Genomic DNA, 41,510 nt, shown 5'->3' with positions numbered 1-41,510 from the left:
GCCAGCGCCTCCACCCGGAACCGGCTCGATCAGGAGGAATCCATGGAGGAACTGGCCGAGCTCGCGCGGACCGATCAGCTCGTCGTGGTGGATACCGTGACCCAACGACCCAAGACGCTGCATCCGAAATATCTCATGGGGGAGGGGAAAATAAAGGAGCTGATCATGAAGGCCTATCAGCAAGGGGCCGAGTTGATCGTTTTCGATCAGAACCTCACCCCGCTTCAAAACAAGGCGATCGGCGAGATGACCGAGATGAAGGTGATCGACCGGACCCAGCTGATCCTGGACATTTTCGCGCGGCGCGCGCACAGCCGGGACGGGAAGGTCCAGGTCGAGCTGGCCCAGTTGAAATACCGGCTGCCCCGCCTGTCGGAGCGGAGCACGTCGCTCTCCAGGCTCACCGGGGGGATCGGCGGACGCGGTCCGGGCGAAACGAGGCTGGAGGTCGACCGACGGCGCGCGCGGGATCGGATCAGCCGCCTGGAGAAGGAACTCCAGATGCTCAGCCGGGCCAGGACGGAACGGCGGTCGTCCCGGGTGAAGAGCGGGATCCCGATCGTCTCGATCGTGGGATATACCAACGCGGGGAAATCGACCTTGCTGAACGCGCTCACCCGCAGCGAGGTGCTGACGGACGACCTCCTGTTCGCCACGCTCGACACCGCCAGCCGCCGCCTGCGTTTTCCCCGGGAGCGGGAGGTCATCATCACCGACACGGTCGGCTTCATCCGCGAGCTGCCGGAGGACCTGATGGGCGCCTTTGCGCCGACGTTGGACGAGCTGCGGGACGCCCATCTCCTGCTCCATGTGGTCGACATCGGCAATCCCCGGTTCGAGGAGCAGATCGAGGACGTGGTCAAACTGCTGAGGCAGCTTTCGCTGGATCAAATTCCCCGTCTGGTGGTGTTCAACAAGGAAGACCGGGTCGATCCGCAGATCGTCAAGGACGTCTGCCGGCGCTATGACGCCGTCTCGATCTCGGCCCTTCACCCCGAGACGCTTCCCAAGCTCCTGGCGGTTCTTGAAGACCGGGTCTTCCGGCCGGTCGAGCCTAAACGACCCTGACCGCCGCCCCGTTCAAACCGCGCCTTCTACCATCCCTGGTTTTTTCCGAAGAGCACGGCGAGGCCGCGAGGGGACTTGCCGACCGGGAAGGTGGTCCGGACCGTGTCGGTTTCCGTGTCGATCACGACGACCCGTCCCGTGGGCTGCTCCCGACTCAGGGTCACATACGCGTACCGTCCGTCGGCGCCGTACGCGATCCCGACCGGTCCTGGCCCGACCGGGATGATTTTCTCCACCTTCCAGGAGCCGAGATCGACCTTGTAGACGGCCGCCTCCTCCGCGCAGGGAACATAGAGATACGGCCGGGTGGGATGAACCGGCGCCTCCGCCGGGCGCCGGCCCACGGACAGGCTTCCCAGGACCGCTCTCCGCGCCACGTCGATCTTGTGCACCTGGTTCAAGCCCGCGTCGGCGACGTAGGCCAGCGTTCCGTCGGCCGCGATTCCCGCGGCCGTCGGTTGCGCGCCCGCGGGCAGCCGGATGCGATCGACCGTGCCACGGGCGAGATCCACAACCGACACGTCCCCCGAGCGGCCGTCGGGGACCAGCACGAAGCGGCCGTCCGGCGTGAGGGCATGCCCGCGCGATCCCCTCCCCTTCAGCTTCACGGTCTCGACCACCTTGAACTCCGGGACCGAAACAACGGAAAGCGTCGACGCGGCTTCGTTCGAAACGTAGAGTCTCGCTCCGGTATAATCCGGAACGATATGATCCGGCTGATGTCCGGTCACCACGGACGCCACGAGCGCGTTGGTGCGGACGTCAAAAACCTGAAGCAAATCGTCCGATTCTTTGGTAAAAAGGACGGTCACATAGAAATATCGCCCGCGCGGATCCACGTTCACGTAATGCGGACGCATGCCGGTCGGGACCACGGCCACGGTTTCGAAGGTCGCGAGATCGACGACCGAAACGCTGTCCGCTCCTTCGTTGGCGACGTACAGGCGTTGGAGGGGTGATGAAAAAGCGCCGGGGGGCGGGGAGAAGAAGATCGACAAAACAACGGCAAGCCCCGCGGCCATTCCGCGGGACGACGGGAAAACGGGGCGCGGGATTCCCATGGGGAACGCTCTTCCTATTGGAGATCCTTCTTCAGAACTTCATTTTCGCGGATTCGAGCATCGGCGGGGGCCAGCCGGAGCGCCTGCTTGAACTGCTCCGCGGCCTCCTCCCGTTTTCCTTCCCGGTCCAGGGCCAGCGCGAGATTGAAATGGGCCGCGGCAAAATCCGGATCGGCCTCCAGCGCGCGACGGAAATCGGCGGCCGCCTTTTCCCAATGCTCGCGAAGCAGGTGATCCATCCCGTCCTCGTTTCGGGCCGCGGCCGAGCGGTTCGCGTAGCCCTCGGGCGCTGGAATCGCCATCCGGCCCGCCGGGCTCTCCGGCAGCCTCGGCCCGGACCGGCTGGAGCAGGAGCAACAGATCAGGAGGGCGACCGCCAGCAGAAAAACCCCGACACGGACCTTTGCGGCGCTCATCGCTCGTCCCGATTCCCGTCCCCGGCAGGGATGTTTATTGTTCCGTTTCCCGTTCGAGAAGGCTGAGGCAAAATTTAAGCACGTCCTGTTCGGAGAGGATGCCTACCAGCGCCGCGTCCCGATCCACGACCGGCAGGCCGCTGATCTTGTGCTTCATCATCAACGCGATCGCGTCCTGCACGGTGTGATTCTCGCGGATGGTGATGACGTTCAACGTCATCGCCTCTTCGACCGGCAACCGGAGATAGGCGTCATCCCGGTCGTCCTTGGGTAGCTTGAGGCTGGGCCGGCCGCCCAGCTGCCGCAGGTCGCGGTCGGAGAGGATTCCGACCAGCTTGCCGTCCCGGGTGATCGGCAGACGGCGGATTTCGTAGCGGGACATGACCTCGATCGCCCTTCCCACGGTCTCATCATGCGCGATCGTGACGGGGTTGGGCGTCATTAATTCGCTGACGGGTATGCGCTTCATCTCGGCCTCGCGAAATTATGGATGGATCTTTTCGGCGGTCCAACGCGCATGAACTATAGCACGATTCGACACCGGTCAACAAGGGGGGCGAGTCGCGACTCTCAAATCAATCCCCGCCGACCCCCCTGCGGACGACCACGATGCCGGAAGCATCGAGATGGTGCCGTGAGCGGTCCTCCTCCGGGTCGTATCCCAGACGCATGCCGGCATCGAGGACGTTGTAACGGTCGACGATCGCCCGGCGCAGGCGGGCCCCCCGTCGAATGCTGACGTAGTCCATGACGATCGAATCCTCGACCACCACGTCCTCCTCAAGCCACACCTCCCGTCGGACGATCGAATTGCGCACGGTGGCGCCGTTCACCACCGTTCCGGCCCCCAGACTGCTGTTCTCGATCTCGCCCCGGATGACCTTGGCCACCGGTCCTTGATAATTGCTGGAATAAATGGGCCACTGGGTATTGAAGGTTTCAAACTTGGCCTGGGTCCCCAGGAGGTCCCGGTGGGCGGCGTAATAGGCCCCGATGCTCCCCACGTCGCGCCAGTACCCCTTTTCCTCGTAGGGATAGAGGCCGGGAATTTGGTTGCTGAAAAAATCATAGGCAAACACCCGGTGGGTTTTGCTCAGACGCGGGATGACGTGCCGTCCGAAATCGCGCTCGCCCTGCCTGTGGGCCTCATTCAACGCGGCGGTGAGCATGTTCGTGGTGAACAGGTAATTTCCCATGGACGCGTACGCGCGCGTCGGGTCGCCCGGCATGGCCGCGGGATGCTCCGGCTTTTCGTCGAAGCCCCGGATCCGGCCGTCCTCATCGGCCGAAATGATCCCGAACGAGGAGGCCTGCCCGAGCGGAACGGGCAAGGCGGCCACGGTCACGTCGGCGTTCCGCTCGAGGTGAAACTCGGCCATCTGACGGACGTCCATCCGGTATATATGGTCCGCCCCGAAAACGGCCACGAAGTCGGGATGGTGCCGGTCGAAGAGGTTGATGTTCTGGTAGACCGCGTCGGCCGTTCCCTGAAACCATTCCGGCCCGGTCCGCATCTGGGGCGGCACCACCGTGACGAAATGATCGGGCAGCATGGGCGAGAGGATCCATGACCGGCGGACGTGCTCGATCAGCGACTGGGATTTATACTGGACCAGCAGATAAACGGCGTGAATTCCGGAATTGACCAGATTGCTCAGGACGAAGTCGACGATCCGGTAGCGCCCGCCGAACGGGACGGCGGGCTTGGAGCGCTCGGCCGTCAAGGGGTAGAGGCGGCGTCCTTCCCCGCCGGCCATCACCATGGCCAGGATTCTCGGACGGCTCAACGCGTAGCCCGAAACCGGCCGGTCGCTGTTTTTCTTCCCGCGAGGCATAACGCTCTCTCAATCCATTCTTGTACGGAGGTTTAGAAACGGAAGTATAACGAAAACCGTTGGGAATCTCAAGGGGCGTCGGGCCGTCCCCGACCCGGGGAAAAGGCCCGCCGGGATCATCCCATGGCCTGTTTGGGATAGGGCCATTTCGGCAGGTGGGGCGAGTCTTTGACAAGATAGCGTCTCATTCGGAGGTCGCAAACCGCATACCCCCAATTGATGAGGCGGCATTGCTCCTCCTCGGTGAAGGGGTTCAGCCGGGTGCGAATCTTCGCCAGTTCCTTCATGACTTCCGCGGAGACGAGGAGACCGCCCGGAAAGTTGTATCCCTTGAATTCCGTATGGATCCCCCAATAGGCGCCGTTGCGGTAGCCGAACTGGTATTCATAGGCCAGCGCGCGCTTCCGGAGCGATCGGGCCTGGTTGGCCGTGATATCGAAGGTCCGAAGGGTTTGACCGTACCAGTTCGTCCTCGGACCGGCGCCGGTCTCAAAAGGCATGCCCGCATCGCTCACGAGAAGCGTCTGGCAACGGTTCCAGACGGTTTCAAGACCGAGGTTGTCGTAGACCCCGCCGTCGGTGAGAACGAGACGCCGCCGGTAGGCGGCCTCGTCGTAGAGGTCGGCCCCCTCGGTCTTTGTGAAGCTTGCGGGATCCGCATCCACGACCACGGGCGAGAGATAGGGCGGGAAGGCGCTCGAGGCGGCCACCGCGAGCGAGACGCGGAAGGAGGGATTTTTGATCAGTCCGATCCGGTAGTCCCCCGCGTAGAATCGGGAGAACCGGAAGTCCACGCCCGTGGCCAGGTTCGTGGCATTGAATATAAACAACGGGGCATCTTTCGCGGGAAGATCCTGCAGTGTTTTATCCCCGAAAAGATACCTCCGATACTTTGCCTCGACCGCGTCGCTCACACGCTTCCCGGGCCTTAGCATCCCTTTCACAATGGAAGGGCCGTCGATGGAACGGCCGCAAAACTGCCGTAGAGGATTCGCCACCTCCCTGACGAAGTTGTCGGCGACGCCGCCGGCAAAGCGCAGCGCGGTCCATTGACAGGCCAGCACGCCGGACGTGATCGAGCCCCCCGATACGCTCGAGACCCGGTTCAGCTTCGGCAGATAGCCCAGTTCGTTCAGGCGCCAGAGCGCCCCGCAGTGAAAAAGGGCCGCGCGAAAGCCTCCTCCCGAAAGAGCCAGGCCGATCCCCGCTTCGACACCTTCACTCCCGAACGGCATATCGATTTTCCCAATGGAGCCGGCGGTGGAATCAAACCGCTGGCCGGCGGCTGACGAAGACGATCCGTAGTATTACCGGAACCCCCGGCGGAGTCAAGACCATTTTATTTTTTTATGGAAATCCGGCCCGGCCGACGGAGCCGCAAAAAACGCTTAGGATCGGGTTTGACAGGAGACAATTTTGTCGGCTATTCTTATAGGGGGGTGCGGCAAATCGTAGTCCCATTCGCTTTTTCCAAACGAGAATGAGCTCCCCGTCTTCCGGGGAAAAAAGTCAGGGTGATGGCCGATGGCCTTGAATGAAAAATTGGTCGTTCGTTTCCAGAACGGCCGGGTCCTTAAGGGGATCTCCAAGGATTTTTCCACGAACAAGGACAGTTTTCACCTGGCCTTGATCAATCGGCCGGCGACGAATCCGGCCGTCGTCGTTTCCCTCGGAGAGCTCAAGGGAATTTTTTTCGTGAAGGATTTTACGGGCAAGAAGGAATACCAGGAAGACAAGGGGTTTTCAAAGCCCGGAAAGACTTTTTACGGAAAAAAAACCGTCGTCCATTTCAAGGACGGCGAGATTCTATACGGTTTCACTCAAAATTACGCGCACGACCGGCCTGGCTTTTTTCTCTATCCGTATGATTCTCAATCCAACAACATCAAACTCTTCGCCCTCCGTTCGTACGTCACCAAGGTGGAATTCCCTCCCTCTTAGAATTTCTCCGGTTTAAAAATACCCGGACCGAACGCGTTGGGCATCGATCAGAACGGAGGAAGACCGTTGGGCTCGACAGGACAAAGGGACAAGCGGGAAAGACGCGCCGGGCGTATTGACAGTCGGACGGCGGGAGAATAGAATGACAGACCTCCCATGAAAGTAAACTTGCGACTTTGGTTCAGTCTCTTCTGCGCGGAGGCCGTTCGGGCGCTCGCCCGCCACAAAATGCGGACGGGGCTGACCGCGCTCGGCGTGATGGTCGGCGTGTCCGCCGTGATCTGGGTGGTGGCCATCGGCCGGGCCGGCACGGAGCGCACGGAAGCGGAGTTGCAAACGCTCGGCAACAACCTGGTCTGGGTCGAGGCGGGCTCCCGCAACATCAACGGGGTGCGCAACGGCACCCACGGAACAAACACCCTCACGCCCGAGGACGCGGAAGCCATCCGACGCGAGATGCCGCTCATCACGGGCGTGTCCGAGAACGTCGACGGCAGCCTGCAGGTCGTCTACGGCAACCGCAACTGGAACACCCGCTATCGCGGCGTCTCCCCCGAGTATGTGGACGTCAAGCGCTGGCCGGTCGCGGAAGGCTCGTTCTTCACGCACGACCAGGTGAAGCATATCGAAAGCGTCGTGGTGATCGGCGAGACCGTGCGCCGGGAGCTGTTCGGCGCGTCGGATCCGATCGGACGAATCATCCGCATGCAGGGCTCCTTGTTCAAGGTCATCGGCGTTCTGGCGCCGAAGGGCGCGACGGCCTGGGGCTATGACCAGGACGACGCCGTCATCCTGCCCTGGACGACCGCGCAAAAGAAGATCGAGGGCCGGGGCTTCACGTGGCTCGACGATATTCTGTGCTCCGCGGCCTCCCGGGAAGACGTCGTCCCGGCGATCGGGGCCGTTACGGCGTTGATCCGCCAACGGCACCACATTCGCCCCGGCGAGGCGGATGATTTCAACATCCGCCGCCCGGATGAAGTGATCAACGCGCAGATCCGGCAGAGCCGGACGCTGCAGCTGCTGCTGATCAGCGTGGGTTCGATTTCGCTGCTCGTGGGCGGCATCGGGATCATGAACGTGATGCTGGCCTCCGTGGCGCAGCGGACCACGGAGATCGGCGTGCGCATCGCCGTGGGCGCGACGCCGCGGGCCGTCCAGCTTCAGTTCCTCGGCGAGGCCGTGATGCTGAGCCTCTTCGGCGGCGTCACGGGCGTCCTTCTCAGCCTCGTCGGCGATTTCTTCATCGAGAGGATGCTCGGCTGGCCCTTGTCCACGTCTCCGCTGGCGGCCCTGCTGGCCGTTCTGTTCGCCGTTTCCGTGGGCGTCTCCTTCGGCTACTATCCGGCGTGGAAGGCCTCGCGGCTCGACCCGATCACGGCGCTGCGTAACGAGTAACGTTGACACGCCGGCCGCGTCCCCATGGAATGGTCGATTCGAAAATCACTCCTCCGAAAAAATACCCCCCCTTCCCCCATAAAAAAAGCGCACCCCGGGAACAACCCAGGGTGCGCCGTCATCAAGAAGCGCTGATGAAGCGCCGCTTACATCTTCGGAGCCTCAGGAGCAGGAGCTGCCGGAGCCGCCGGAGCTTCCGCACCGCCGGCCACCTTGATTTCTTTCGCCCAATGACCGCTCGAAGTCACATCCACCTTCGCGCCCACCTTCAGGTCGCCCTCGATCTTGGTCTTCTTGGAGATGCTGAACTTGTGGGTCTTTCCCTTCTCGTCCTTCACGGCGACGCTCTTCCCCGCCGTCACGGCCGTCACTTCACCCGAGGTCATCGTGGGCGCAGTCGCCGTTTTCTTGGCTGGCTTCTCCGGTGCCGCCGGCGCATCAGCCGCCACGCTGACACCGGCCAATGCCGCCGCGGTCAGGATGGATACTGCCAACATCAAGAGTTTCTTCATGTGTCTAACCCCCCTTATGGTTGTGGACAAATACGTCCGCAGATACTATAGCACAAAGTATGCCATTTTTGAACCGAAAAACGGCCAGGTCACAATTCCCAATGTTTATAATACAATTATGACGTTTGATCCGATCGATCGATCAAGACAACTGCACAGATGATCGGCGCAAAAATCACTCATTTGAGGCGATCGATGCCTCATTTGAGGCAAGAGAAATAAATAATCAGTCGTTCAGAAACTAAGCCGCTGATTTTAGAGGACGGGACCGGCTCGACAACAGGAGGTTGACGGCACTCCGTCTTCCCTCCTATAGGCCGCCTCCGTCGTGGACATGATCACCGTCCCCCGTTTCCGATCTGAAAAAGGTCCGACATCATCTGTACGTTTGAATCGCACGCGTGGTTCAGGCACGGCAAACCGAATCCGGCTTCGATGGACTTGAGCAAGGAGAAGTGCGTGTAGAACTTCGCGCTCTGCACCCCACGGGTGCCGTAGTTCGTGTCCACGATCAGCAACACTTGGTTTTTGGTCGGGGCGATGCTGTAATCGTTCTCATCCCACAGCACCACGATGGCGCTTCGGCCGTCATGCCACACGGGCGAGTTGTGGATGGCGGTCACAAGCAACTGCAACGTCACGTCGCCGCGGTAGATCAAACCGGGATTCAGCCCATCCTGCGTGCCGTTGTCGTTCGGATCGAACTCGCAGACGGGGCCGGCGTTGCCGCGTCCATGCTGGTCGTTGCACTGGTTCGGAGCGACGAAGGAAAAGGCCGGCACGTCGCCGGAACTGAGATCTGCAAAGAGGCCGTGCGAGCCTTCAAAATCGGCGACATTCTTCAAGCTGTTTTGCGGGTCGGCGCCTTCCTGAACGCTGCGAAAGTAGGCGAAGGGGTTGTGTTTCACCGCGTAGAGCGCGACCAGGTTGTCCTGCGTCTGCCCCTCTCCCGGCAGGGCCGCGCCCAGATCGCTGTTGTTGGTGAAGAAGCCGTCGCTGTTGTTGACCGTATCGGGGCCGGACGGCGGAAGGCTTTCTTGATAGCTCTTCCAGTCGAGCCCAGCGGCGACCAACTGGTCCGCGATGGTCTTGCCGAGAATATGCCTGTCCGCCGGAATGGACCGAACGCCGTCGATGTTGATCTCCCCCGGAGGGCCCGAGGTCTCGTTCGTAAAGTCGACGGCCGGCGTTTCCGCGTCCGTTCCGCTGCCCCCGATGGGACAAATAGCGGGACTCGGCGGCGTGTCCGTCGCGACGACCCCGGAGGCGAGGTTCGTGGTGCAGTCGGCGTTGTGCCAGTCCGGAGCATTGTCGGTTTGAACGCCGAAGTTCGATCCGCCCACCACTTCCAAATAGTTGGTCAGACTGGGGTGGGCGATCGCGAAGTAATTCGTCGCGGAATTGGCGGACTTCGCCAGGCTGTTGGTGAACGGCGCGTTCGGGTTGTCCACAATCTGGCCGTACGCGTGATTCTCCATCATGATCACAAAAACGTGGTCCAGGTTCGGAATGCCTTTGGGAACGGAAGCTTCGTGGGCGGACGCCGTGCCCGCCAAGGCCGTAAGCAACAGACCCAGTGTTGCCGCCCTTGTTTTTAGATCCATGAACTTTCTTTTCCGGAACAACGTGTCGTCGATGCTCATCTCCTGCATGGGTGATCCTCCTTTTTTAAAAATCTTGAATCGCGTCGATCATAGCAGCGCACTGTTACAACTTCCTCAATGCGATATTAACAATAGGTTAAAACTCGCGGCGGATTCCGGACGACGCCCTTGCGCTTTCACACCGGAAGACGGCCTTTGAGAGGAATTAGAGAAACCGATGAAAAATCCGGGATGGCGAGGAAACTCCGCAAGCAGACGCAACAAGGATTAAAAAGAGAAATAATTAATCAGTGGTTCAGTGACAAAACCGCAGATTATAAATGGAGCCGGCGAGTGGGATTGATCCGCCTTAGGCGGATTGAACCGCCGACCCGCTGATTATTTGTAGGTCTTCTCATTGCGGATCTTGACACGATAAATCACAACCGTCCTGCTCTGGTCATCAACTGCATAAAGGACACGATAGTCCCCTACTCGAACACGATAACCTTCTTTATCCGTCAGTTTTTTACAACCGTGAGGGCGAGGATTGGAGGCTAATTCGAGGATGGCCCGATCGATTCGTTGCCGGTCATGTGCCGGGATGCGCCGGAACTCCTTTTCGATCCGTTTTTCGACCAGGATGCGATAGGTCAAGACCGACGTCCGGCGCGCAGTTTCTTCCGAATACGCTCATAGGGGATAAACCCCGCCGCTTCCCGCTCGGCCTTCAGCAGATCATTGGCGTCTTCCAAGTCTTCGAGATACTCCATGAGGTTCTTGTAATCCCGAAGGTCGATCACGACCGAGGTTTTTCTCCCCTTTTCATCCGTGATAAATTGCGGTTTAAGATTTGTTTTCATAGGTTCAACATTAACAGACTATTCGCCGGGAGTCAAATCTTACCCGTTCATACTGAATGGATACTCTCCCGTCACCGGCGACGCAAGACCTATAAATTATTTATCCAGCGAGAAGGCGAGCGAGAGGGGAAGGCGGATCAGATGCAAGATGCGGGATGATCAATGCGAGTGAAAAATATTTCCATTGCCAGCATCCTTCATCCGGTATCCGGTCCCTTTGGTTTGGGGGCGACGCGAGTCCCTATAATACGGAGCCGGCGAGTGGGATTGAACCACCGACCTGCTGATTACGAAAAGCCCGCCGATATTTCCAAGAATACCTTTCCGGAACTTCCCTGATGAGAAAAGAAGGATGTAGAGTAACCCATGAATTGGGCAAGTATGCCTAAGTATGGGCACTGTGGTAGCTAAGAGGTAGCCGAAAATGTCTCGCGATATGGGCGGACATTTGCAGAATCATCAACATGAGTCAAGAGCAGACTTGACCCCTTTATGGAAATAGGCCTAACCTAAGACCGAGGGACGGCCCGATCCGGGGACCGTTTCCCCTGTCCAATGGTTAGGCGCTCTTTTGATAATGTGACGTGTACCAGTCGATAACCTGCCTGATCATTCTTTGATACGACGTATGCTGTTTTTTGGCCTGTTTCTTGAAAAACTCAATGCTCGATTTTTTCAAAGAGATCGTCACCTTGACGTTTTCCTCCTTCAAGACCAACTGATCCGGCGGAGGAAGAAAATCCTTGATGACCCTCAGTTTACCCATCGGTTCTTCAGAATATTTTATTTTCCTCTTCATATATCTTCCTCCCTTTTCTCCAATATCCCGCACCATAAATGCGGATGACATCACCGCGATAGGTGAACCTCACAGTCATGATGCCGTTACCCACACGGCCGAGACAGTAAAATCGCTCTTCTTCCTTGCTATGGTCAACATCCTCGGCAATGACACGTTGAGGGTCAAGGAACGCCTGCTGGGCCTCTGAAAAGGAGACGTTGTGTTTGGCTTGATTTTCCTTGTCTTTCTCCTCATCCCATTCAAAGCGGGTTTTCCCCATGGAGATAACCTACCATAGACGCGTGAAAAAAGCAATACAAAAGTATGGCTATTAATATGGGTTAAATGGAGCCATGGATGACTTCAGGCGGCTTGAGCGCAAGGCGAGGGACACCGGGAAGGGATTGTGGAAGTAGGCCTCAGATCAAGATCAGGTCCCCATGGATATTTGTTTCACCTACGAAGCAAGATTTTATTGGATTTGGAAATTTAATCATTTCGGAAAGAAATCTGTTTCGTAACCTATCGGATTTTGGGAAAGGATATGATTGTCACAAATGTGGGCGAGCACGAAGACGTGTTTTAAACGGCCATGCTCAGCAGCGCATAAGATTTTTCAAGTTCTATGCAAAAGTAAAGACCTGACCCTCTCAATTTGTGGGTCAGGTGGTGAAAGCCACCAAGACCAACCGCCCCCGCGTGGTGGATATGTCGGACATGGTTTCGGAGGGTCTGAAAGAATGGCGTGTCAAATGTGAATTGGAAGCGATGGGGAAGGACCGCGAGATCCCTTCGATCGTGTTCACGAACGAGGTCGGCGGCTATCTGGACGAATCCAAGGTCCGAAAGGTGTTTAAGCGTGTCCTGAAATGGGCAGAATTGCCGGGCCACTTCATCCCCTACAGCCTACGCCATACTTTTGCGTCTCAACTCCTGGCCGAAGGGGTGTCCGTGGCCTACGTCTCGGATATGCTCGGCCACTCGGATATCCGGCTGACGGTCAATTTGTACGGCCGATGGCTCCCTAAAGGCAATAAAGCGAACGTCAACCGGCTGGATTCGATCTATTCGGAGGCTCAGAAAAAGCTGATTGAGGAAGGCAAGAAAAAACTCATGGTAGCAAACGGTGGTAGCAAAATACCTTTTGAGAATATCGGAGACTCACAACTGCTTGAAAATAAATGGAGCCGGCGAGTGGGATTGAACCACCGACCTGCTGATTACGAATCAGCTGCTCTACCACTGAGCTACGCCGGCGCGACAGGTTGTGAAGTGTATCATAAAATTTGCGGCGGGAAAAGGGGGAAGATGAAACCGCGCTACTGCCGGCTGATCTTGACGTCCTTGACGACGGCGCCTTTCGGGCCGAAGGGCGGAAGCGACTTGCCGTTGAACTGGATCTTCACCCCGCCCGCGTTCCCGAAGCTCACCAGAAAATGGTCCGACGCCTTCCAAGTGACCTTCTGTCCGGGCTGGAGGAAGACTTCCTTGGTATCCCCGCCGTCGATCCGGGCCGAGACCCAGCTCGACTCCACCGCCTCGATCACCAGGACCATGTCTCCGAACGGCGACGGGGACGCGGCCGGCGCGGATGGGACGGGAGGCGCGGGGCGCCCCGCCGGAAGGGCGGGGACCGGAGGCCCGGCGGGCTCACCGGGCGGGTTCACGACGAGCGGCATTTTTTCAACCGGGGGTTTCGGCAAGGGCGAGGCCGGGGCTTTGGAAACCGCCGGGGTCTGGGAAGCCACCGGAGGCATGGGAAGCGTCGGAGACTTGGGGGGCGCCGGAACGTTGGCCTGTGGGGTCCCGGCCTCCTTGACGGCGGGTTTGTTGACGGCCGGCCCGGCCAGCTCAAGCGGCGGTTCCGAGGAGGCCGGCGCCTCCGGCGCGGACACGGACGAAGGGGCGGATTCGGAGCCTCCCCCCGTTTCCGTCGAACGCCGGGCGTTCATATTGTATACCATCAGGACGCCCAGGCCCACCGCGGCCACGACCACCGCCTGGATAACGCGGCTTTGGACCTTCCTCCGGCTTTGCTGGGATTCGCGCGCCTGCTCGGTGTGCTGTTGGCTCTCGTCCCGTTTCTGGAAGAAGGCCCGGGACGATTGGGCGAAGCGGGTCGTCGTGTCCTCGTCGTCCAGACCCAGACAGCGTCCGTAGGCCCGGACGAAGCCCCGGGCGAACACCTCGCCCGGGAATTTTTCCATCCGGTTCTCCTCCAGCGCCTCGATGTAGCCCGGGTTGATCCGGGTCCTCCGGGCGACCTCGCCGATCGAGAGACCGTGCTCCTCGCGTATTCTTTTCAGGTATTCCCCGATGGATTCCACGACGCTTCCCTCAGCTCACTGGAGAAGCCCAAGGCTCTCTTTGGCTTTTTTCGCCAGATCGCTTTCCGGCGCGAGGCGGATCACACGCTGAAACTCCTCCTTGGCCAACGGGCCGGAGCCGGTTTTGAAGTAGGTCTGTCCAAGGAAGTAGTGGACTTCGGTATAGTCCGGCGCGATCTTCAACGCCCCGTTGAAGGCGTCCACGGCCTCCCGGTACTGCCCGTCTTTATAATAGGCCTGCCCCAGACCGTTGTAGACCAGCGCGTTGAAGAGCGGATCGTCCGGTGGCGGCGGCAGTCGAAGCGCCTCCTTGAACTCCAGGATGGCGCTCTTGTACTCGTTCGTGTTGAGATAGACCATGGCCAGGTTGCGGTGGGGGTATTGCGGCGTCAGGTATTGCGGATTTTGCAGGGCCATTTTATACTCGGCGACCGCGCGGTCCCGATCGGACAGCCGCTCGTACACCGTCCCGAGATAGTTATGGGCCTCGGAAAATTTCGGATCGATCCGGATCGCCTGCTCGAAGTTTTTCTCGGCCTCGTTGAATTTGCCCTGGCCGAAATAGATATGCCCCAGGCCGTAGTAGGAATCCCGGTCGTTCGGGTTGATCTCGATCGCCTTCTGAAACTCGACGAAGGCCAGTTGCGTCTGGTTGTCGTTCAAATAGGACAGGCCCAGCTTGTAATGGGCCTCCCCGTTTTTCTCCCGCTGGGACTTGGACATCCCGGAGCAGCCGGACAGGGACAGGCCGGCCAGGACGACCCCCGTCACGATCCATCGTGTTCGAGCGCTCATGATTGGCCTCAGGACTTCCATCGATGCATGCCTCACGCCGTTATGTTACTCCTCTATAATACCACGTTTATCATACCGCCTTAATTATAGCAAAACGATCCCGGAGGCTCAGAGCTCCTTCGGGTTCTGAAAAAACGTCAGCCGCGCGAATTCCCGGTACCGGTCGTCGATCTCCGGCCGGGTCAGTCCGCGGAGCCGGTCCAGGCTGAAGGACTCGACGTTGAACGACGCCATCACGCTGCCGAAGATGACCGCCCGCCGGATTCCGGCCTCGCTCAGGTCGCCGCTCTGGGTCAGATATCCCATGAAGCCCCCGGCAAAGCTGTCTCCCGCCCCGGTCGGATCGAAAACCGCCTCCAGGGGATAGGCCGGGGCCGCGAACACCGTTTTTTCGCTGAACATCAGCACGCCGTACTCCCCCCGCTTGATGATCAGCGTCTTCGGGCCGCCGGACAGAATCGCCCGCGCCGCCCGGACCAGGTTCGCCTCGCCGGCCAGCTCCCGGGCCTCCCCGTCGTTGATGATCACGATGTCGACCCGCTTGAGCGTCCGCTTCAATTCGTCCCGTTTTCCGTCGATCCAGAAATTCATGGTGTCGCAGGCGACGAGGCGGGGTTTTTCGATTTGGCCCAGCACCTCCTGCTGCAAGACCGGGTCGATATTTCCCAGGAAGACCATCTCGGACGCCCGGTGGGACGGCGGGAGGACGGGCCGGAAGCGCTCCAGCACGTTCAAGCGGGTTTCCAGCGTGCGGGCCTCGTTGAGCTGAAATCCATACTCCCCCCGCCAGCGGAAGGTTTCGCCGTCGAGTGTCTGGAGCCCGGCCAAGTCGATCTCCTTCGATTGGAGAAAGCGGAGATGCTCCTCCGGAAAGTCCCGGCCGACGACCGCGACCAGCCGGACCCGGGTGAAATAACTGGCCGCCGTCGCGAAATAGGTGGCCGAGCCGCCCAGGACGTCCCGGGCCTCGCCGAAGGGCGTCTTCACGGAATCGAGCGCGACCGTCCCCACCACCAGCAAGCTCATGTCGAACCCTTTTTTTTCACGGAGGGTTTGAGATAATCGCCCAGAATCAGCTTCAGGTTTTCTCGGGTTTTTTTCGGAATCAACGACGGCGGCGTCATCACGGCGTTCCTGAGCGCGGAGCCGCAGGGGCAGCGTCGCGCGCCGGGGATGCCGGGAAGCGCCGCGCGGATGATCTGCTGGGACAGGATTACATTTTTCTTCAAGGTCTCGATCACGGCCTCGACCGTGACGGATTCCATGCTTTCATGCCAGCAGTCGTAATCCGTCACCAACGCGAGCGTAGCATAACAGATTTCGGCCTCGCGCGCAAGCTTGGCCTCGGTCACGTTCGTCATCCCGATCACGTCCACGCCCCAGCGCCGGTAGAGCAACGACTCCCCGCGCGCCGAGAACTGCGGGCCCTCGATGCAGAAGTAGACGCCGCCGTCGTGCAGGACGGCCCCCCGATGGTGTCCGGCCCGGCCGAGGACGGATCGCAGCTCGGAGCAGACCGGATCGGCGAACGCGACATGGGCCACCACCCCGTTCCCGAAGAAGGTGCTGACCCGCCGCCGGGTGTGGTCGTAGAACTGGTCCGGGAGCACGACCTGGCCCGGCGCGATCGACTCCTTCATGCTCCCGACGGCGCTGACCGAGATGATCCGCCGGACGCCCAGCTTCTTCATCCCCCAGATGTTGGCCCGGAAATTGATCTCGCCCGGAAGGATGCGATGGCCGCGGCCGTGCCGCGTCAGAAAGGCCACGCGGCGGCCCTCCAGGGTTCCGGTGACGAAGGCATCCGACGGCGGACCGAAGGGCGTCTTGAGCCGGACCTCCTTCTTTTGGGTCAGGCCCTCCATCTCGTACAGCCCGCTTCCGCCGATGATTCCGATTTCGATATCCCGCATCATCTTCTTCCTTGCTCTTCCTTCGGGCGTGAGAAATCACGCCCCGACAATGTCATGCACCCGGAGTTGTTCCCCGACGGCGCCTTCCGCCGATTTAAAGGCCTCCCCGTCGCCCTCCGCTTCGGACAGGTCGATCCAGCGGATGGACGGGTCGCGGTTGAACCAGGTGAACTGCCGCTTCGCGTAGCGTTTGGTGTCGCGCTTGAGGCGGCGCACCGCCTCGGCCCGGTCATATTCCCCGTTGAGACAGCCCGCGATCTGGCGGTAGCCCAGCCCTTTCATGGACGGAAGCTCCGGGGCATAGCCCCGCCCGATGAGGCGCCGGACCTCCTCGACCAAGCCCCCGTCCATCATTCGATCCACGCGCTCCTCGATCCTGCGGTAGAGATCGGCGCGCGAACGTCTCAATCCGATCTGGACCGCCCGGTACGGCGATTCGGAAAACCGGTGCTCGCGATGAAAATCGGACAGCGGCCGGCCCGTCGTCTCGTACACCTCGATGGCCCGCACGATCTTGGAGCGGTCCTGCGGCCGGATCGCCCGGGCCGACTCCGGGTCGATTTCATTCAAGCGCCGGTGGAGGTGGCCGGCGCCCTCCCGCCGCTCGGCTTCATACAAGCGCTCCCGCAGCGCCCGGTCCGCCCCGGGACCCTCCCACAAACCGTGCAAGAGCAGTTTCACGTAAAGCCCGGTCCCGCCCACGACGATCGGGATTTTTCCCTCCCGGTGCATCCGCTCGATCACGGCCGCGGCCAGGTGCTTAAACCGTCCCGCGCTGAAGGGCTCGTCCGGATCGACGATGTCGATCAGGTGATGGACGACGCCGGACCGTTCCTCCGGCCCGGGCTTGCCTGCCGCGGCAGGCTTGGCCGTCCCGATGTCCATGCCCCGGTAAACCATCCGGGAATCGGCGCTGACGATCTCGGAACGGAGTTTGAGCGCCAGCCGGATCGCCGCGGCGCTCTTTCCGACGGCCGTCGGCCCGACGAGCACGATTAATGGTTTTTTGGATTCAGATTGATCCATGGACATTGTAGGGGCGACCCGGTGGGTCGCCCGAATGAAGGGCGAGGCGCCGCCTCGCCCCTACCGTCACCGCCGTTGGAACAATTTTTCCAACTCCGCCAACCCAAACCGGACGCGGATCGGACGGCCGTGGGGACAGGTCGGCGGAATCTCCTGCCGGTAAAGGTCCTCCAGCAGGCGCGTCATCTGCTCCGGCTGGAGCGGCTGATGGGCCTTGATCGCCGCGTGGCAGGCCATCGACGCGACGACCGCCCGGAGCGTGTCCTCCGCGCCCGGCGTCGCGCCGGCGTCGACGTCGTCCAGGATATCCCGCATCAGCGTGCCGCCGTCCACCGCGCCAAGGAGCGCCGGCACCGCGCGGATCCGGAAACTCCGCTCGCCGAACGCCTCCGCCTCCAGCCCGATCCGCTCGAACAGCGGAAGGATTTCGCGGACCCTCACGGCCTCGGCCGGCGGGAATTCCACGACCTCGGGAATCAGGAGCGGCTGGACCGCCACGCGGGCGGCCCGCTGCTGGGACAGCAGGCGCTCGTACAGCAGCCGTTCGTGCGCCGCGTGCTGGTCGATCAGATGCAGTTCCGCGGAGGCGTCCCGCCCGACGACCGCCACGATGTAGGTCTGGTCCACCTGGCCGAAGGGCTGGACGCGGACCGGAAGCAACTCCGGTCCGGAATGTTCCGGCCCGGTCTCCCCGCCGCGCGCGGCGGCGGAATCCGGCGGCCGGTAGACCTCCAGCGCCTCGCGGACCTCCGCCGCGGGCCGTCCGGCGTGCGACGACACCGTGTAGACGACTCTCGTCCCCGCGCCGGACTCCCGGCCGACTCCCGATATCCCGGCCTCGCCCGCGGACCGTTCGGGCTGCCCCTGCCCGTCCGGCAGGCGGGAGACCGGCAGGCCCTCCCGCCGGAGCCGCTCCCTAAGCGCGGTCTTGACGAATTCATGGACCGTCGGGTTGTCCCGGAACCGGACCTCGCGCTTGGCGGGATGGACGTTGACGTCCACCGCCGCGGGATCGATCTCGACGAACAGGCAGGTGACCGGATGCCGCCCCTTCGCCAGGAGCGTTCCGTAGGCCTCGCTCACGGCGTGCGACAGCGACGCGTTCCGGATCGCCCGGCGGTTTAAAAAGAACTCCTGCCGCTCCCGCGTGGCCCGGAAATGGCCCGGCCGCGAAACCAGCCCCTTGAGCTTGAGACGGTCCGACCCGGCCGACACCTCCAGAAAATCGCGGCCGCCGTCCGACCCGATCATCTGCGTCGCCCGCTCCATCTCGTCCCGGACGAGCGGAAGATCCAGAAGGACCTCGCCGTTGTGGGTCAGGCGGAAATGGATCCAGAAATGGGGAAGCGCCTGTTGTTGAACGGCATGGACGATATGGGCCAGCTCGGTCGGGTTGGACTTCAAAAACTTCTTCCGCGCCGGGGTATTGTAAAAAAGCTCCTCCACCTCCACGAGCGTTCCGGCCGGGGCCGCCGCTTCCCGGACGCCGACCCGGTTCCCCCCGTGCACCCGGACCTCGGTTCCGAGCGTCTCCCCCCTCGGCGCCGTGACCATTCTCACCCGCGCGACGGCTCCGATGCTCGGGAGCGCCTCCCCGCGAAACCCCATCGTCCGTATGGCCGAGAGATCCGACTCGGACCGCAGTTTGCTGGTGGCGTGCCGCTCGAAGGACCGGCGGGCGTCCTCCGCCTCCATCCCCTCGCCGTCGTCCGAAACGCGGATCAGCCTCCGCCCGCTGTCCTCCACCTCGATGAAGACCCGCGTCGCCCCGGCGTCGATCGCGTTCTCGACCAGCTCCTTGACGACGGAGGCGGGACGCTCCACGATCTCGCCCGCGGCGATTTTGTTGGATAAATTTTCGGAAAGAATATGGATCTTCGGCATGAGGATTCGCGGCGGGCGCGGCGACCGCGCCCCCGCCAGGTTGATTTATTTCAATTCGGCCAGCTTGTTCTTCGCCAGTTTTCCCTCGTTGGTGAGCGGATAGTTCTCGACCACTTTCTTAAGATAGGTTTTGGCCTTGACCCGGTCGCCGAGTTCGATGCTGGCGTAGCCCGCTTTCAGGAGCGCCCCGGGAACCTTGTCGCTCTTGGGAAAATCGGCGACCACCTTGTCGAACGCGTCGATCGCTTTGACGTAATCCTTCTTTCCGTAGAACGACTCGCCGATCCAGTACTGGGCGTTCGGGGCGAGGCTGGTCGTCTTGAACTGCGTCAAAAAGCTCTGGAACCCCATCAGCGAAAGATCGTAGTTACCCTTGAGGTAGTCGTTGTAGGCCAGCCCGTACGCCTCCGACGGGGACATTCCGGTCGTCTTGTCCCTTTCGGTCGGCCGTCCGGGAAGGACGATCGTTTGATCGGCCGGGGCCGCCGGCGGTTTCGCCTCGCCGGTCCCGGGCGGCTTCTGGTCCGGGGCCGCGCCCGCCGCGGGGCCCCCGGCGGCTTTTTCGAGATCGGCCACCGATTTTCCGAGCGCCGCGATCTGGCCGTCCAGCACGTCCAGACGATCGGTGAGTTCCTTCGAATGGAAGGTCTGGTCGTCCATCCGCTGGGAGAGATCGGCCAGGAGATGGCTGTTCTCCTCCAGCTTCCCCTGCGCGGTCTGGAGGTCGGTCGCGACCTGGTCCAGCTTGATGACGATGTCGGCCTGGCTGCGCTGGACCGTCGTGGAACGCTCCTTGAAATAGCTTTCCACGACCCGGAGCCGGTTTTGGATCTCGTCCCGTTCCGCCCGGTTTTTTTCCATCTCGGTTTGCAGGTCGACCACGTCCGCCTGGGTCGCGCAACCGGCGACGCCGAGGACGAGGCACCCGAGGACGGCGACGGCCGTCCAAACCGTGCGGCGCAGGGGCGCGCGGTCGCGCGCCCCCGCCCGACGGACAAACATCCCTTTCCCGATCCCACCCCTTCTCATATCCTCTCTCCGGACCCCTTCCCTATTGAACCGTGAAATGGGCCCGTCGGTTCTTGGCGTAGCAGGTTTCGTCATGCTGCGTGCAGACCGGCCGTTCCTCGCCGTAGCTGATGGTGGACAAGCGGGCCGCCTCCACGCCGAGCGTGGTCAGGACCTGCCTCACGGCCTTCGCCCGCCGCTCGCCCAGGGCCAGGTTGTACTCGTTGGTTCCCCGTTCATCGCAATGCCCCTCGATCTTCACCCGAACCTTGGGGTTTTCCTTCAGCCAGCGGGCGTCGTTTTCCAGCGCGGCGCGCGCGTCGTCGCGGATGTTGTATTTGTCGAAATCGAAATAGGCGTCGGCCAGGCCCTGCGAAGGCATCTCGGCCGGTTTGGCGACCGGCGTCTCCTCGACTTTCGGAGGGGGCGCGGGCTCGGGGTTGCTCGGTTCCGGCGCGGGCGCCGGCGCCTGTTCCTGGACCGGCGCCGCGGCCTTGGTCGTCTCGACCTTCTTCGGACAGCCCGACAATAACAGGACGGTTCCGAGTCCGCCCATGAGCGCAAGATAGATGGAATGATGATTTCGCATGCTTCCTCTCCTTTCGTTGTTGAGTGTGCTCATCGAATTCAGGGATTGATGGTCGGTCGGCCCGCGCGCCGGGTCCGGTCGGCCTTTCTCATCGACGCCCTCAGGGCGACCAGGCCGGATTGTTGTTTTTGGCCCCGCTGAAGGTCAGCCGTTCCAGGTCCATCCCGTCCGCGTTCACCATGAAGAGATCCCCTTCGCTCATCCGGGTCGAGCTGAAGATCAGATGCTTCCCGTCGGGAGACCAGGTGGGCGCTTCATCCTCGCCGGGGCCGTCGGTCAGCTGGGCCGTCTTCGACCCGTCCGGCGAGATCGCGCAGATCCGCAGCCGCCCGTCGACGCGGCAGGTGTACGCGATCGCCGTTCCCTTCGGCGACCAGGCCGGCGTGGTGTTGTAGTCGCCCGCGAAGGTCAAGCGCCGGACGTTGCTCCCGTCCGCGTTCATCACGTAAATCTGCGGGCTGCCCCCGCGATTGGACGTGAACGCGATCTCGGTGCCCGGGGGGGACCAGCTCGGGGACAGGTTGTCGCTTTCATCCACCGTCAGCCGCTTCAGCCCCTTGCCTTCCTTGTCGACCCAGTAGATCTGCGCCGGCCCGTCCATCGTCCCGGCAAACAACAGGCCCTGTCCCGACGGCGACCACGCCGGCGAAATATTCAAGCCGGCGTATCCGACCACCTTCCAGAGCCGGCCGCTCATCAAGTCCAGGGTGTAGATCGCGGGCCCGCCGCCGCGATAGGAGGTGTAGGTGATCCAGTTCCCGTCGGGCGACCATCTGGGCGACAGGTCCAGATTCCGGTCGTTGGTAATTTTCCGGACATTATACCCGTCATAGTCCATCAAATACAACTCCTTGTTCCCGGTCACCAGGGAACCGAAGGCCACGCGGGTTTCGGCGATGCCCCGCTCGCCGGTATACTGAAAAACAATTTCATCCGAAAACCGGTGGATTATGGACCGGAGGTAGGCCGCCTGGCCCAGGTACCGCTTGCCCATCACCATCTGACCGCCCTTGCCGTCGTACACCCGCCCTTCCAACACCAGGTCCTCCCCCTTCTGGGAGAGCGCGATCCAGACGGCGGCCTGGACATCCTGCTTCCCGGCCTTTTGAATCACCTCGGTCGTGGGCTCCTCCCCGTTGGCCAATTCCGGAAACGGCGTCGGATGGACCACGCGGAAAACCTGCGAGCGGCGGAGGTCGCTTTCCAGGACGGTCTGGATCTCGCTCGAACGCTGGACCAGCGTCGGCGGCGCGGCCACCTGAAGAATGCCCAGCGGAATTTTTTCGGCCTCCGACCGGGTCGCGCTCAGGAAGACCTCGGCGCCCGGGGCCGGACGGGCAAAGGCGCACAGAAGAACGAGCAGAAGCGGCCAGACCCCTCGTCGAACCCGGAAGCGATTCCCATGAAGCATATCGGTCAGCTCTTTTTCATCAGCGTGAAACTGAAATGGATCGTGAGAGAAACCTCGCGGAGTCCCTGGGGAAAGGGCGGCAAAGGGTTGGCCTGGTAGACCGCCCGAAGGGCGGCCTGGTCGAAGAACGCGTTCCCGGAGCTCTTTTCAATTCGGGGATCCCCGATCTTCCCGTTCGGGTACAGGACAAAACCCACGACGGCCTCCTTGAGCTGGGCCGTCGACTCCATCGGCGGCGGCGACCAGGACATCTCGATCTTCCGGCGGATGTTTTCCGTGTAATATGGAAACTTGAAATCCGGAACCTCGATTCCCGTCTCGAGCTTCGTCGCCGGGGCGACCGCCGAAACGTTGTCGGAAGGCTTCGCGCCGGACGGCGGCGTCGGCGCGGCCTCCTTCGGCGGAGGCGCCTGTTTCGGTTTCGCCGGGGGCGGAATCTTGGCCGACGGCCGGATCGTTTTCGGCGGCGGCGTAATCGCCGGCTTCTTGACCTCGACCCGGGGCGGCGCGGCCGGCGGCGACGTCTCCCGGACCGGAGCCGGCGGCGCGGCCGGAGCCGGCGGCAGCGTCACCAGGTCCACTTGATACACGTGCGCGCCCAAGCGATGCGTCGACCGGCTGAGGGCGACCGCCAAAATCAGCGCCGCCGCGCCGACGTGAAACAGGACCGAAAGGGCCAGCATCTTCTTGAGCCCGAAGTCCGCGCCCCTGATCGTCATAACGGGTCCCGCGTTCATTGCGCCGTCGTTCTCCGGAGGTCATCGGGGAAAGGCCTACTTTCTTTCGTCGCGACGGGATTCCGCGGCGGGCTCGGTCACCATGCCCAGCCGCTCGATGCCCGCGCGTTTGACCGTATCCATAACCTGGACCACCACGCCGTACGGCACCTCGCGGTCCGCGCGAAGATACAGCGACACGTCCGGAGACCGCCCCTTCAGCTGCTCCAGCGCGCCGAGAAGCCGGTCGGCGGAAACCGCGTCCTTATCCAGATAGATCTCCCGCTGCCGGTTCACGGTCAGGACCGCCCGCTCCTCCGGGGCGATCGTGTTCGTGGCCGTCCGGGGAAGATCGACGTCGAGGCCCCGGTACAGGAGCGGCGCGGTGACCATGAAGATGACCAGCAGCACCAGGACCACGTCCACCAGCGGGACCACGTTGATCTCCGACATCAGCCTCCGGTTCTGCGCCCCGTTGATCATTCGGCGCCCACCTTCGCCGCGGCCGCGCGGCTTTGGGCCCCGGGCGAAACGACCCGCTCCTCCACGAGGCTCAGGAACTCGGCCGAAAACGTTTCCATGTCGGAGGCCATGACCCGGATGCGGCTGACGTAATAATTGTAGGCGACGACGGCCGGGATGGCCGCGAGGAGGCCGGCGGCGGTGGCCACCAGGGCCTCCGACACGCCCGGGGCCACGGCCGTGATGCTGGCCGTTCCCTGGCGGCTGATGCCCTGAAAGGCCGAGATGATCCCCAGCACCGTTCCGAAGAGGCCGATGAAGGGCGAGACGTTCCCGGTGGTGGCCAGAAAGGAAAGGTAGGACTCGAGCGCCCCGATCTGCTCGTCCACCGCGCGCTTCAAGGTCCGCTCCAGTATTTTAAGCCCGGTCGTCCGTCCCGAATCCTCGATGCGCCGCAGATCGTCCTCCGACTTCAACGAGAAGCCCGGGTCCATGCGCTCCATGCCGGCCAGGAAGATGCGGGCCACCGGGGACCGCTGCATGCGCATGGCGGCCTTCCGAAGCTCGATCAGGCTCTGCACCTTCCAGTAGAGGGAGAAGAACCGCTTGTCCTCGGCCGCGGCCTTGCGGAACAAAAAGAATTTTTGGAAAATGATGGCCCACGACACGAGCGAGAAAACCAGGAGGACGATCAGAACGGCCTGGGTGACGATGCTGGCGGAAAGAATCAGGTCGATGACGCTGGTGTCGAACGTATCAATCAGGGGCACATGCTCCTCAACGACCGCCGCTCCCGGAGGGCGGCGCAAGATAAAAAATGGCGGGGCCGGCGGGGCTCGAACCCGTGACCTCCGGCGTGACAGGCCGGCGTTCTAACCAGCTGAACTACGGCCCCGACATTCTTATATCAAACTTATATCAAATAGAGCAGTAGAGCATTGGACCGCCTTTGAACACGGATCACGCTTAACCAATGCTCCACTGCTCTATTGTTCCAACGCTCGGCTTCGCCTCCGGCGAAGCTGGTAGGCGGAAGGCGGTTTGAACGCCTGACCTTCCCGGTGTAAGCGGGATGCTCTGCCAGCTGAGCTATCCGCCCTTTATTATAATTGGGGGCCGCTGCGGCAAAGAAGATACAAGGTCCTCACATGCCCCCAAACCCCGCGCCTCTCGCGGCGCAGCCGCGATCCGGCTTATCTTATAATTGGGGGGCCGCTGCGGCAAAGAAGATACAAGGTCCTCACATGCCCCCAAGCCCCGCGCCTCTCGCGGCACAGCCGCGATCCGGCTTATCTTATCACTGGCGGCCCCGAGCGCCGCCTTCGATTTGTTGCAAACACGTATGAAGTCGCGTAAAATACTAACAACTTTGAGTTTGTTTGTCAACCCCAATGATCGTCCTTTTATCGACGGAGATACGAACTTCGTGAGAAAGACCGGCAGGGTTCATCCGCGTCGGGCCGCTTTCATCGTCGCTCTGATGCTTTCGGTTTTGAGCCCCGCGGCCTGCGGCCAAAAACCGCCGGCGCCGCCGACCGCGCAGAAGAATCCCGTTCCGGAGTCCCGCGCGGCGCGTCCCGCGGACGAGGCCTGGGCGAATTTCACGACCGGCGCCAACGTGAAGGCGATGGCCCTGGAAGGGGACCGTCTCTGGATGGGCCTGCCCAACGGGATCATCCGCTATGACACCGACACGGTCGACAGCCACGAAGTCTTCACGCCCGCCTCCACGCAGGGCGGGCTCTTAAGCAAGGGGATCTACACGCTCAAGGTGGACCGAAACGGCCTCAAATGGATCGGGACCTACGGCGGCGGGCTGACCCTGTACGACGGAAAAACCTGGAAGACCTATACCGTCGCGGACGGCCTCGGGGACCAGTGGGTCTACGACATCGTGTTCGACGGCGACCGGACCTGGATCGCCACCTGGAAGGGCGTCAGCGTCTTCGACGGAAAACGGTTCAGGAATTATACCGAGAAGGACGGCCTGATGGACAAGTGGGTCTACTCCATCGCGCTGGACCACGACCGCGTCTTCTGGTTCGGGACCGAGTCGGGCGTGAACCGCTTCGACGGAAAAACCTGGTCGGGCTACACGCACAAGGACGGACTCGGGGCCGACGTGGAGCCGGCGGCCCCGGCCGCGCCGGAGAAGGCCGCGTCCCCCGACCCGGCCGTCCCGCCGCCTCCCTCGTCCGGGGAGACCGACTACGGCTCGACCGGATCGCCGTCCATGCCCCATCATATGGGCCCCGGGAAGCGGAACGCCGGGCCCAACCCGAACTTCGTCATCGCGGCCGCGGTGGGACACGACAACGCCAAATGGTTCGGAACCTGGGGGGCCGGCCTCTCGCGCTTCGACGGAAAAACCTGGACGACCTTCACGAAGAAGGACGGCCTCGGCGGAAACTTCATCCATGCCCTGGCCGTGGACGCCGACGGCTTCGTCTGGGCCGGGACGAACGGCGGCGCGAGCTGGTACGACGGCGAGCGGTGGCGGAACTTCTCGAAGGACGACGGCCTGGTGGACAACAACGTCTTCTCGATCGTGTTCGACGACAAGGGCAACCGCTGGTTCGGGACCTGGCAGGGCCTCTCCCGCCATCACGGTAAACTTCCCTCGTGATGGGGAACGGACCGCAACATTCCTCACAACAACGCCGCTCCCTTCCCAACGTCAGCCTGGCGCGGGCGCTGTCGAAGCTGGGCGTCGCGTCCCGTTCGCAGGCTCGCGAACTGATCCGCTCCGGCCGGGTCACGGTCAACGGCCGCGCGCTCACGAACCCGGAGGTCCGCGTCCATCCCGAGCGCGAGAGCATCGCGGTGGACGGGAAAACCGTCGCGCGCGGACGGCGCCTTTATATAATGATGCACAAACCGGCGGGTTACGTCACGACACGCTCGGACGAGCGCGGCCGCGCCACCGTTTACGACCTGCTCAACGACCGGGACCGACGGCTCTTCCCGGTCGGCCGGCTCGATCGGGACAGCCGGGGACTGCTCCTTTTTACGAACGACACGCCATGGGCCAACGCACTGACGGACCCGGCTTCAAAGCTCCCGAAGGTCTATGAGCTTCGGCTCGACCGCGAGATAACGGACCCGGACATGGAGCGCTTTCGATCCGGCGTGACGCTCGACGACGGCGGACGGACGCGCCCGGCGAAGATCCGGCGCTTGGAACGCGCGGACGGCCCCTTAGTCGAGGCCGCGATCACGGAGGGACGGAACCGCCAGCTGCGGCGGATGATGTCCGCGCTCGGCTACGAGGTGAAGGACCTCCTGCGGACCCGGATCGGATCGGTTTCGTTGTTGGGACTTCGGGAAGGTGACGTGCGCGCATTGACGCCGGAAGAAATCCGCGCCTTAAAAGCCGAACGCCGCCGAAAGGACTAAAATGCAAAAACCGCTTTACATTTTCCGCGCTGTTGTGGTATTCATACGGCCCATGCGTCCATCGCCTCCGGCGGCCGCGGCCGCTTGCCTCATCCTCTGCATGATCGCGGGACCCTCCGGCCCATCCTCGGCCCGGGCCCAGGAGGCCAAGGGCTTTGTCCCGCCGGGCCACGAGGTCCCGAACCTTGGGAACATGCATATCAAAAACCCGGGCGACCCGCATATCCGTTACAACAGCGTCCCGCCCACGTCCGGACCGCACCTTCCCTACATCGCCAAGTGGGGCGTCTCGAAGACCCCGATTCCCGACGAACTGCAGGTGCACAACCTGGAGGACGGCGGCGTGATGATCCAGTACAACTGCCGTGACTGCGACACCCTGATCGGCCGGCTCGAAGCCTTCGCGGTCAAGTACAACAAGGTGATCGTCGCGCCCTATCCCAACATGAAAACCCCCGTCGCGCTGACCGCCTGGACGCGGATCGACACCATGGACCAGCCGGACGAGGCCCGCATCGAACGGTTCATCAAGGCCTACATGGGCATCGATCACCACGTCCGAGAATAGAAGGGGAAGAGACCTCCCTTGATTCTGGCCTTCCTGAGCGGCGTTCTTTCCTTCCTTATTTTTCCCCGCTATGATTTTGAGTCCCTCGCATGGATCGCGCTCGTTCCCCTCTTCCTCGCCCTCGAAAATCAGAGCGTCCGAAAATCCTTCGGACTGGGCTGGGCGGCCGGCACGGTCTATTTTCTCGGCACGATCCACTGGGTCACGAACACGATGATCCATTACGGAAAGCTCCCGGCCGTCGTGAGCTATCCGATCCTGCTGCTGTTCGCCCTCTACCTCGGACTGTACGTCGCGGCCTTCGCCGCGCTCTTCGTTTTTCTGAAACGGCGGACGACCTTCCCGCCCGTTCTGGCCGCGCCCGCGCTCTGGGTCGCGCTGGAGCTGCTCCGGACCTACGCGCTGACCGGCTTTCCGTGGGAATTGCTGGGCTACTCCCAATACCTCTCGCTGCCGGTGATCCAGATCGCGGACACCGCGGGCGTCTACGGCGTCTCCTTCCTTATCGTCCTCGTCAACGTCGCCGTCGCCGAGGGGACGCTGGCGCTGCGCGCCCGGCGCTTCCGCACGGGCGCCTGGCGCCCCGTCGCCGCGGCCCTGGCCGCGGTGGCGCTGGTCCTGGGATACGGGGCCTGGCGCCTGGCGCAGGACCGGCTCGGACAAGCGCCGACCCTGCGGGTGGGCGCGGTCCAGGCCGACATCCCCCAGGACAAAAAATGGGACGCCGCGTTCCGCCAGGAGACGATCGACCGCTACGAACGGCTCTCCCGCGCGCTCGCCTCCCAAGCGGTCCAACTCCTCGTCTGGCCGGAAGCGGCGATGCCGTTTTTCTTCGAGGAGGACCCGGCCTTCCGTCAACAGGTGGTCGAAACGGTGCGGGCCGACGGCGTCCCGCTCCTCTTCGGCAGCCCGGCCGTCGCGACCGTCGGGAACCGGCTCCGGATGTTCAACAGCGCCTATTTTCTTTCGGCGGACGGACGGGTGCTGGGGCGCTACGACAAGATGCACCTGGTCCCCTTCGGCGAGTACGTCCCGCTTTCGAGCGTCCTGTTCTTCGTCGACAAAATGGCGGAGGGGATCGGCGACTTCCTCCCGGGCAACGATTACACCGTGATGACGCTTCCGCGGATCGATGATCCGCAAGCGGGCCCTCCCCCCAAGATCGCCGCGGTCATCTGCTTCGAAGTCATCTTCCCGGACCTCGTCCGGCAGTTCGTCAAGCAGGGCGCGCAGCTGATGACCACGATCACCAACGACGCCTGGTTCGGCGACTCGTCCGCGCCCTACCAGCATTTCTCGATGGTCGTCTTCCGGGCCGTCGAGAACCGCGTCCCCTTCGCGCGCGCGGCCAACACCGGCGTCTCCGGCTTCATCGAGCGGACCGGACGGATCCGGCTGACGAGCCCGATCTTCGTCGAGGCCGCGATCGCCGACGGCTTGAGGCTCCGGACGCAGACCACGTTCTACACGCGCTACGGCGACGTTTTCGCCTACGCCTGTGTTATAATGGCGCTGTTTATGATCTACACGGCCGTGCGAACCCGGCCCCGAGGAGAGGAGTTTTCCTATGCTTGAAGAAGAAAAGGCCCAGTTGAACCTGCTCACGGCCCGCCTGAGCGAACTTCGGGGGCATCTTTGACTTCCCGGGCATCCGGAAGCGGCTCGGGGAGATCGAGGCCCGGATGGGCGCGTCCGATTTCTGGAACGACGCCGCGTCCGCCCGCCAGACCGTCCAGGAGAAGACCCGTCTCGAGAAGACGCTGAAGAAGTGGGACGAGCTGGAGCGGGCGCGGGAAGACCTCTCGGTGCTGCTCGAGCTCTCCGAGGAACACTCGGACGCCTCGCTCCGCGCCGAAATCCAGCAGTCGCTCAAAACCTTCCAGGAAACGATCCGCCACCGGGAGGTCGAGTTGCTCCTGTCCGGCGAGAAGGACCCGAACAGCGCGATCGTCACGATCCATCCCGGCGCGGGAGGGACCGAATCGCAGGACTGGGCCCAGATGCTCTTCCGGATGTACACCCGCTGGGCCGAGCGGAACGGTTTCCAGACCGAGCTGATCGACCTGCAGCCCGGCGACGAGGCCGGGATCAAGAGCGCCTCGTTCTCGGTGATCGGCGATTACGCCTACGGCCGGCTGAAGGCCGAGGCCGGCGTCCACCGCCTGGTCCGGATCTCCCCCTTCGACGCCAACAAGCGACGCCACACCTCGTTCGCCTCGGTCTTCGTCTATCCCGACATCGAGGACGACGCCGAGTTCGAGCTGGACGAGAAGGAGATCAAGATGGAGGCCTTCCGGTCGAGCGGACCGGGCGGCCAGAACGTGAACAAGGTCTCCTCGGCCGTCCGCCTGACGCACATCCCCACCGGGATCGTCGTGGCCTGCCAGACCGAGCGGTCGCAGCACAAGAACCGCTCGATGGCGATGAAGCTGCTGCGCGCGAAGCTGTACGAGCTGGACCAGGAGAAGAAGAAAAAGGAGATGAGCTCGATCGTGGGCGAAAAAAAAGAGATCGCCTGGGGCAGCCAGATCCGCTCCTACGTCTTCCAGCCCTACCAGATGGTCAAGGACCACCGGACGAACACCGAGGTCGGAAACGTCTCGGCCGTGATGGACGGCGACCTCGACGTCTTCATCAACGCCTACCTCGTCCAGTCCATGAAGGCGGCGAAAACGACGTAAGCGCAGGCCGTCGGCCCGAAGCCGGAGGGTGAGAGAGCTGACCATGCGCTTGAGGGCATTGTTATACCCGACTACAGAAGGGGATGCAGTAACGGCTGCGTCCCCGGTCATACCTGAAACGAAAAAAGACACGAACTCCGATTAACGCATATGGTCAGCGAAAGAACCCTTCGGCGAGGGCCGGCGGCCGTGAGGCCGCGCCAGTTGACGTATCCGTCGGAAAATCAGTATAATCCGACAAATTTAAAATGAATGGGTAAGGGGGCGACGTGAGCCCCTATAACACATGGAAGATCAAAACGATCAATTTATACAGCGGCTCAAAAAAACGGACGAGCTCAAGGCGTCCGGCGTCGATCCCTTCGGCCGCCGCTTCGATCCGACCGACACGGCCGGCGCGTTGACCGAGAAATACGCCGCCGCCTCCAGGGAAACGCTGGAGGGCGGCGCGGTCGCGTGTCGTCTGGCCGGACGGATCGTCGCGCTCCGTCGTTTCGGAAAGGCGGCCTTCGCCCATGTCCAGGACGCGACCGGACGCATCCAGGTCTACTTCAAAAAAGAGGACTTGGACGGCCCGGCCGTCGCGGTGTTCGAGCGGCTCGACTTAGGCGACCTCATCGGCCTCTCCGGCCGCCTGTTCCGGACCAAGACGGAGGAGCTGACCGTCCACGTCGAAACGCTCGCGCTGCTGGCCAAGTCGCTCCGTCCCCTGCCCGAGAAATGGCACGGCCTCACGGACGTCGAGACCCGCTACCGGCAGCGCTATCTCGACCTGATCAGCAACCCCGACGTCCGCCGGGTCTTCGTCCGGCGCGGCAGGATCATCGCGGCCGTCCGCGACTTCCTGAACGAACGGGGCTTCCTCGAAGTCGAGACGCCGATGATGCAGCCGATCCCCGGCGGCGCGGCGGCGCGGCCCTTCGTCACGCACCACAACACGCTCGGGATCGACCTCTACCTGCGCATCGCGCCGGAATTGTACCTTAAGCGCCTGATCGTGGGGGGCCTCGAGCGGGTCTACGAGATCAACCGGAACTTCCGCAACGAGGGCATCTCGACCGTCCACAACCCCGAGTTCACGATGCTCGAGTTCTACCAGGCCTACGCCGATTATCAGGACCTGATGGCGATGACCGAGGCGCTGTTCGGCTTCGTGGCGACGCGGGTGCTGGGCGCGTTGAAATTCCCGTACCGGGATCACACGATCGATTTGACGCCGCCGTGGAAGCGGATCCCCTTCATGGAGGCGGTCCGCTCGGCCGTCCCCGACCCGAGCATTGTCGACGACCGGCAAAAACTGCTGGCCTTCCTTGAGTCGAACAAGATCCCCGCGAAGGGAAACGAATCGATGGGGAAGCTCCGGCAGGCGCTGTTCGAGGCCCGCGTGGAGCCCTCGCTGATCCAGCCCACGTTTGTCACGGACTACCCGACCGAGATCTCGCCGCTGGCCAAGCGGAAGGCGTCCGATCCCGAGCTGACCGACCGCTTCGAGCTCTTCATCACCGGGCTTGAGCTGGCCAACGCCTTCACGGAGCTGAACGACCCGCAGGACCAGCGGCGGCGCTTCGAGGACCAGGCGAAGAGCCGCGCGGCCGGCGACGCCGAGGCCCATCAAATGGACGAGGACTACCTCCGGGCGCTGGAGCACGGGATGCCCCCGACCGCCGGCGAGGGCGTCGGGATCGACCGCCTCGTGATGCTCCTGACCAACCAGGCCTCGATCCGGGACGTGATCTTCTTCCCGCAGCTCCGGCCCGCCCGCCTGCCCGACACGGCGGGCCCGCCGGACGGGCAGGAGAAACCGTGAACGCCCCCTACGAATTTTTCATCGGCCTGCGCTACCTCAAGGGCAAGCGGCGGAACCGGTCGATCTCGCTCAACACCTTCATCTCGATCGGCGGGGTGACGCTGGGCGTGGCCGCGCTGATCGCGACGCTGGCCGTCATGACCGGCTTCAAGGAGGACCTCCGGGACAAGATCCTCGGGACGAATTCGCACATCGTGATCTCCGACCGCACGCGCGAAACAATGACGGACTACCGCGCCGTGCTGGAGCGGGTCAAACAGATCCCGCACGTCGTCGCGGCCACGCCCTTTATCTACAACCAGGTCCTGCTGACCGCCGGCGGCAGCGTCTCCGGCGTCGTCCTGCGCGGGATCGATCCTGCGCTGGAGCCGACCGTCACCGACATCCGGAAGAACATGGTCCAGGGCTCGCTGTCGGACATCGCCAAGCCCGCGGGGAAGACCCCCGACGGCCGGCCGGTCCCGCCCGGGATCATCATCGGCAAGGAGCTGGCCGCGCGCCTCGGGACCTTCCTGGGCGACTCGATCAACGTCGTCTCGCCCACCGGGACGCCGGGGCCGCTCGGCATCATCCCGAAGATCCGGAAGTTCGAGGTGGTCGGGATCTTCGACTCGGGCATGTACGAATACGACTCGTCGCTGGCCTACATCGCGATCGGGACGGCCCAGGACTTTTTCAACCTGGGCGACGCGGTGACGGGCGTCGAGGTCAAGGTGGACGACATCTTCCGGGCCGACCGGATCGCGCGGAGCATCGAGGACGCGCTGGGCTTCCCCTACTGGGCCCGCGACTGGATGCAGCTGAACCGGAACCTCTTCTCGGCCCTCCAGCTCGAAAAGATGATGATGTTCGTCATCCTGATCCTGATCATCCTCGTCGCCTCGTTCAACATCGTCGGCACGCTCACGATGATCGTGGTCGAGAAGAGCCGCGAGATCGCGATCCTCAAGGCCATGGGCGCGACGCGGCGGGAGGTGATGCGGATCTTCATGGTGGACGGGCTCGTGATCGGCGGGGTCGGGACGGCGATCGGGATCCCGCTGGGCTATTTCGTCTGCTACCTCCTGCACGCCTTCTACACGCTGCCGAGCGACATCTACTACATCAGCCGCCTTCCGGTCACGATCCGCGCCCTCGACGTGACGCTCGTCTCGCTCTCGGCCGTGACGATCAGCTTCGTCGCGACGCTCTACCCGTCCTGGCAGGCCGCGCGGCTGAACCCGTCGGAGGCGCTGAGGTATGAGTAGCGCGAGGTTGGAGGTTGGAGGTTGGAGGAGAACGATACGTCATTCAAGTCTCTGCCTCAAACCTCAGGCCTCAATCCTCCAACCGGACCCATGAAACAATCCATGATCAAAGTCACGAACCTCACCAAGACCTTCCACATGCCCCAGCCGCTCGAGATTCTCAAGGGGATCAACCTGGAGGTATCCCGGGGCGAGATGCTCTGCATCGTCGGGGCGTCGGGCGTCGGGAAGAGCACCCTGCTTCACCTGCTGGGCGGGCTGGACCGGCCGACGGCGGGAACGGTCGAGTTCGACGGGGAGAACCTGTTCGCGTTCAACGACAATCAGCTCGCCGCCTTCCGGAACCGCCGGATCGGCTTCGTCTTCCAGTTCCATCATCTTCTTCCGGAATTCACGGCGCTCGAGAACACGATGATGCCGGCCCTGATCCAGGGCCGGAAGCGGACGCAGGCCGCGAAGGAGGCGGCCGCGCTCCTCGACGCGGTCGGCCTCGGCGGGCGGCTTTCGCACCGGCCGGGGGAGCTGTCCGGCGGCGAGCAGCAGCGCGTCGCGGTCGCGCGGGCGCTGATCTTGGAGCCCGGCCTCGTCCTGGCCGACGAGCCGACCGGCAACCTCGACAGCCACACCTCCGACGAGGTCTTCGCGCTGATGCGGGGCCTCAACAAACAGCTCGGCCATACCTTCGTCCTCGTCACCCACAACGAAAAGCTCTCGGCCCAGGCCGACCGCATCGTCCGGATGGTCGACGGAAAAATCGTGGAAGAATAGCTACACAGCGAGCAAGGCGAGCGAGAGGGGGAGGACCTCGACGAGCCCGGTCGAGTCGCTCCATACGGCTCGGCGGGTGGAGGGGGCGACGCAAGCCCCTATGATAGACGGAAAAATCGAAAGCAACTGATTCCGTCCCCTGCCGGCGGTCCCCGCCCTTCGCTTGACGCACGAGTCGCAGCTATCATACTCCTTTCTGAATAGCCGATCGTTCAACGACCTTGCGTTTGATTTCCGTTGATTGGATTGGAAATGGATTTTCTATGGAGGCTCCGGCGTGCCTCTGCGCTCAGGGCGGGGACCGCCGGCGTGGCAGGCGGAGGCCCGAAGCCGGAGGGTGAGAGAGCCGACCATGCGCTCGAGCACGCTGATATTCCCGACTACTCAAAGGGGATGCGGTAACGGCCGCGTCCCCGGACATACCTAAAACGATAAAAGACACGATCTCCTGTCGACGCTTATGGTCGGCGAATGAATCCTTCGGCGAGGGTCGGCGGCGCCAGTCCCAGCATCGACCGGACGGCCGCGCCGAGAAAACCCTTGTTCAGGACCGAGCGGATGACCGGGCCGTGCCAGTCGAAGCGGACCTTCCGCTCGATCATCGGCAGCACGCCCTCGATCCGCGCGAGGTCGAAGAGACGGTCCACCTGCCGGTCCGAAAGCTCCGAATAGAACTCCCGCAACAGCAGGCCCAGCCGGAGCTCGGCCCCGAGCCGCTCCCGCCATCGACGGTCGTAGGGCGCGAGCGCCGCGCGCGAAAGGTCCCCCGCGCGAAAGGCCCCGATCGCGACACGGGCCGCCGTCTCGGCGCAGAGCAGGCCGTAGTAGATGCCGCCCTGCGTCGTCGTCTTCACCTGGCCGGCCGCCTCGCCGACGACCATCAGCCGGTCCGCGACCGTTTCATCGAGCGTCCCGACCGGAATGGGGCAGGCCTCGATCGCCGCGGGTTCGCCCGCCGCCGCCCGGTGCGGGCGGACGTCGGGCCGGTTCAGGATCCGCCGGAGATAGCCCGGGGCCTGCCGGTCCGTGACGACGCCGATGCGGGCGAGGCCGTCCCCGATCGGAACCGACCAGCCGAAACCCCTCGGGGCGAAGCGCGAGCCGAGATAGATCCCGGCGGAGCCCTGATCCCGGAACGGCATCAGCGCCTGCGCCGCCTGGATGCGTTCGCGCGGGCCGCCGAAGCCGCAGCGCCGGACGAGGCCGGACCCGAAGCCGGTCGCCAGCACGCAGAGCCGCGCCCGGAGCTCGCGCGACTCGCCGTCGCGGCGCCACTCCAGCCGCACGCCCTCCGGCCCGGCCCGGACGTCCCTCACCCGGCTTCCGGTCCGAAGCTCGGCCCCCGCCCGGACGGCCCGCCGGGCCAGCCCCGCGTCGAATTTTTTGCGGCTGACGATCGTCGCCAGCGGGCCGTCGGCGTCGTAATCGACGACCTTCCCGGAGGGCGAGTGAAAACGGACGCGCTGCAGGGCGCCGACCGTCGCCTCGGCCGGAAGATCGAAGCGCTCGTAGGCCTCGCGACCGATGATGCCGCTGCAGATCACGCCCTCGCCCGCCTCGGCGTGCTCCTCCAGCAGCAGAACATCCAGCCCCTCCTCGGCCAGGCACCGGGCCATGTACGAGCCGGCCGGCCCCGCCCCCACGATGACGACGTCGCGCATCACGCTTCCTCCACCCAATGGGCCGCTATCTTATCCGCCCCTATGTGCGGCGTCAAGCGGCCGACGGCGCTCAGGCCGCCGACCCTTGCCGATGGATTCTTTCGCCGACCATAAGCGTCCACGGGTGATTGAGTCTTGTACCGGTTTACGGATGTTCGGGGATGCCGCGTCCGCTTTTGTGCATCGAGCAACGGCCTCAAACTTTTTTCCCCTTCGCCTCCCACCGGCCCCGGAAAGTGATTAAGAACGAGAGCGCGATGAGTTTAAGATCGAGTCCGAACGAGCGGGACCGGACATAGAGAAGGTCGTAGCGCAGCTTTTGCCGGCGCGTCGCGTTCCTCGGCGCGTAGACCTGCGCCGGCCCCGTCAGCCCCGGCCGGACGCGATGCCGCAGGTGAAAATTGGGAATATCATTAAACATGCCGGCTTGAGGCCGGAGGTTAGAGGCTCGAGGCAAAAGCGTATCGCCTCTTTTGTCTGTTGCCTCCAACCTCAAACCTCGATCCTCCAACGTTTTCCCTCCCGCCTCGATTTCAAGCGGCCTCAAGGCCCTCGGCCCGACGAAGCTCATGTCCCCGCGGAAGATGTTCCAGAGCTGCGGCAGCTCGTCCATCGCGGTGGCCCGAAGGACACGGCCGACGCGCGTCACCCTCGGATCGTTATAGGCCGCCTGGACCGGGCCGCTTCCGGCCTCGGCGTCGGGGATCATCGAGCGGAACTTGAGCGCCGTAAAGATCCGCCCGTCGCGGCCGACCCGCTCCTGGGGGTGGAAGACCGGCCCGCCGTCCTGTCCCTTCACAAGACATGCAATCACCGCCCAGAGCGGCGCCGAGGCGACAAGTCCGACGCCGGACAGGCCGAGGTCCAGGGCCCGTTTCAGACGCGAGGCCGGGCGGACGTTTTCGATCAGGCCGACCAGCGCGAGTCCGAAGCCCCGCGTGGCGTCCGGCCGGTCGAAGCGCGACTCGAAAACTTTCCGCGCCCGCTCGCCGAAAAGCCGCCGCCGCTCCGGCTGACGGTAGAGATCCAGCACTGCGCGGCAAAAAGCGTCGACGTCCCCCTCCGCGATCACATAGCCGCATTCCGCCTCCTCGACGACCCGGGCCGCCTCGCTCCCGGCGGGGCCGATATAAAGGACGGGCCGTCCGGCCGCGAGCGCGCCGTAGAGCTTGCTCGGGACGATCGCCCCCTCCAAGCCCGGCCGGAGCGTCACCAGATGGAGATCGCCCGCGCAAAGGCTTTGGGCGAGGTCCGCTTCATCCTGAAAGGGCATGAGGACGATGTTCGTCCGCCCCGACGAGCGCTGCTCAAGCATCCGCCGTTGTTTTCCGCCGCCGATGAAGACAAAGACGATGTCGTCGTAGGCTTTCAAGCGCGCGGCCGCGCCCAAGACGGTCTCGAAGGGATGGGCCAATCCCATGTTGCCGGAATAAAGAATAATGAATTTGTCCCGGAGGCCGTGCTTCTCCAAGAAGCGGTTGGCCTCGGGGAGGACCGGACGGACGCGCTCCCCGTCGGCCCAGTTGGGCCGCACGCGGATCCTTTCGGGATCGACGCCGCGGCTTCGAATAAGATCGGACATGCGCTCGCCGACCGCGATCACGCCGTCGGACGACCGGAGGGCCCGGCCGGAAAGGATCTTCAAAAACCACGCGAACGCGGAACGCTCCCGGAGAATCCCCAGACGGATCGCAACCTCCGGATAGACGTCCTGGCACCAGCAGACGTAGGGCGAGCCTTTCAGACGGCGCAGCACCGGGCCCAGCGCGAAAACCAGCGGGGGATCGCTCAGGAAAACGACGGCGTCCTGCCTCGGAAGCCGGAGGGCGCGGATCAGAACCCGCGGATAAAACGACAAACTGTTCAAGACCCAGCGCCGGACGGCGCGGCGGTCGAACCGCAGGGCCCGGACGCGACGGACCCGGACGCCGTCAAGCGTTTCCTTTCCGGGATAGCGGACGGCCGCGTCCCGCGTGTCGGCGTCGCTCGCGATCACCGTGACGCGATGGCCTGAGCGCGCGAGATCGGTCGCGAGGTCCGTCAGCATCCGGCTCGTCCCCGACGGGTCGGGAGAGTAATAACGATTGATGAAAAGGATTTTCATCGGTTATGTTTGAGGTTCCTTCCCTCCAACCTTCTCTACAAGAAAATTCCCCATGACCAAAACGTCCATCTTCGTCCTCAAGAAACAATCCACCGCTTCCGAGGGGCCGCGGACGATCGGCTCGTTTTCGTTGAAGGAGGTGTTCAGCACGAGCGGCACGCCGGTGAGGCTTGCGAAGGCCCGGATCAGCTTCCAATAACGCGGATCGGCCGCGCGGTCCACCGTCTGGAGCCGGCCGGTCCCGTCCGCGTGCGTCACGGCCGGGATGAGGGAGCGCTTCTCTTTTTTGACCGGGAAGACCTTCAGCATGAAGGGATCGGGCTCGCTCTTCTCGAACCAGTCGCCGACGGCTTCGAGCAGGATCGACGGCGCGAAGGGACGGAAGGGCTCGCGCCGCTTGATCCGCGCGTTTAACACGTCCTTCATATCGGCGCGGCGCGGGTCGGCCACTATGCTTCGATGGCCCAGCGCCCTCGGGCCCCACTCCATGCGGCCCTGAAACCATCCGACGACCTTCCCGTCCGCGATCGCTTGCGCCGTCCTTCGGCAAAGCTCGTCCTCGTCGGGAATTTCGACCCTGCTCGCCGTAGGTTTGAGGTTTGAGGCTTGAGGCAAGGACTTGACCGGCGTCGCTTCCTTCTCCGACCTCCAAGCTTCCGCCTCCAACGCTCTTCGTAAGCTTTCGCCGTCGAAAGACGGCCCCCAAAACGCGTGGTCCATCACGAAGGAGCGCGGCCGGTCCGAGAGCCGGTGGTACAGATAAAAGGCCGCGCCGATCGCGGTGCCGGCATCCCCGGGGGCGGGCGGGACGTAGATTTTCTCAAACGGCGTCCGGTCGGTGATCTTCCCGTTCGCGACGCTGTTCATCGCGCAGCCGCCGGACAGACAGAGCGTCCGGAGCTTATGGACTTCATGGAGTTTGTTGAGGAGGGTGAAATAAACCTCCTCGAAGACGGCCTGCAGGGAGGACGCGATGTTCTCGTGCCGCTTCGTGATCGCCTCGTCCGGCTTCCGCGCCGGGCCGAGCAGGCACTCCCAGCGGTCCGAATAGAGCGGCCCGACCGCCGGCGAACCGCCGTCCCAGGTCATCGAAACGCCTTCGGATGGATGGCGAAAGTAGCCAAGGTCAAGCTCGAAGGTCCCGTCTTTTTTAAGCCGGATGATTTTGCGGAGGGCATCCACGAACTCCGGCTCGCCGAAGGCCGCGAGGCCCATCACCTTGTACTCGTCGCCGTAGTTTGGAAAACCCAGATACTGCGTCGCCGCGGTGTAGAAAAATCCGAGCGAATGCGGGAATAAGATTTGGCCTCCGACCTCCAATCTCCCGCCTTCCCCCAGCCCCCACATCGCGCTGGTATAGTCCCCCAGGGCGTCGATCGAAATCACCGCGGCCCGGTCGAAGGGCGAGACCAGGAAGCCGCTCGCCATGTGCGCGCGGTGGTGTTCGATATAATGAACCTTCGCCCTAATCCCTATCCCTTTATCCCCTAATCCCTCTTCACCCTTCACCCCTAACGCCTCACTCAAGACCCCTTTGACGTCTTTCACCCGCGACCGATTTTTCATCCGGTCCGCGAGATAGGCCCATTTCGGCCGGTGGCCCAGCGCGAAGAGGGCCTTCCGAAAGAAATGCGCCTTCGGATCGCGCGAGACCGCGACATGGTCCACGTCATGGATCGTGACGCCGGCCTCGGACAGGCAATAGCGGATCGCCTCCGATGGATGCCCGGCCCAGTGCTTGATCCGCCGGAAGCGCTCCTCCTCCGCGGCCGCGACGAGCTTGCCGTCCACGACGATCGCCGCGGCGGCGTCGGCGTGATAGGCGTTGATGCCGAGAATAATCATGTTGGAGGTCCGAGGTTGGAGGTTGGAGGCCTTACGTTGGAAACTCCTCGCAAAGAATTTCTGAGCCCGTTGATCTTCCCATCAATCATTTCACAACGCCCTCTCAACTCTTTGCAATCTTCTTCATGAAACAATTTTCTTCTTCTGGCAATATTTTGCGATATGGATGTCACGGCCCCTTCCAATTGAGAAACCAATCGCAGATGTCTATCGGCAGGAAGCCGCTCTATTAACGAAAAAACCCTGTCAGCATGATCAACCGCCATCCGCCGGACGTCCAGTTTTTCAAACGGGAAAATAAACGAGTTCATGTCCTTCCTTCCCCTCCAACCTTTAGCCTCAGACCTCCATCACCCGCCTCCCCCCTCCGACCTCTAACGCTTCACTAACTCCTCAATCGCCTGCTCTATCAACTTCAGCATCGGACTCTGCGGTCTTCTGCCTTCGCCCTCCGACTTTCCTTTCTCTTCATTCCGCCTCCAACCTCCATCCTCCAACCTCTGACGCTTCATCGCCTCCTCAATCGCTCTCGTCAAATCCTCCGGTTCATATGCCGGGACGACGCGCCCTTCCTCCGCCAGGGCCTTCACGATTTCAAGCTGATGATCGTCCACAACCTCGCCGTATTTTTTTTGACGGGGCATGACCACCGGGATTTTCCCGGCCCGGAGCGCATGCCACAGCGTCCCCGCCCCGGTGTGGGAGATGATCAGATCGGCTTCATGGATTTTGGTTTCAAACGCATCCATGCTGAGGAAGGCTTCGTGCTTGCAGTGGGAGGGACGAAAGCCCGGATTGTTTCCGGACTGAATGAAGACGGTCTCCTTCCCGAATGCGCCATCTCCCGCCATGCGATCGACCGCGTCCAGGAGACGCCGGAATCCCTGCGTCGCGTTTCCGACCGTCACGAAGATCACGGCAGAAGCCCTCCGTACGTCGCCTTCGGAAAGTAGCGCTCGAGCGGCTTCCATTGGTAGAAGAAGCGGGCCGCAAGATAGTACATGATCCGGCCCGTCAGGGAGGGTTTGGACACCCTTGCAAAGGTCTCTATATATAATGATGCAACCCCCATTATATTGCCGGAAATGGCAAAAGGAACCGCAGGACCGGCCCCGGCGCTTAAGATCAAACCGGGTCGTTCCTTCCTCAAAATCCGCCAGGCCTCCCATAAATTCACCAATAACCCCCAGTCCCGTTCCGAATGGCGGATGAAATATGTTTTGCCCTCCATGTCCTTCGGAAGCAATACACGGTCGTTCAGCACATAGAAATGCTCATAGCGCTCATACACCGGCTTGAGCGCCCGCACTTCCGTCAAATGACCACCACATGAGGAGACGATGCAGATTTTATTCGACTTAGTATTTGTGCTCCTCATTTTTCAAAGCGTCCGAAGATATTTGACCTTAAACCCTGCAAGCCGTCATATCGATTTACAATCCTTTCATACGCAACACCGATCCGGAACGCGCCCGGATTAAACACCAGATAACTCGGCTCGGCCTCGACAAACTTCATCTCGACAAGTCTGAAGCCCGCGGAGCGCGCGCCGTCCGATATCTGTTTCCCGCTGTTAAGACGATAGTACGTCGGATACGGTTCATGCGCATCGGAAGCCAATCCACGCGCGCGGTTGGCCACGCGCTCATGAAACCAATGCGGCGTCATTCGGCCGACGAACGAAACGTAATGGTATTTATTCGGCGTCCGAAAGAAGAAAGATGCACCCGGCTTTAGAACACGGTTCACTTCTTTTAGAAAACCCTTTGGATCTTCAACGTGCTCCATCACATAGTCCGCCCATGCAAGGTCAAAGTACTCATCGCCGAACGGGAATTTATTTT

The 41,510-nt window shown here is 62.6% G+C and carries 41 protein-coding genes and 3 tRNA genes; 11 read left to right on the top strand and 33 right to left on the bottom strand.

Going from position 1 to position 41,510, the window contains the following annotated elements; genetic code table 11:
• Positions 1–1,068 (top strand): GTPase HflX (gene hflX, locus VLY20_12485; GenBank protein ID HUK57462.1); only part of this gene is annotated, 1,068 nt, incomplete at its 5' end.
• A 26-nt stretch (positions 1,069–1,094) separates the two neighbouring features.
• Here hflX and VLY20_12480 read toward each other — a convergent pair.
• The 5 genes from VLY20_12480 to VLY20_12460 all read right to left on the bottom strand — a co-directional run bounded on the left by VLY20_12480 (position 1,095) and on the right by VLY20_12460 (position 5,615).
• The gene (locus tag VLY20_12480) at positions 1,095–2,129 is read right to left on the bottom strand and encodes a hypothetical protein (GenBank protein ID HUK57461.1); all 1,035 of its coding nucleotides are present in this window, start codon (positions 2,127–2,129) and stop codon (positions 1,095–1,097) included.
• A gap of 14 nt (positions 2,130–2,143) precedes the next feature.
• Positions 2,144–2,545, bottom strand: a complete 402-nt coding sequence (locus VLY20_12475) for a tetratricopeptide repeat protein (protein HUK57460.1) — start codon at positions 2,543–2,545, stop codon at positions 2,144–2,146.
• A gap of 34 nt (positions 2,546–2,579) precedes the next feature.
• Positions 2,580–3,014, bottom strand: a complete 435-nt coding sequence (locus VLY20_12470; protein HUK57459.1) for a CBS domain-containing protein — start codon at positions 3,012–3,014, stop codon at positions 2,580–2,582.
• A 106-nt stretch (positions 3,015–3,120) separates the two neighbouring features.
• Positions 3,121–4,332: a glucose-1-phosphate adenylyltransferase gene (locus tag VLY20_12465; protein ID HUK57458.1), complete on the bottom strand. Its 1,212-nt coding sequence runs from the start codon at positions 4,330–4,332 to the stop codon at positions 3,121–3,123.
• Positions 4,333–4,496: 164 nt separating this feature from the next.
• A complete protein-coding gene (locus VLY20_12460; GenBank protein HUK57457.1) occupies positions 4,497–5,615 on the bottom strand; it encodes a patatin-like phospholipase family protein in 1,119 nt (372 codons plus the stop codon).
• Between the two features lie 289 nt (positions 5,616–5,904).
• On the opposite strand from VLY20_12460, the gene VLY20_12455 reads away from it, so the two are divergent.
• Complete coding sequence (locus tag VLY20_12455; protein HUK57456.1) at positions 5,905–6,321, top strand: hypothetical protein; 417 nt, start codon at positions 5,905–5,907, stop codon at positions 6,319–6,321.
• A 156-nt stretch (positions 6,322–6,477) separates the two neighbouring features.
• On the top strand, positions 6,478–7,719 hold the full coding sequence (locus tag VLY20_12450; GenBank protein HUK57455.1) for an ABC transporter permease: 1,242 nt from the start codon (positions 6,478–6,480) through the stop codon (positions 7,717–7,719).
• 146 nt (positions 7,720–7,865) lie between these two features.
• Here VLY20_12450 and VLY20_12445 read toward each other — a convergent pair whose 3' ends face one another.
• The 21 genes from VLY20_12445 to VLY20_12345 form a co-directional block, all read right to left on the bottom strand.
• On the bottom strand, positions 7,866–8,231 hold the full coding sequence (locus tag VLY20_12445; GenBank protein HUK57454.1) for a hypothetical protein: 366 nt from the start codon (positions 8,229–8,231) through the stop codon (positions 7,866–7,868).
• A gap of 338 nt (positions 8,232–8,569) precedes the next feature.
• Positions 8,570–9,883, bottom strand: coding sequence for an alkaline phosphatase family protein (locus tag VLY20_12440; protein HUK57453.1), 1,314 nt, complete (start codon positions 9,881–9,883; stop codon positions 8,570–8,572).
• 330 nt (positions 9,884–10,213) lie between these two features.
• Complete coding sequence (locus VLY20_12435) at positions 10,214–10,471, bottom strand: type II toxin-antitoxin system RelE/ParE family toxin (GenBank protein HUK57452.1); 258 nt, start codon at positions 10,469–10,471, stop codon at positions 10,214–10,216.
• A complete protein-coding gene (locus tag VLY20_12430) occupies positions 10,468–10,677 on the bottom strand; it encodes a hypothetical protein (GenBank protein ID HUK57451.1) in 210 nt (69 codons plus the stop codon). Before VLY20_12430 ends, VLY20_12435 begins: the two co-directional genes overlap by 4 nt.
• Before the next feature lie 559 nt (positions 10,678–11,236).
• Entirely contained in the window at positions 11,237–11,443 is a 207-nt protein-coding gene (locus tag VLY20_12425) for a CopG family transcriptional regulator (GenBank protein HUK57450.1), read from the bottom strand.
• 7 nt (positions 11,444–11,450) lie between these two features.
• Positions 11,451–11,738 carry a BrnT family toxin gene (locus VLY20_12420; GenBank protein HUK57449.1) on the bottom strand — a complete coding sequence of 96 codons (288 nt, stop codon included), beginning with the start codon at positions 11,736–11,738 and terminating at the stop codon, positions 11,451–11,453.
• Between the two features lie 902 nt (positions 11,739–12,640).
• Positions 12,641–12,715, bottom strand: a tRNA-Thr gene (locus VLY20_12415).
• 62 nt (positions 12,716–12,777) lie between these two features.
• Complete coding sequence (locus VLY20_12410) at positions 12,778–13,785, bottom strand: RodZ domain-containing protein (protein ID HUK57448.1); 1,008 nt, start codon at positions 13,783–13,785, stop codon at positions 12,778–12,780.
• Between the two features lie 15 nt (positions 13,786–13,800).
• Positions 13,801–14,580 carry a tetratricopeptide repeat protein gene (locus VLY20_12405; protein ID HUK57447.1) on the bottom strand — a complete coding sequence of 260 codons (780 nt, stop codon included), beginning with the start codon at positions 14,578–14,580 and terminating at the stop codon, positions 13,801–13,803.
• 108 nt (positions 14,581–14,688) lie between these two features.
• The gene (locus tag VLY20_12400; protein HUK57446.1) at positions 14,689–15,606 is read right to left on the bottom strand and encodes a PfkB family carbohydrate kinase; all 918 of its coding nucleotides are present in this window, start codon (positions 15,604–15,606) and stop codon (positions 14,689–14,691) included.
• Positions 15,603–16,493, bottom strand: coding sequence for an S-methyl-5'-thioadenosine phosphorylase (gene mtnP, locus VLY20_12395; protein ID HUK57445.1), 891 nt, complete (start codon positions 16,491–16,493; stop codon positions 15,603–15,605). Before mtnP ends, VLY20_12400 begins: the two co-directional genes overlap by 4 nt.
• Positions 16,494–16,529: 36 nt before the next feature.
• Positions 16,530–17,519, bottom strand: a complete 990-nt coding sequence (gene miaA, locus VLY20_12390) for a tRNA (adenosine(37)-N6)-dimethylallyltransferase MiaA (protein HUK57444.1) — start codon at positions 17,517–17,519, stop codon at positions 16,530–16,532.
• A gap of 66 nt (positions 17,520–17,585) precedes the next feature.
• Positions 17,586–19,403: a DNA mismatch repair endonuclease MutL gene (mutL, locus tag VLY20_12385; GenBank protein HUK57443.1), complete on the bottom strand. Its 1,818-nt coding sequence runs from the start codon at positions 19,401–19,403 to the stop codon at positions 17,586–17,588.
• Between the two features lie 45 nt (positions 19,404–19,448).
• Positions 19,449–20,432: a tol-pal system protein YbgF gene (ybgF, locus tag VLY20_12380; protein ID HUK57442.1), complete on the bottom strand. Its 984-nt coding sequence runs from the start codon at positions 20,430–20,432 to the stop codon at positions 19,449–19,451.
• Positions 20,433–20,454: 22 nt separating this feature from the next.
• Complete coding sequence (gene pal / locus VLY20_12375) at positions 20,455–21,000, bottom strand: peptidoglycan-associated lipoprotein Pal (protein HUK57441.1); 546 nt, start codon at positions 20,998–21,000, stop codon at positions 20,455–20,457.
• A gap of 100 nt (positions 21,001–21,100) precedes the next feature.
• Positions 21,101–22,411, bottom strand: a complete 1,311-nt coding sequence (gene tolB, locus VLY20_12370; GenBank protein HUK57440.1) for a Tol-Pal system beta propeller repeat protein TolB — start codon at positions 22,409–22,411, stop codon at positions 21,101–21,103.
• Between the two features lie 5 nt (positions 22,412–22,416).
• The gene (locus VLY20_12365; protein ID HUK57439.1) at positions 22,417–23,130 is read right to left on the bottom strand and encodes an energy transducer TonB; all 714 of its coding nucleotides are present in this window, start codon (positions 23,128–23,130) and stop codon (positions 22,417–22,419) included.
• A gap of 54 nt (positions 23,131–23,184) precedes the next feature.
• Positions 23,185–23,610, bottom strand: a complete 426-nt coding sequence (locus VLY20_12360) for a biopolymer transporter ExbD (GenBank protein HUK57438.1) — start codon at positions 23,608–23,610, stop codon at positions 23,185–23,187.
• A complete protein-coding gene (locus tag VLY20_12355) occupies positions 23,607–24,359 on the bottom strand; it encodes a MotA/TolQ/ExbB proton channel family protein (protein ID HUK57437.1) in 753 nt (250 codons plus the stop codon). Before VLY20_12355 ends, VLY20_12360 begins: the two co-directional genes overlap by 4 nt.
• A 48-nt stretch (positions 24,360–24,407) precedes the next feature.
• A tRNA-Asp gene (locus tag VLY20_12350) sits at positions 24,408–24,484 on the bottom strand.
• Positions 24,485–24,612: 128 nt separating this feature from the next.
• Positions 24,613–24,688: transfer RNA gene (locus VLY20_12345), tRNA-Val, on the bottom strand.
• Positions 24,689–25,015: 327 nt separating this feature from the next.
• Here VLY20_12345 and VLY20_12340 point away from each other — a divergent pair.
• The 8 genes from VLY20_12340 (at position 25,016) to VLY20_12305 (ending at position 34,056) form a co-directional block, all read left to right on the top strand.
• The gene (locus VLY20_12340) at positions 25,016–26,215 is read left to right on the top strand and encodes a two-component regulator propeller domain-containing protein (protein ID HUK57436.1); all 1,200 of its coding nucleotides are present in this window, start codon (positions 25,016–25,018) and stop codon (positions 26,213–26,215) included.
• The gene (locus VLY20_12335) at positions 26,215–26,985 is read left to right on the top strand and encodes a pseudouridine synthase (GenBank protein HUK57435.1); all 771 of its coding nucleotides are present in this window, start codon (positions 26,215–26,217) and stop codon (positions 26,983–26,985) included. Before VLY20_12340 ends, VLY20_12335 begins: the two co-directional genes overlap by 1 nt.
• A 1-nt stretch (position 26,986) precedes the next feature.
• Positions 26,987–27,553: a DUF3105 domain-containing protein gene (locus VLY20_12330; protein ID HUK57434.1), complete on the top strand. Its 567-nt coding sequence runs from the start codon at positions 26,987–26,989 to the stop codon at positions 27,551–27,553.
• An 18-nt stretch (positions 27,554–27,571) separates the two neighbouring features.
• Positions 27,572–29,128, top strand: coding sequence for an apolipoprotein N-acyltransferase (gene lnt / locus VLY20_12325; GenBank protein ID HUK57433.1), 1,557 nt, complete (start codon positions 27,572–27,574; stop codon positions 29,126–29,128).
• Positions 29,121–30,234, top strand: a protein-coding gene (prfB, locus tag VLY20_12320; GenBank protein HUK57432.1) for a peptide chain release factor 2 whose coding sequence is annotated in 2 segments (ribosomal slippage) — positions 29,121–29,189 and positions 29,191–30,234 — 1,113 coding nt in all. Because the reading frame shifts where the segments join, the coding sequence is not laid out codon by codon here. The genes lnt and prfB overlap by 8 nt, the downstream gene beginning before the upstream one ends.
• A 286-nt stretch (positions 30,235–30,520) precedes the next feature.
• Positions 30,521–32,041, top strand: a complete 1,521-nt coding sequence (lysS, locus tag VLY20_12315; GenBank protein ID HUK57431.1) for a lysine--tRNA ligase — start codon at positions 30,521–30,523, stop codon at positions 32,039–32,041.
• Positions 32,038–33,288, top strand: coding sequence for a lipoprotein-releasing ABC transporter permease subunit (locus VLY20_12310; GenBank protein ID HUK57430.1), 1,251 nt, complete (start codon positions 32,038–32,040; stop codon positions 33,286–33,288). The genes lysS and VLY20_12310 overlap by 4 nt, the downstream gene beginning before the upstream one ends.
• A gap of 90 nt (positions 33,289–33,378) precedes the next feature.
• Positions 33,379–34,056 (top strand): ABC transporter ATP-binding protein, encoded by a 678-nt coding sequence (locus tag VLY20_12305; protein ID HUK57429.1) that lies wholly within the window; start codon positions 33,379–33,381, stop codon positions 34,054–34,056.
• 458 nt (positions 34,057–34,514) lie between these two features.
• Here VLY20_12305 and VLY20_12300 read toward each other — a convergent pair whose 3' ends face one another.
• The 7 genes from VLY20_12300 to VLY20_12270 all read right to left on the bottom strand — a co-directional run.
• Complete coding sequence (locus VLY20_12300) at positions 34,515–35,717, bottom strand: NAD(P)/FAD-dependent oxidoreductase (GenBank protein HUK57428.1); 1,203 nt, start codon at positions 35,715–35,717, stop codon at positions 34,515–34,517.
• 196 nt (positions 35,718–35,913) lie between these two features.
• Positions 35,914–37,821 carry a sugar transferase gene (locus VLY20_12295; protein HUK57427.1) on the bottom strand — a complete coding sequence of 636 codons (1,908 nt, stop codon included), beginning with the start codon at positions 37,819–37,821 and terminating at the stop codon, positions 35,914–35,916.
• A gap of 3 nt (positions 37,822–37,824) precedes the next feature.
• The gene (locus VLY20_12290; GenBank protein HUK57426.1) at positions 37,825–39,666 is read right to left on the bottom strand and encodes a carbamoyltransferase C-terminal domain-containing protein; all 1,842 of its coding nucleotides are present in this window, start codon (positions 39,664–39,666) and stop codon (positions 37,825–37,827) included.
• Complete coding sequence (locus VLY20_12285) at positions 39,663–39,977, bottom strand: four helix bundle protein (GenBank protein ID HUK57425.1); 315 nt, start codon at positions 39,975–39,977, stop codon at positions 39,663–39,665. Before VLY20_12285 ends, VLY20_12290 begins: the two co-directional genes overlap by 4 nt.
• A 63-nt stretch (positions 39,978–40,040) precedes the next feature.
• The gene (locus VLY20_12280; protein HUK57424.1) at positions 40,041–40,583 is read right to left on the bottom strand and encodes a glycosyltransferase; all 543 of its coding nucleotides are present in this window, start codon (positions 40,581–40,583) and stop codon (positions 40,041–40,043) included.
• Positions 40,580–41,044: a PssD/Cps14F family polysaccharide biosynthesis glycosyltransferase gene (gene pssD / locus VLY20_12275; protein ID HUK57423.1), complete on the bottom strand. Its 465-nt coding sequence runs from the start codon at positions 41,042–41,044 to the stop codon at positions 40,580–40,582. Before pssD ends, VLY20_12280 begins: the two co-directional genes overlap by 4 nt.
• The coding region (locus tag VLY20_12270) for a methyltransferase domain-containing protein (GenBank protein ID HUK57422.1) at positions 41,041–41,510 on the bottom strand (470 nt) is incomplete at its 5' end. The genes VLY20_12270 and pssD, both read right to left, overlap by 4 nt.

Source organism: Nitrospiria bacterium, from assembly GCA_035517655.1.
Taxonomy (GTDB): domain Bacteria; phylum Nitrospirota; class Nitrospiria; order JACQBZ01; family JACQBZ01; genus JACQBZ01.
The sequence above is the reverse complement of the archived record's forward strand: the minus strand, read 5'-3'. Positions and strand labels throughout refer to the sequence as shown.

What these genes read in the sequence shown, in the direction of transcription:
- VLY20_12400 (HUK57446.1), bottom strand. Translation starts at nt 15,606, where the DNA reads ATGAGCTTGCTGGTGGTGGGGACGGTCGCGCTCGATTCCGTGAAGACG.
- tolB (HUK57440.1), bottom strand. Translation starts at nt 22,411, where the DNA reads ATGCTTCATGGGAATCGCTTCCGGGTTCGACGAGGGGTCTGGCCGCTT.
- VLY20_12480 (HUK57461.1), bottom strand. Translation starts at nt 2,129, where the DNA reads ATGGGAATCCCGCGCCCCGTTTTCCCGTCGTCCCGCGGAATGGCCGCG.
- ybgF (HUK57442.1), bottom strand. Translation starts at nt 20,432, where the DNA reads ATGAGAAGGGGTGGGATCGGGAAAGGGATGTTTGTCCGTCGGGCGGGG.
- VLY20_12460 (HUK57457.1), bottom strand. Translation starts at nt 5,615, where the DNA reads ATGCCGTTCGGGAGTGAAGGTGTCGAAGCGGGGATCGGCCTGGCTCTT.
- VLY20_12430 (HUK57451.1), bottom strand. Translation starts at nt 10,677, where the DNA reads ATGAAAACAAATCTTAAACCGCAATTTATCACGGATGAAAAGGGGAGA.
- VLY20_12300 (HUK57428.1), bottom strand. Translation starts at nt 35,717, where the DNA reads ATGCGCGACGTCGTCATCGTGGGGGCGGGGCCGGCCGGCTCGTACATG.
- pssD (HUK57423.1), bottom strand. Translation starts at nt 41,044, where the DNA reads ATGAGGAGCACAAATACTAAGTCGAATAAAATCTGCATCGTCTCCTCA.
- VLY20_12285 (HUK57425.1), bottom strand. Translation starts at nt 39,977, where the DNA reads ATGAACTCGTTTATTTTCCCGTTTGAAAAACTGGACGTCCGGCGGATG.
- VLY20_12335 (HUK57435.1), top strand. Translation starts at nt 26,215, where the DNA reads ATGGGGAACGGACCGCAACATTCCTCACAACAACGCCGCTCCCTTCCC.
- VLY20_12360 (HUK57438.1), bottom strand. Translation starts at nt 23,610, where the DNA reads ATGATCAACGGGGCGCAGAACCGGAGGCTGATGTCGGAGATCAACGTG.
- VLY20_12450 (HUK57455.1), top strand. Translation starts at nt 6,478, where the DNA reads ATGAAAGTAAACTTGCGACTTTGGTTCAGTCTCTTCTGCGCGGAGGCC.
- VLY20_12330 (HUK57434.1), top strand. Translation starts at nt 26,987, where the DNA reads ATGCAAAAACCGCTTTACATTTTCCGCGCTGTTGTGGTATTCATACGG.
- mtnP (HUK57445.1), bottom strand. Translation starts at nt 16,493, where the DNA reads ATGCGGGATATCGAAATCGGAATCATCGGCGGAAGCGGGCTGTACGAG.
- VLY20_12425 (HUK57450.1), bottom strand. Translation starts at nt 11,443, where the DNA reads ATGGGTAAACTGAGGGTCATCAAGGATTTTCTTCCTCCGCCGGATCAG.
- VLY20_12405 (HUK57447.1), bottom strand. Translation starts at nt 14,580, where the DNA reads ATGAGCGCTCGAACACGATGGATCGTGACGGGGGTCGTCCTGGCCGGC.
- VLY20_12420 (HUK57449.1), bottom strand. Translation starts at nt 11,738, where the DNA reads ATGGGGAAAACCCGCTTTGAATGGGATGAGGAGAAAGACAAGGAAAAT.
- VLY20_12295 (HUK57427.1), bottom strand. Translation starts at nt 37,821, where the DNA reads ATGAAAATCCTTTTCATCAATCGTTATTACTCTCCCGACCCGTCGGGG.
- VLY20_12290 (HUK57426.1), bottom strand. Translation starts at nt 39,666, where the DNA reads ATGATTATTCTCGGCATCAACGCCTATCACGCCGACGCCGCCGCGGCG.
- VLY20_12470 (HUK57459.1), bottom strand. Translation starts at nt 3,014, where the DNA reads ATGAAGCGCATACCCGTCAGCGAATTAATGACGCCCAACCCCGTCACG.
- miaA (HUK57444.1), bottom strand. Translation starts at nt 17,519, where the DNA reads ATGGATCAATCTGAATCCAAAAAACCATTAATCGTGCTCGTCGGGCCG.
- VLY20_12475 (HUK57460.1), bottom strand. Translation starts at nt 2,545, where the DNA reads ATGAGCGCCGCAAAGGTCCGTGTCGGGGTTTTTCTGCTGGCGGTCGCC.
- VLY20_12440 (HUK57453.1), bottom strand. Translation starts at nt 9,883, where the DNA reads ATGCAGGAGATGAGCATCGACGACACGTTGTTCCGGAAAAGAAAGTTC.
- VLY20_12445 (HUK57454.1), bottom strand. Translation starts at nt 8,231, where the DNA reads ATGAAGAAACTCTTGATGTTGGCAGTATCCATCCTGACCGCGGCGGCA.
- VLY20_12455 (HUK57456.1), top strand. Translation starts at nt 5,905, where the DNA reads ATGGCCTTGAATGAAAAATTGGTCGTTCGTTTCCAGAACGGCCGGGTC.
- VLY20_12305 (HUK57429.1), top strand. Translation starts at nt 33,379, where the DNA reads ATGAAACAATCCATGATCAAAGTCACGAACCTCACCAAGACCTTCCAC.
- pal (HUK57441.1), bottom strand. Translation starts at nt 21,000, where the DNA reads ATGCGAAATCATCATTCCATCTATCTTGCGCTCATGGGCGGACTCGGA.
- lysS (HUK57431.1), top strand. Translation starts at nt 30,521, where the DNA reads ATGGAAGATCAAAACGATCAATTTATACAGCGGCTCAAAAAAACGGAC.
- mutL (HUK57443.1), bottom strand. Translation starts at nt 19,403, where the DNA reads ATGCCGAAGATCCATATTCTTTCCGAAAATTTATCCAACAAAATCGCC.
- VLY20_12365 (HUK57439.1), bottom strand. Translation starts at nt 23,130, where the DNA reads ATGACGATCAGGGGCGCGGACTTCGGGCTCAAGAAGATGCTGGCCCTT.